52 protein-coding genes and 1 tRNA gene (2 of these 53 only partly in view) are annotated in these 57,671 nt (G+C 53.2%); 29 read left to right on the top strand and 24 right to left on the bottom strand.

Annotated features, from left to right (window positions below; translation table 11 throughout):
- From BKD14_RS03350 to BKD14_RS03335, 4 genes are all read right to left on the bottom strand, one after another.
- Nucleotides 1–913, bottom strand: partial view of a UDP-glucose/GDP-mannose dehydrogenase family protein gene (locus BKD14_RS03350; RefSeq protein WP_075654264.1) — the 5' portion only. The gene continues 290 nt to the left of window position 1, outside the view; the window shows 913 of its 1,203 coding nt (coding positions 1–913); it begins with the start codon at nucleotides 911–913; its stop codon lies beyond the left edge, outside the window.
- Between the two features lie 140 nt (nucleotides 914–1,053).
- On the bottom strand, nucleotides 1,054–2,907 hold the full coding sequence (locus BKD14_RS03345; RefSeq protein ID WP_075654263.1) for a glycosyltransferase family 2 protein: 1,854 nt from the start codon (nucleotides 2,905–2,907) through the stop codon (nucleotides 1,054–1,056).
- Nucleotides 2,904–3,890 carry a UDP-glucose 4-epimerase GalE gene (galE, locus tag BKD14_RS03340; protein WP_022709478.1) on the bottom strand — a complete coding sequence of 329 codons (987 nt, stop codon included), beginning with the start codon at nucleotides 3,888–3,890 and terminating at the stop codon, nucleotides 2,904–2,906. The genes BKD14_RS03345 and galE overlap by 4 nt, the downstream gene beginning before the upstream one ends.
- A complete protein-coding gene (locus tag BKD14_RS03335; protein WP_083646870.1) occupies nucleotides 3,887–4,939 on the bottom strand; it encodes a UDP-glucuronic acid decarboxylase family protein in 1,053 nt (350 codons plus the stop codon). Before BKD14_RS03335 ends, galE begins: the two co-directional genes overlap by 4 nt.
- A 290-nt stretch (nucleotides 4,940–5,229) precedes the next feature.
- On the opposite strand from BKD14_RS03335, the gene BKD14_RS03330 reads away from it, so the two are divergent.
- The 11 genes from BKD14_RS03330 to BKD14_RS03280 all read left to right on the top strand — a co-directional run bounded on the left by BKD14_RS03330 (nucleotide 5,230) and on the right by BKD14_RS03280 (nucleotide 17,707).
- Nucleotides 5,230–6,399, top strand: a complete 1,170-nt coding sequence (locus tag BKD14_RS03330) for an AraC family transcriptional regulator (RefSeq protein WP_083646769.1) — start codon at nucleotides 5,230–5,232, stop codon at nucleotides 6,397–6,399.
- A 232-nt stretch (nucleotides 6,400–6,631) separates the two neighbouring features.
- Nucleotides 6,632–6,705 (top strand) — tRNA-Cys (locus tag BKD14_RS03325).
- A gap of 68 nt (nucleotides 6,706–6,773) precedes the next feature.
- Nucleotides 6,774–7,451: an MOSC domain-containing protein gene (locus BKD14_RS03320; protein WP_075654262.1), complete on the top strand. Its 678-nt coding sequence runs from the start codon at nucleotides 6,774–6,776 to the stop codon at nucleotides 7,449–7,451.
- A gap of 73 nt (nucleotides 7,452–7,524) precedes the next feature.
- Nucleotides 7,525–8,961, top strand: a complete 1,437-nt coding sequence (locus BKD14_RS03315; RefSeq protein WP_075654261.1) for a PLP-dependent aminotransferase family protein — start codon at nucleotides 7,525–7,527, stop codon at nucleotides 8,959–8,961.
- 186 nt (nucleotides 8,962–9,147) lie between these two features.
- Nucleotides 9,148–10,041 carry a MurR/RpiR family transcriptional regulator gene (locus tag BKD14_RS03310; RefSeq protein WP_075654260.1) on the top strand — a complete coding sequence of 298 codons (894 nt, stop codon included), beginning with the start codon at nucleotides 9,148–9,150 and terminating at the stop codon, nucleotides 10,039–10,041.
- Nucleotides 10,022–11,899, top strand: a complete 1,878-nt coding sequence (locus BKD14_RS03305; protein WP_075654259.1) for a dipeptide ABC transporter ATP-binding protein — start codon at nucleotides 10,022–10,024, stop codon at nucleotides 11,897–11,899. The genes BKD14_RS03310 and BKD14_RS03305 overlap by 20 nt, the downstream gene beginning before the upstream one ends.
- Before the next feature lie 19 nt (nucleotides 11,900–11,918).
- A complete protein-coding gene (locus BKD14_RS03300) occupies nucleotides 11,919–13,448 on the top strand; it encodes a glutathione ABC transporter substrate-binding protein (RefSeq protein WP_075654258.1) in 1,530 nt (509 codons plus the stop codon).
- 115 nt (nucleotides 13,449–13,563) lie between these two features.
- On the top strand, nucleotides 13,564–14,484 hold the full coding sequence (gene gsiC, locus BKD14_RS03295; protein ID WP_022710155.1) for a glutathione ABC transporter permease GsiC: 921 nt from the start codon (nucleotides 13,564–13,566) through the stop codon (nucleotides 14,482–14,484).
- Nucleotides 14,481–15,365 (top strand): ABC transporter permease subunit, encoded by an 885-nt coding sequence (locus BKD14_RS03290; protein WP_022710156.1) that lies wholly within the window; start codon nucleotides 14,481–14,483, stop codon nucleotides 15,363–15,365. The genes gsiC and BKD14_RS03290 overlap by 4 nt, the downstream gene beginning before the upstream one ends.
- A 64-nt stretch (nucleotides 15,366–15,429) precedes the next feature.
- Nucleotides 15,430–16,371 carry an isoaspartyl peptidase/L-asparaginase gene (locus BKD14_RS03285; RefSeq protein ID WP_075654257.1) on the top strand — a complete coding sequence of 314 codons (942 nt, stop codon included), beginning with the start codon at nucleotides 15,430–15,432 and terminating at the stop codon, nucleotides 16,369–16,371.
- A gap of 226 nt (nucleotides 16,372–16,597) precedes the next feature.
- Nucleotides 16,598–17,707: an SbmA/BacA-like family transporter gene (locus BKD14_RS03280; protein WP_022710158.1), complete on the top strand. Its 1,110-nt coding sequence runs from the start codon at nucleotides 16,598–16,600 to the stop codon at nucleotides 17,705–17,707.
- Between the two features lie 58 nt (nucleotides 17,708–17,765).
- On the opposite strand, the gene pepT is transcribed toward BKD14_RS03280, so the two are convergent.
- On the bottom strand, nucleotides 17,766–19,001 hold the full coding sequence (pepT, locus tag BKD14_RS03275; protein WP_075654256.1) for a peptidase T: 1,236 nt from the start codon (nucleotides 18,999–19,001) through the stop codon (nucleotides 17,766–17,768).
- Nucleotides 19,002–19,218: 217 nt separating this feature from the next.
- On the bottom strand, nucleotides 19,219–20,817 hold the full coding sequence (locus BKD14_RS03270) for an ABC transporter substrate-binding protein (RefSeq protein ID WP_028233448.1): 1,599 nt from the start codon (nucleotides 20,815–20,817) through the stop codon (nucleotides 19,219–19,221).
- 504 nt (nucleotides 20,818–21,321) lie between these two features.
- Here BKD14_RS03270 and BKD14_RS03265 point away from each other — a divergent pair.
- The 7 genes from BKD14_RS03265 to BKD14_RS03235 all read left to right on the top strand — a co-directional run bounded on the left by BKD14_RS03265 (nucleotide 21,322) and on the right by BKD14_RS03235 (nucleotide 28,327).
- On the top strand, nucleotides 21,322–21,921 hold the full coding sequence (locus tag BKD14_RS03265; protein ID WP_075654255.1) for a DUF922 domain-containing protein: 600 nt from the start codon (nucleotides 21,322–21,324) through the stop codon (nucleotides 21,919–21,921).
- A 445-nt stretch (nucleotides 21,922–22,366) separates the two neighbouring features.
- A complete protein-coding gene (locus tag BKD14_RS03260) occupies nucleotides 22,367–23,788 on the top strand; it encodes a M20 family metallopeptidase (RefSeq protein WP_075654254.1) in 1,422 nt (473 codons plus the stop codon).
- A gap of 125 nt (nucleotides 23,789–23,913) precedes the next feature.
- Nucleotides 23,914–24,636 (top strand): ABC transporter permease subunit, encoded by a 723-nt coding sequence (locus BKD14_RS03255; RefSeq protein ID WP_022710163.1) that lies wholly within the window; start codon nucleotides 23,914–23,916, stop codon nucleotides 24,634–24,636.
- Nucleotides 24,633–25,367, top strand: a complete 735-nt coding sequence (locus BKD14_RS03250) for an ABC transporter permease (protein WP_022710164.1) — start codon at nucleotides 24,633–24,635, stop codon at nucleotides 25,365–25,367. Before BKD14_RS03255 ends, BKD14_RS03250 begins: the two co-directional genes overlap by 4 nt.
- Nucleotides 25,364–26,158, top strand: a complete 795-nt coding sequence (locus tag BKD14_RS03245) for an ATP-binding cassette domain-containing protein (protein WP_075654253.1) — start codon at nucleotides 25,364–25,366, stop codon at nucleotides 26,156–26,158. Before BKD14_RS03250 ends, BKD14_RS03245 begins: the two co-directional genes overlap by 4 nt.
- A gap of 180 nt (nucleotides 26,159–26,338) precedes the next feature.
- Nucleotides 26,339–27,202: a transporter substrate-binding domain-containing protein gene (locus BKD14_RS03240; protein ID WP_075654252.1), complete on the top strand. Its 864-nt coding sequence runs from the start codon at nucleotides 26,339–26,341 to the stop codon at nucleotides 27,200–27,202.
- Nucleotides 27,203–27,433: 231 nt separating this feature from the next.
- Nucleotides 27,434–28,327, top strand: coding sequence for a DMT family transporter (locus tag BKD14_RS03235; protein ID WP_075654251.1), 894 nt, complete (start codon nucleotides 27,434–27,436; stop codon nucleotides 28,325–28,327).
- Between the two features lie 9 nt (nucleotides 28,328–28,336).
- Here BKD14_RS03235 and msuE read toward each other — a convergent pair whose 3' ends face one another.
- The 3 genes from msuE to BKD14_RS03220 are packed head-to-tail and all read right to left on the bottom strand — an operon-like array spanning nucleotide 28,337 to nucleotide 29,956.
- A complete protein-coding gene (msuE, locus tag BKD14_RS03230) occupies nucleotides 28,337–28,897 on the bottom strand; it encodes an FMN reductase (protein WP_075654250.1) in 561 nt (186 codons plus the stop codon).
- The gene (locus BKD14_RS03225) at nucleotides 28,894–29,568 is read right to left on the bottom strand and encodes a glutathione binding-like protein (RefSeq protein ID WP_075654249.1); all 675 of its coding nucleotides are present in this window, start codon (nucleotides 29,566–29,568) and stop codon (nucleotides 28,894–28,896) included. The genes msuE and BKD14_RS03225 overlap by 4 nt, the downstream gene beginning before the upstream one ends.
- A 1-nt stretch (nucleotide 29,569) precedes the next feature.
- Nucleotides 29,570–29,956: a metalloregulator ArsR/SmtB family transcription factor gene (locus BKD14_RS03220; protein WP_075654248.1), complete on the bottom strand. Its 387-nt coding sequence runs from the start codon at nucleotides 29,954–29,956 to the stop codon at nucleotides 29,570–29,572.
- Between the two features lie 254 nt (nucleotides 29,957–30,210).
- Here BKD14_RS03220 and BKD14_RS03215 point away from each other — a divergent pair, with 254 nt between their 5' ends.
- The 4 genes from BKD14_RS03215 (at nucleotide 30,211) to dctP (ending at nucleotide 35,074) form a co-directional block, all read left to right on the top strand.
- Nucleotides 30,211–31,047, top strand: coding sequence for an ABC transporter substrate-binding protein (locus tag BKD14_RS03215; RefSeq protein ID WP_075654247.1), 837 nt, complete (start codon nucleotides 30,211–30,213; stop codon nucleotides 31,045–31,047).
- Nucleotides 31,048–31,086: 39 nt separating this feature from the next.
- Nucleotides 31,087–32,217 (top strand): LLM class flavin-dependent oxidoreductase, encoded by a 1,131-nt coding sequence (locus BKD14_RS03210; RefSeq protein ID WP_075654246.1) that lies wholly within the window; start codon nucleotides 31,087–31,089, stop codon nucleotides 32,215–32,217.
- Nucleotides 32,218–32,282: 65 nt separating this feature from the next.
- Nucleotides 32,283–34,049: a TRAP transporter large permease subunit gene (locus BKD14_RS03205; protein WP_245293579.1), complete on the top strand. Its 1,767-nt coding sequence runs from the start codon at nucleotides 32,283–32,285 to the stop codon at nucleotides 34,047–34,049.
- Between the two features lie 26 nt (nucleotides 34,050–34,075).
- Entirely contained in the window at nucleotides 34,076–35,074 is a 999-nt protein-coding gene (dctP, locus tag BKD14_RS03200; protein WP_075654244.1) for a TRAP transporter substrate-binding protein, read from the top strand.
- Nucleotides 35,075–35,128: 54 nt separating this feature from the next.
- Here dctP and BKD14_RS03195 read toward each other — a convergent pair whose 3' ends face one another.
- On the bottom strand, nucleotides 35,129–36,157 hold the full coding sequence (locus BKD14_RS03195) for a sugar-binding transcriptional regulator (protein WP_075654758.1): 1,029 nt from the start codon (nucleotides 36,155–36,157) through the stop codon (nucleotides 35,129–35,131).
- A 164-nt stretch (nucleotides 36,158–36,321) separates the two neighbouring features.
- Here BKD14_RS03195 and BKD14_RS03190 point away from each other — a divergent pair, with 164 nt between their 5' ends.
- Nucleotides 36,322–37,074, top strand: a complete 753-nt coding sequence (locus BKD14_RS03190; protein ID WP_075654243.1) for a hypothetical protein — start codon at nucleotides 36,322–36,324, stop codon at nucleotides 37,072–37,074.
- Nucleotides 37,075–37,120: 46 nt separating this feature from the next.
- Here BKD14_RS03190 and ptsP read toward each other — a convergent pair whose 3' ends face one another.
- The 5 genes from ptsP to BKD14_RS03165 form a co-directional block, all read right to left on the bottom strand.
- Entirely contained in the window at nucleotides 37,121–39,091 is a 1,971-nt protein-coding gene (gene ptsP, locus BKD14_RS03185) for a phosphoenolpyruvate--protein phosphotransferase (protein WP_075654242.1), read from the bottom strand.
- A gap of 26 nt (nucleotides 39,092–39,117) precedes the next feature.
- Entirely contained in the window at nucleotides 39,118–39,498 is a 381-nt protein-coding gene (locus BKD14_RS03180) for a PTS glucitol/sorbitol transporter subunit IIA (RefSeq protein ID WP_028233452.1), read from the bottom strand.
- An 86-nt stretch (nucleotides 39,499–39,584) separates the two neighbouring features.
- Nucleotides 39,585–40,577 carry a PTS glucitol/sorbitol transporter subunit IIB gene (locus BKD14_RS03175; RefSeq protein ID WP_075654241.1) on the bottom strand — a complete coding sequence of 331 codons (993 nt, stop codon included), beginning with the start codon at nucleotides 40,575–40,577 and terminating at the stop codon, nucleotides 39,585–39,587.
- Between the two features lie 16 nt (nucleotides 40,578–40,593).
- Nucleotides 40,594–41,394 carry a PTS glucitol/sorbitol transporter subunit IIC gene (locus BKD14_RS03170; RefSeq protein ID WP_122092352.1) on the bottom strand — a complete coding sequence of 267 codons (801 nt, stop codon included), beginning with the start codon at nucleotides 41,392–41,394 and terminating at the stop codon, nucleotides 40,594–40,596.
- A gap of 54 nt (nucleotides 41,395–41,448) precedes the next feature.
- The gene (locus BKD14_RS03165; protein ID WP_022710181.1) at nucleotides 41,449–41,883 is read right to left on the bottom strand and encodes a transcriptional regulator GutM; all 435 of its coding nucleotides are present in this window, start codon (nucleotides 41,881–41,883) and stop codon (nucleotides 41,449–41,451) included.
- Between the two features lie 205 nt (nucleotides 41,884–42,088).
- Here BKD14_RS03165 and BKD14_RS03160 point away from each other — a divergent pair, with 205 nt between their 5' ends.
- On the top strand, nucleotides 42,089–42,736 hold the full coding sequence (locus BKD14_RS03160) for a hypothetical protein (RefSeq protein WP_075654240.1): 648 nt from the start codon (nucleotides 42,089–42,091) through the stop codon (nucleotides 42,734–42,736).
- A 109-nt stretch (nucleotides 42,737–42,845) separates the two neighbouring features.
- Here the strand turns inward: BKD14_RS03160 and BKD14_RS03155 are convergent, their stop codons facing one another.
- From BKD14_RS03155 to BKD14_RS03140, 4 genes are all read right to left on the bottom strand, one after another.
- A complete protein-coding gene (locus tag BKD14_RS03155) occupies nucleotides 42,846–44,177 on the bottom strand; it encodes an acetoin dehydrogenase dihydrolipoyllysine-residue acetyltransferase subunit (protein ID WP_075654239.1) in 1,332 nt (443 codons plus the stop codon).
- A 2-nt stretch (nucleotides 44,178–44,179) separates the two neighbouring features.
- Nucleotides 44,180–45,178, bottom strand: coding sequence for an alpha-ketoacid dehydrogenase subunit beta (locus BKD14_RS03150; RefSeq protein ID WP_075654238.1), 999 nt, complete (start codon nucleotides 45,176–45,178; stop codon nucleotides 44,180–44,182).
- A gap of 7 nt (nucleotides 45,179–45,185) precedes the next feature.
- On the bottom strand, nucleotides 45,186–46,223 hold the full coding sequence (locus BKD14_RS03145; protein WP_075654237.1) for a thiamine pyrophosphate-dependent dehydrogenase E1 component subunit alpha: 1,038 nt from the start codon (nucleotides 46,221–46,223) through the stop codon (nucleotides 45,186–45,188).
- 69 nt (nucleotides 46,224–46,292) lie between these two features.
- Nucleotides 46,293–47,612 carry an NAD(P)H-dependent oxidoreductase gene (locus BKD14_RS03140; RefSeq protein ID WP_075654236.1) on the bottom strand — a complete coding sequence of 440 codons (1,320 nt, stop codon included), beginning with the start codon at nucleotides 47,610–47,612 and terminating at the stop codon, nucleotides 46,293–46,295.
- Nucleotides 47,613–48,003: 391 nt separating this feature from the next.
- Here BKD14_RS03140 and BKD14_RS03135 point away from each other — a divergent pair, with 391 nt between their 5' ends.
- The 3 genes from BKD14_RS03135 to BKD14_RS03125 all read left to right on the top strand — a co-directional run bounded on the left by BKD14_RS03135 (nucleotide 48,004) and on the right by BKD14_RS03125 (nucleotide 50,257).
- The gene (locus BKD14_RS03135; RefSeq protein ID WP_075654235.1) at nucleotides 48,004–49,413 is read left to right on the top strand and encodes a PTS transporter subunit IIC; all 1,410 of its coding nucleotides are present in this window, start codon (nucleotides 48,004–48,006) and stop codon (nucleotides 49,411–49,413) included.
- 71 nt (nucleotides 49,414–49,484) lie between these two features.
- The gene (locus BKD14_RS03130; RefSeq protein ID WP_022710188.1) at nucleotides 49,485–49,946 is read left to right on the top strand and encodes a PTS sugar transporter subunit IIA; all 462 of its coding nucleotides are present in this window, start codon (nucleotides 49,485–49,487) and stop codon (nucleotides 49,944–49,946) included.
- A 23-nt stretch (nucleotides 49,947–49,969) separates the two neighbouring features.
- Nucleotides 49,970–50,257 (top strand): PTS sugar transporter subunit IIB, encoded by a 288-nt coding sequence (locus tag BKD14_RS03125; RefSeq protein ID WP_075654234.1) that lies wholly within the window; start codon nucleotides 49,970–49,972, stop codon nucleotides 50,255–50,257.
- A gap of 52 nt (nucleotides 50,258–50,309) precedes the next feature.
- Here BKD14_RS03125 and BKD14_RS03120 read toward each other — a convergent pair whose 3' ends face one another.
- On the bottom strand, nucleotides 50,310–51,500 hold the full coding sequence (locus BKD14_RS03120) for a Xaa-Pro peptidase family protein (protein WP_075654233.1): 1,191 nt from the start codon (nucleotides 51,498–51,500) through the stop codon (nucleotides 50,310–50,312).
- 186 nt (nucleotides 51,501–51,686) lie between these two features.
- Between BKD14_RS03120 and BKD14_RS03115 the strand changes: the two genes are divergently transcribed.
- Nucleotides 51,687–52,322, top strand: a complete 636-nt coding sequence (locus tag BKD14_RS03115; RefSeq protein ID WP_075654232.1) for a flavin reductase family protein — start codon at nucleotides 51,687–51,689, stop codon at nucleotides 52,320–52,322.
- Nucleotides 52,323–52,326: 4 nt separating this feature from the next.
- The gene (locus BKD14_RS03110; protein WP_022710192.1) at nucleotides 52,327–53,025 is read left to right on the top strand and encodes an aspartate/glutamate racemase family protein; all 699 of its coding nucleotides are present in this window, start codon (nucleotides 52,327–52,329) and stop codon (nucleotides 53,023–53,025) included.
- A 148-nt stretch (nucleotides 53,026–53,173) separates the two neighbouring features.
- On the opposite strand, the gene BKD14_RS03105 is transcribed toward BKD14_RS03110, so the two are convergent.
- The 4 genes in view from BKD14_RS03105 to BKD14_RS03090 are tightly spaced (at most 14 nt apart) and all read right to left on the bottom strand, a layout consistent with a single transcriptional unit that may run on beyond the window.
- The gene (locus BKD14_RS03105; RefSeq protein ID WP_116087185.1) at nucleotides 53,174–54,142 is read right to left on the bottom strand and encodes an ABC transporter ATP-binding protein; all 969 of its coding nucleotides are present in this window, start codon (nucleotides 54,140–54,142) and stop codon (nucleotides 53,174–53,176) included.
- A gap of 14 nt (nucleotides 54,143–54,156) precedes the next feature.
- Nucleotides 54,157–55,149, bottom strand: a complete 993-nt coding sequence (locus BKD14_RS03100; RefSeq protein ID WP_075654230.1) for an ABC transporter ATP-binding protein — start codon at nucleotides 55,147–55,149, stop codon at nucleotides 54,157–54,159.
- Between the two features lies 1 nt (nucleotide 55,150).
- Entirely contained in the window at nucleotides 55,151–56,665 is a 1,515-nt protein-coding gene (locus BKD14_RS03095; RefSeq protein WP_075654229.1) for an amidohydrolase family protein, read from the bottom strand.
- Nucleotides 56,662–57,671: the 3' portion of an amidohydrolase family protein gene (locus BKD14_RS03090; RefSeq protein ID WP_075654228.1), read on the bottom strand. Its footprint extends 184 nt past the window's final position; the window shows 1,010 of its 1,194 coding nt (coding positions 185–1,194); its start codon lies off the right edge, out of view; it ends in the stop codon at nucleotides 56,662–56,664. The genes BKD14_RS03095 and BKD14_RS03090 overlap by 4 nt, the downstream gene beginning before the upstream one ends.

Raw genomic sequence — 57,671 nt, 5'->3', positions numbered from 1 at the left:
CGATGACAACGGCATCTGCATTGCGTGCGCATTCATAAGGATCATCAATCAAAGCCACATCATCCAGCATCTGCGCGGCATTTGGCATGCCCACCGGATCAAAAGCGCGGATTGTTGCCCCGAAACGCTGCAATGTCTCGATCAGAGGAACCGACGGTGCCTCACGCATATCATCCGTATCCGGCTTGAATGTCAGACCGAGAACCGCAATGGTCAGCCCGTCCACATCGCCGCCGACAGCATCAAGCACTTTCAGCGCCATTTTGCGTTTGCGTGCTTCATTTGCTGTTACGGTTTCCTCGACTACCCGCAAGGCTACGCCGTAATCCTGAGCGGTGCGCAACAGAGCCAGCGTATCTTTCGGAAAGCAGGAACCGCCATAGCCGGGACCTGCATTCAGGAAGCTGGAGCCGATGCGCCGGTCAAGACCAATACCCAGCGCCAGATCACTGATATCACTGCCTGCCAGTTCGCACAGGTCGGCCAGTTCATTCATGAAGGTAATCTTGGTCGCCAGAAATGCATTAGCGGCATATTTAATCAGCTCGGATGTGCGCCGTCTGGTAACCACAACCGGCACATCATGCGGTGCGATTTCCTTGGCAGCCATATAGACGAATGACAGGTCCGCATCGCCGTGACCGGCGCGCGCCGGTGTGCCGACAGCGATAAACACAATATCCGCATCTTTGACCGCTGCTGCCAGATCACAGGTGAAAGACAAACGTCCCGCCTGATGATATTTGCTGACCAGCCCGTCCAGCTCCGGTTCGTAAATCGGCAGGATGCCCTGATTAAGTCCGGCTATTTTTGCAGCGTTCTTATCGACACAGATAACGTCATTGCCCCAATGTGCAAAACAGGTGCCGCTGACGAGGCCGACATATCCGGTTCCTATCATCGTGATTTTCATGATCTGCAACGCCCTGAGGCGCCTCCCTGTTATAATTTCCTAGAGCATGTCAGTTTTGACTAAATCCGATGAAATGCTCTATCTCTTTGTTTTTGCTCGCATCTTAATCGAAAACCGGTTCCCGCTTTTCGGGATACGCTCTAATCTTCCGATATGTTTGCTGATGTGTCTGAGCGCCAATGCGGACTGAATGTGGTTATGCGCAGCGATTGTCCGCCGACACCGGCACCGGCTGCCGAATAACGTTCTTCGAAAAGCCGGACATGTTTTGCGCCAAAGGCAAGCACTTCGAGGCTTTCACGTCCCCGTTCAAAAGTTGCAAATCCGGGCAGAATGATAAGGGTCAGAATGGTCGCCAATAGAACCGGACGATAATAGCGTGTGGTCATACGCACTTTGTTTTCCACGCTGTGCCGGACAAGCACCACGATCATCAGCACCGCATAAATCACACTGTTGAAAATGGCGAAGAGATAAAATCCGCGGCTTTCACCGGCATCAGACACCAAAAGCACAGCAAAAACAGAGCCAAGCGCAATGATTGCATAAGGCACCAGAACCCTGAAAGGCAGTGGATCAACCTCGGATGTTCCCTTCGGCGTAACGCGGAAGTCAACAAAAGATCCGGTCATCCAGTCGCGCAATGCCGCAAGTGTTCCTGCCAGTGCCCAAGGCCAGCGGGCAAGCAAAAAGAGTATGCCTTCCCAGCTCAGAATTTGACTATTTACAGGCCTGAATGTTCCGGTTGCCCGCCAGCGATAGGCGAAAACCAGAAGGATCAGCGACATCGGCAGAAAATGCGTCAAAAATTCAGGATATGTGACAGCAACAAAAGGCTTACCGCGAATGAGCGCAATAACCGGCATGGCAAAGAGTGTTGCAGTCAACAGCGAAGACAGCGGATACCAAAATTGTGAGAACAAAAATGAAAACCGCAAACGGGGTGTCAGGCGCGGGATCAGATCCGGCGAATATTGCAGCAGGATCATCACAATGCTGCGTGCCCACTGAAATTCCTGCGTAATCAGGTCGCCGAAAGTGCGTGGGCCATCGCCATGCGCAATGGCATCAATCGCATGGACACCACGCCAGCCATAGGCATTCATCATCAGCGTTGTGGAATGGTCTTCAGCCAGTTCCGGTCCGAGCCCGCCGATTTCCCTGAGTGCCACAGTACGCACGGCATAATGAGAACCGATACACATCGGTGCGAAACCGCCGCTATAGCCTGCTTGCAAGCATCCATGAAAATTCGCTTCTGCAATGAGACGCCCGCGTGCCGACCAGCTTTCCGCAGCATTGCGGTCACAAATACTGGGTGCGGAAACATAACCGACAGCAGGATCGGCGAAAGGCCGCAACATCTGCCAGAGATAATCCGGTTCAGGCACATGATCGGCATCAAGCTGCGCAACAAAATCATAGCGCTCATAGCCGTAATGATCATAGAAAAACGCAAGATTGCCTTCCTTGCAGCGTGTACGGCGCGGCCATGTCTGCCGGTGATAATCGGCGCGGCCTTTGCGTGTTGATACGAAAACTCCGTGTTCACGGCACCATGCCAGTGTTTCCGGTGACGGATCTTCATCCGCAAGCCAGGTATCATGCGGCTGTGTCTGCGCCAGCATCGCCAGCAGTGTTTCAGCAACAATGGGAAACGGCTCTGACGGCGCTTTGGTCACAACCATAGCGATCCGGCTGTTCTGCGGTATACGCAAAGCACCGACAGGCTTTACCGCAAAGTAAAACATGACCAGAAAATAAGCAGGAATCAATGTTAACCATGCCAGCGCTGCGGTTGTGATAATCGTTCCGAAAGTGCTCACATGATGCTCAGGCTGCAGCCACCAGACCCAGAAATAGATGAAAGCTGCCAGCCATATGGCAACACCGGCAATATATTCTGTCCGTCTGTAGCCCTGAAATACGGATACCAGCAGCGGTTCACCATTCAGAGTGAAGGACTTCTGTCTGTTGATGGCAGGACGTGTCATGATCTCGCCTCCAGTCCGAAGAAAGGAGCCGCAGTCCGGACAATTGTTTCCAGATCCGAATATTGCGGTTCAAAACCAAGCATATGGCGCGCAAGAGCGGGATCGGCATAAAGAGCCGGCGGGTCACCTGCGCGACGCGGACGAATAATGATGGGGACCGGACGGCCGGTTACCTTGTCGATCGTATTGAGAATTTCGCGAATAGAAGAGCCGCGTCCTGTCCCGAGATTGACAGCGAGATTGTCACCGCCACCAGCAAGATAATCGTAAGCCAGAACATGGGCGCGGGCGAGATCAGTGACATGAATATAGTCCCGCACACAGGTGCCGTCCTCAGTGTCATAATCATCTCCGAAAATCTCAAGCTGTGCGATTTTTCCGGCTGCGGCCAGCAGCGCGCGGGGGATGAGATGGGTTTCCGGATCATGCCACTCTCCCAGCTCACCTTCCGGATCAGCACCGCAGGCATTGAAATAGCGCAAAGCCACATAGCGCAGCCCGAAAGCCGAGGCATAGTCAGCCAGCATATGTTCAGCAATCAACTTGGTCTGACCATAAGGGCTGACGGGGATCTGGGCGGCAGTTTCCGCAACCGGCAAATTTGCCGGCACGCCATAAGTGGCGCAGCTCGAAGAAAAGATCACCTTATCCAGCCCTGTCTCGCGACAGGCATCCAGTAAAGACAAAGTTCCGCAGACATTATTACGGTAATATTTTGCAGGGTCTGTGACGGATTCCCCGACATAGGCGGACGCAGCAAAATGAATAACAGCAACCGGCATATAACGCAGGATCGTTTCCGTCAGCAGCATCGTGTCCAGAATATCGGCCTGAACAAGCGGGCCATAGCGCACGGAAGACCGGTGCCCCGTGGACAAATTGTCATAAACAACCGGCTCAATACCCCGGAACTTCAGAAGCTTGGCTGTATGGCTCCCGATATAACCGGCACCGCCCGTAATCAGAATGCGCTTTGCTGTCATCTGGCCATCTCCCGTAATCTGTTTCCGGAGAGGCTCAGACGGCTGTCAAAATAGGTGATCGTCTTTTCCAGACCTTCGGTCAGCTGTACCTGCGGCTGCCAGCCCAGTTCACGCATTGCAAGCGAGATATCAGGACGGCGCTGACGCGGGTCATCGACAGGCAGCGGGTGATGAACAATACGCGAGCGTGAACCTGTCAGATCAATCACGATCTTCGCCAGTTCACCGATCATAAACTCACCGGGATTGCCCAGATTAACCGGTCCTGTCACCGATGCATCGGCCGCCATCAGACGGACAAAACCTTCGATCAGGTCATCCACATAGCAGAAGGAACGGGTCTGCGTGCCGTCACCGTAAATCGTAATGTCCTCGCCCTTCAGCGCCTGAACAATAAAATTGGAGACCACACGTCCGTCGTCCGGTCGCATATTCGGGCCAAAAGTATTGAAAATCCTGACGATTTTTATTTCTGTGTCATAGGCTTTGTGAAAGTCGAAAAACAGGGTTTCCGCACAGCGCTTTCCCTCATCATAGCAGGAGCGCGGGCCGAACGGATTGACATTGCCCCAATAGGTTTCGACCTGCGGATGAATATGCGGATCACCGTAAACCTCTGATGTTGACGCCTGAAAAATGCGGGCATTATAGCGGGCAGCCAGTGTCAGCAGATTATACGCGCCCAGCACACTGGTCAGCGTTGTATGTACAGGGTCGGCCTGATAATGCGGCGGTGATGCGGGACACGCGAGATTGTAAATCTCATCCGCTTCCAGATCGAACGGCTCAACAATATCATGATCAATAACACTGAAAGTGTCATAACCAAGCAGATGCATAATATTCTGCTTGCTGCCGGTCGAGAAATTATCAACGCAGATAACCCGATGGCCTGAACGGAGGAGACGCTCACAGAGATGCGAACCGAGAAAACCGGCTCCGCCTGTAACAATAATCTGCTTATGTAATATATCCGACTGAACAGCATAAAGCTCACGTACAGGTGTTCTGCCAGACTGATTACCAATATGTTGATTAAGTTCACTCATCTTCAACTCCATCAAATTTATCTTTAAATCTGCATTGATGTAAAAAGAAATTTAATGAAATTACTTAAGTAAACTTACTAAAAATACTCAAAGTATAAACGGAATTTTAACAAAATTACTTTCATATACTATATACCGCTCTGTCAGAGGATTGTCGTTATCGCTGCATCCTGAAAATTATCATTTCGTACATTTCTTATTTGATATGATAAGATATTGCTTGAGGATGATGTGCTGAGAGATTTCACAGGCTTTCACTGCTAAGAGATGCAGTGGACGGGAGGAACCGGATGCATAAGCAGTCTGACACTCCGGAAGGAAACCCTGACCGGCTGAGAGCTGAAGCAACATGGCCGCAGGTTGAGCGCCGCCGCTTTCCCCGCACCGGTCAGGATGTTCTTGAGCCGGTGATCATTCCTTCAACCGCACCGCCTTTACCGTCGCTGCATTTTTCCACGCAGGACCTGCCTCCCGAAGAGCAATTCGAGGCATGGCGCGCTTATATGCGGCCAATTATTGATGTCCGTTTGCCGGACAATGTTCTGCCTGAGGACGGATTTTTTGCGTGTCATACTGTCTGGCATTTCGGGAAAATGCTGTTTGTCCGGCAGCAGAGCGATGCCTATAGTTACGCCCGCACGGCTGCACAATTACGCTACAGCCCGATTGATCACTGGTATCTGGGACTAAGACGCAGCGGGCAGGCATGGACGGAGGTTGACGGCAAAGTCATTAAAACCGGCTCGGGTCGCGTGGCTTTCCGTACACTCGGACACCCCTATCGGGGGCGCTGCACCAGTTCTGAAATTGTGCTGCTCTATATGCCTTACAGCCTGTTTTCCGGCGAGGCTGGTCTATTTAAGTCTGTCAATAATTCCATCCTGTCAGGAACGCTTGCCACGCTGCTGGCGAATTTTCTGGCTCAGGTTGAAACACATCTGCCCTCGCTGACACTGGATGATCTGCCAGGTATTGTACAAACAATCAGGAATATGATTGTGAACGGCGTTGAGCCCTGTGTCCGCCCAGACCATGACCATCCGGGTCAAATCGGCTTCGGCACCATGGAACGGGTGCATCACTACATTCATCACAATCTTCACGATCCGCAACTCACAGCAGAGAAAATCTGCCGGTCGGTCGGCATATCCCGCACGCGGCTTTATCAGCTATTCGAGTCCCATGGCGGCGTTCTGAATTATATCCGCAAACAACGCCTGCAAGCGGCCTATGAAACATTGCAGGATCCGGCCAATCAGGACAGAATTCTCGACATTGCCCAAACGGCCGGATTTGATGTTGCCGCAAATTTCACCCGCGCTTTCACCAATGAATTCGGTGTCAGCCCGAGCAAAGTGCGCAAAAACCTATCCGCACCGCATCCGGAACCGACAGATTTTCCTGTCCCGAACAGCAAACAGGTCAGTTTTGAGAACTGGCTGCGCAATCTCGACCTGTAATAAAAGCAACAGCAGAAACAATCCGACAATAACTGGCTGGTTGACTGACAGATATACTGATTAATCTGATTTTCTATTCTGTATTTCTATGCATCGCACATCGCCACCGGCCTGTTCAGAATATAAAAACCGGACCATCCGCTTTACCCTGAACAGCATTATTCAGGAGACGGTTTTACAAAACATCCTCCCAAGATATTTTGAAAACTGCACGATCCTAAGCCCAAGATCAGGCCGAATGGCGGAGAGGTTACGCAACGGATTGCAAATCCGTTCAGCTTGGTTCAAATCCAAGGTCGGCCTCCATTTCTGACCAATATCAGTCATAATATTGGTCAGAAATGGCTCTCTCCTTACGCCCAGAGAACGCAAATATGATTTCGATAAATACAGTTCTGACCGGTTCCGTTGCCCCGCTTGGCCCCCGCGAAGCCCCCAGTGCAATTGCCAAAACCCCGTCACAGGGCAAGAACTGGCTCGGCATAGAAGGCTTCACCAAGGATGCACAAGGTGATCGCAAGCATCACGGCGGGCCGGAAAAAGCTGTTCATCATTATGCCTATGAACATTATGCGGTCTGGAGGCAGGAAATCGGCGAGCGGGATGTCTTGCAACAAGCAGGCGCGTTCGGCGAAAATATTTCGACCACCGGCCTGACAGAAGAGACTATTGCAATCGGGGATATATTTCAGGCTGGCGACGCCATTATTCAGGTCAGTCAGGGACGTCAGCCCTGCTGGAAGCTTAATTTCCGCTTTGATACCGGCGACATGTCCCTGCGCGTGCAACGCAGCGGCCGAACCGGCTGGTATTATCGTGTTTTACAAGAGGGCTTTGTTGAAGCCGGCGATACATTACAGCTGATTGAGCGTCCCTCACCTGACTGGACCATCCGCAAGGCGTGGCATATTTTATATGTCGATACGCTGAATTTTGCAGAACTGGCTGTGATGGCCGATCTTGAACATCTTGCGCAGAACTGGCGTGATTATGCCGTCAAGCGACTAGCCACACGAAAAACGGAGGACTGGTCACGCCGCCTGCAAGGCTGACCGGTGTCTGAAGCCTCTCTTCCGCTCTAATATGGAACAGGCAGTATCCTGCCTTTATCAATTCAGGTCTGTGATGAGAAAAAGTACTGCACTTGCAATCGAAGTCTCTGCCCGCGAACGGGAACCGATTTTTCTGGCCTTAGCCCGCTCTATTATCGGTGAGATTGAACGCGGCCGTCTTAAACCCGGCGCGGCATTGCCCGGCACACGTTCGCTGGCGCAAACACTCAAACTCAACCGCAATACTGTTGATGCGGCCTATCACGAACTGACAATGCAGGGCTGGCTTTCAGCTGAACCATCGCGCGGCACCTTTGTTTCCCATGACCTGCCGGACGTTTCCGGCTCAGGAAAAACAGCACCGGCAGGAAAACAGCCCTCTCCCGTGAACAGCAATCTGCCGCTTTTTACGCTCAAATTTTCTGACGGCGCGCCAGATGCACGCCTGCTGCCGACAACCGCCTTTGCACAGGCTTTCCGCCGTGCACTGACAAGCACCAATTTCACCCATGGCGGCTCCTATAGTGATCCGGCGGGCAATAAATCACTGCGGGAAAATCTTTCATCCTATCTGAATGTCGAGCGCGGTCTGGTGGCAACTGAGAAAGATGTCCTCATTACCAGAGGCAGCCAGATGGCGCTGTTTCTGGCCGCGAAAGCAATCATTGAACCCGGCACAAAAATCGCCGTTGAACAGCCGGGTTATCCTTTGGCATGGTCGGCATTTCGTGCAGCGGGCGCAGAAATCTGCGGCATAGCGGTGGATGAAGGCGGGATTGATGTTGATGCTCTTGAGGCACTTGCCCGACAAGACCCGCAGCTCAAAGCTGTTTACCTGACACCGCATCATCAATATCCGACAACAGTCACGCTCGGAGCCGCAAGACGGCTGCGCCTGTTTGATATTGCACAGCGTTACGGTCTGGTCATTATCGAGGATGATTATGACAATGAATATCGCTATGACGGCCGCCCAGTCCTGCCACTAACCGCGCGTTCCGGCAAGGAACTGCCGGTTATCTATCTCGGCTCCCTGTCCAAGGTTCTGGCTCCGGGCATTCGTATCGGCTATGCCGTTGCACCGGCGGATATTCTCAGGCGGATGATCCGGCACCGTGAGGCGATTGACCGGCAAGGCGACCTGCCGCTGGAACTTGCCCTGAGTGACCTGCTCGCTGACGGCACTATCAAGCGCCATGCCCGAAAAGCCCGCCGGATTTATCACGCAAGACGCGACTTTCTCGCCGGACAGTTGCAAAGCTTACTCGGCGAAGACGGCCGGTTCTCACTTCCGGCCGGTGGTCTGGCCATCTGGTTCAGACTCAATCAGGGACTTTGTGCACAAACATGGTCTGAAAATGCTGCCCGCTCCGGCCTCTCCGTCTTGCCCGGTGCACATTTTGAGCTGGATAAAAGCCGTGCCACACAGGCTTTCCGCATTGGCTTTGCCAATTCAAGTGAAGCCGAACTCGCACGGATGGTGCAGATATTGGCGCGGTCAAAAGCCTGATATAACAAAGCCTTCGGCTCCCTATCTGTTGAACCTGTTTCAGGCCGCTGTTTCCATCCGAACAGCGGCCAAATTTCATTCTGCATCGTAGAAATTTATTTCTGTGACACTTCAATGAAAAAGATTTTCATTTTGAATCTTTTTTGATAGGATTTTTTTCGGGAGAATAATGAGGGGGAAAGATCGGTGAATCTACCGGCGCTTATTGAAGCACAGTGGTCACGCCTGACAGCCAATCAGCAGAAAATTGCTGATTTCGTGCTGACGAACCCCTTTCCGGTTGCCACAATGGGCATTGAAGAGCTGGCAACAGCCACCGAAACCTCCACCGCCACCATCACACGTTTTGTCAAAGCGCTTGGCCTGAACGGTTTTACCGAATTTCGCGCCCATGCTGTGCAGGGTTATCAGTCTCTGCTGAAGCCGGTTGAAAATATCGACCGCGCCCGTCACATTCCGCCGCGCCGTGTGATTAAAGACGCCTTCAAGAATGCCCTTTCACAGGTGCAGACTGTTGCAAAGCAAGCCGACAATCCGGTCTGGGAGAGCGCAGCCATGCGTATCCAGAACGCCCAGCGCATCGCTTTCTTAGGCTTTGGTGTCAGCGGCAATCTGCTCCAGCTTTTTGCCGACAGGCTGCTGCCTTTCAGCCGTGCGCAGGTCATGCTGACCGGTGAGAACGGCATGGAACGGGTCGCGCTTAAAATCGCAGGCCTCGGCCCTGAAGACCTGCTGATCGCCATGGCATTGCCACGCTATTCACAACACACAGTCGATTTTATGAAGCTCGCCCGTGGTCGCGGCACCTATTGCATCGCAGTTACAGACGGAGCGCATTCTCCGCTTTGCGCCCTCAGCCATGAGCAGATTTTCATTCCGGCGGATCATCCGGTTCTGCACAGTTCCGGCATTGCCGCACTTGCCGCTTTCGAAACTATTCTCGCCGTTCTGGCGGCCCATCATCAGAGCGTGTCCGATGCCGTATCGATGACACGCTTTCTCATGCCCTATTTTTATGCGGATGATGAACAGCATCCGCAGTCCAAAACGAGGACCACGGATGTCAGTGAAGCCGAGTAACCCGCAAACAGCACCGGTGATCCGCGTTGAGAATATCAGCGTTGATTTCAAAGGTGATGAAAGCACATTCCGTGCGGTTAAGAACCTGTCTTTCGAGATCAAGGCCGGAGAAACACTGGCTGTGGTTGGTGAATCCGGTTCCGGCAAATCCGTAACCTCGCTGGCAATCATGCGTCTGGTGGAAAGCGGCGGCGGCAAGATCACCGAAGGCGGCATCCACTTTACCGGCAATGACGGTGTTACCACCGACCTCACCAAACATTCCCTGAAGGCGATGGAAAAGATCCGCGGCAATGATATTGCCATGATCTTTCAGGAACCGATGACATCGCTCAATCCGGTCTTTACCGTTGGCGAGCAGATTGCAGAAGCTGTGCGCCTGCACCAGAATTGCTCTGCTTCAGAAGCGCGTGCAGAAGCACTGCACATGCTGGAAAAAGTCCGTATTCCCGATGCGGCACGCCTGCTTGACCGTCACCCGCATCAGCTTTCCGGCGGTATGCGCCAGCGTGTGATGATTGCGATGGCACTGTCCTGCAAACCGAAACTGCTGATCGCCGATGAGCCGACCACAGCGCTTGATGTGACCATTCAGGCACAGATTTTGCGCCTCATCCGCCTGCTGCAGGAAGAGATGGGCATGGCTGTGCTGTTCATCACCCATGATATGGGTGTGGTGGCAGAAGTGGCCGACCGCGTTCTCGTGATGCGCCACGGTGAAAAGGTTGAAGAAGGCACTGTCGAAGACGTCTTCAAATCACCGCAGCATCCTTATACCCGTGCTTTGCAGGCCGCTGTGCCGCGTCTTGGTGCGCTGAATGGTGAAGACCTGCCGCGCCGTTTCCCTATGCTCAAAGCCGATCATGCAGACGGCAAGCCTGCCGAATTTGAAGTCTCCCCGCCGCAGGATACAATCAAATCCGACGAACCTGTGCTGAAAGTACGCGATCTCGTCACCCGTTTTGATATCCGCCGTGGCTTCTTCTCCAAACTGGCCGGTCGTGTACACGCGGTTGAACAAGTCAATTTTGATCTGCGTCAGGGCGAGACTCTGGCGCTCGTCGGTGAATCCGGCTGCGGAAAATCCACCACCGGCCGCACCCTGATGATGCTGCAGGAAGCCACATCCGGCTCGGTACACTATCGCGGCAAGGATATTTTCAAGCTGAGCGGCGCTGAGAAACTCGCCGTTCGCCGCAAAATCCAATATGTGTTTCAGGATCCGTTTGCCTCACTCGATCCGCGCCTCACAGTTGGTTTCTCCATTGCCGAACCGCTCATCACCCACGGCCTTGCCAAGGGCAATGAGATTGAGGAACGCGTTGTGCAATTGCTGCGCGATGTCGGCATGCAGCCGGAACATGCGCGCCGCTATCCGCATCAGTTCTCCGGCGGCCAGCGTCAGCGTATCTGTATTGCCCGCGCTCTGGCCGGTGATCCGGATATTCTGATTACGGATGAGGCTGTGGCCGCACTGGACGTTTCCATTCAGGCGCAGGTCATCAATCTGATGATGGAATTGCAGGAAAAACGTGGTCTGTCCTATATTTTCATCAGCCATGACATGGCCGTGGTTGAACGCGTCTCGCACCGTGTTGCCGTTATGTATCTCGGTCAGATCGTTGAAATTGGCCCGCGCCGTCAGATTTTTGAAAATCCGCAACATGCCTATACCCGCCGTTTGCTCTCTGCGGTGCCGATTGCCGATCCGGCAAGGCGCGACCGCAACAGACCGCTGATTGAGGGCGAAATTCCAAGTCCGGTGCGCAAGCCCGACGATATGCCTGTTGTCAAACCATTGGTTGAGGTGGAACCCGGCCATTTTGTAGCCCGCCACCCGATCGGTGATTTTAAATAATAAGTGGAAGGAGAGACTAATGAAACTGAAATCAATTCTGCTGTCATCGGCATTAGCTGCCGCTGTCATGCTTCCGGGCACCGTATGGGCGAAATCGCTCACCGTTGCTGTTCAGGACAACCTGACCGGTCTTGACCCTGCTGTGGTCAATGACACCCTGTCCCAGACCTCGCTGCGTCTGATCTATCAGGGTCTGTTCGGTTTCGACAAGGATATGAAACTGATCCCGCTTCTCGCTGAAAGCTATGAAGCCAATGAAAATGCCACCGAGTTTACAATTAAACTGCGCAAGGGCATCAAATTCCATGACGGCACAGATTTCAATGCTGCTGCCGCCAAGTTCAACATCGACCGTCTTGCCAATCCGGATAACAAACTGTCCCGCCGCAGCCTTGTTTCCATGGTTAAGGAAGTACAGGCCGTTGATGATTCAACCATCAAACTGACCCTCAAAGAACCTTTCGGTGCCATGGTTGCCTCCCTCGCCCATCCGGGCGCGATGATGATTTCTCCGGCAGCGCTGGAAAAATTCGGCAAAGATATCGACCGTAATCCGGTCGGCACCGGCCCGTTCACTTTCAAACATTGGGCTGCCGATACACTGGAAGTCGTGAAAAACGACAATTACTGGAAAGAAGGCATGCCGAAAGTTGACGGCGTGACCATCCGCTCCGTCCCGGAATCCGGCGCCCGTTTTGCGATGTTGCAGACCGGCGAAGCTCAGTACATTCCGACATTCCCGACTGAACTGATGAAGGCAGTCGAAAACAATCCGAATGTTCAGGTCGAAGCGACACCGTCGATCGTTGAAACCTATGTCGCCATGAACAATCTGAGGAAGCCGTTTGATGATCTGCGCGTGCGTCAGGCTCTGAACTATGCCGTTGATAAAGACGCTTTCTGTAAAGTTGTCTCCAATGGTTACTGCTCACCGGCAGATTCCATCATTCCTTCGGCTCTGGCATTCCATGTGAAGGCCGGTGACTACACTTTCAATCTCGACAAAGCCAAAGAGCTGATGAAAGAAGCAGGCCTCGAAGCCGGTTTTGAAACAGAAGTCTGGGCTGCCTCCAATACCGGCTCCCTGCGTGCCGCGCAGTTCATCCAGCAGCAGCTGGCGCAGATCAATGTAAAGGTCAATGTCGTGCCGCTTGAAGCCGGTGTTGCCGCGCAGAAAGTCTGGGGCGTTGATAAGCCTGAAGATGCAACTGTGCAGCTGTATTACGGCGGCTGGTCTGCTTCGACCGGTGATGCTGACTGGGGTATTCGCCCGCTGCTTTACGGTCAGAGCTTCCCGCCTGCAATGTTCAACGTCGCATATTATAAAAATCCGAAGGTTGATGCAGCGATTGAAGCAGGTATTGCAACTGCAGATCCGGCAAAACGTGCTGAAGCCTATGCGGAAGTGCAGAAACTTGCATGGCAGGATGCACCGTGGATTTTCCTTGGTGTAGGTCAGAATATTGCAGCCAAGAGCAAAAGCCTGTCGGGCGTTTATATGCTGCCTGACCGCGGCTTTCTGCTCGAAGATGCCGCTTTTGCTGAATAATCGCATCTGAAAGCGAGTGCTGACCGCTATTTGACGCGTATCTTATCCGAAAACCGCTTCGCACTTTTCGGGATACGCTTAATACGGTCAGCACAGTTTTTCAGAAAGGAAATCCATGTTTGCCTATCTGATCAAACGGCTGTTGGCCACTGTCCCTGTCATTGCGATGGTGATGGTCTGCGTTTTTGCCTTCGTGCATATGTTGCCCGGTGATCCTGCCCGTCTTGTTGCCGGTCCTGAAGCCAGCGCTGAAGATGTCGCTGTTGTGCGCTCCTCGCTCGGGCTTGATAAACCGCTGCCTGAACAGTTCGTCCGCTATTTTACCCGCGCTGTGCAGGGCGACTTCGGCATTTCGCTGAAAACCCGCCGTACGGTTGCGGAAGAAATCGGCGCCCGCCTGATGCCGACCGTCTGGCTGACCTTGTTCGCCATGCTCTGGTCAACGGCTCTCGGCCTGCTGATCGGCGTTGTCTCCGCTGTCAAACGCGGCAAATGGCCTGATTATGCGGGTATGATTATTGCGGTTTCCGGTATTTCCTTTCCGCCTTTCTGGCTCGGCCTGCTGCTTATCAACCTGTTTTCCGTCCATCTCGGCTGGTTCCCGACCGGCGGCTACGGCACATGGCAGCATTTTGTTATGCCGTCCTTTACGCTCGGCGTCGGTGTTGCGGCAGTCATGGCGCGTTTTACCCGCTCTTCCTTCATCGAAATTGCCCGTGAAGATTATGTCCGCACTGCACGCGCCAAAGGTGTGCCGGAACGCCGTGTGATCTGGAAACACTCTCTGCGCAATGCGTTGATCCCGATCATCACCATGGTCGGTCTGCAATTCGGCTTCCTGCTCGGTGGTTCGATTGTGGTTGAGAGCGTGTTCTCATGGCCGGGTCTCGGCCGTCTGCTGGTCGATTCAGTGTCCTATCGTGACTATCCGGTCATTCAGGCGCTAATCCTGCTGTTCTCGCTGCAGTTCATCTTCATCAATATGCTGGTTGATGTGCTGTATGCTTTCGCAAATCCGGAGATCCGCTACAAATGAGTGCGACAACTGTTGTGGTGGAACCCACCGAAAAAATGCGCAAGCCTTTGGCCGAATTCTGGCGCCGCTTTAAAAAACAAAAAGTGGCAATGGTTGCGCTTATCTTCATCATCACACTGGTGCTGATGGCTATCTTCGCGCCGTTTGTTGCCCCTTATGATCCGACCATTCCGGATTATAATGCCGTGCTGCAGGGGCCGAGTGCTGCCCATTGGGCAGGCACGGATACCTATGGCCGCGATATTTTCAGCCGTATCATCTGGGGAGCACGGATTTCACTGTCTGTCGGCTTCCTGTCCGTGACACTGGGTGCTCTGGTGGGCGTCTCGCTCGGCATCATCTCCGGTTATTACGGCCGCTGGATTGACTCCGCCGTGATGCGTCTGTGCGATCTGCTGCTGGCCTTTCCGGGTATCCTGCTGGCGATTGCGGTTATTGCTATTCTCGGACCTGGCATCACCAATGTGATCTATGCGGTTGCGATCTTCTCGATTCCGGTTTTTGCCCGTCTTGCCCGCGGCACAACATTGCAGCTCAAGCGCACTGTGTATGTGGATGCATCCCGCGCTATCGGGGTTAAAGACCGCGTGATTATGCTGCGCCACATTCTGCCGGGCACACTGCCAAATGTGATCGTCTATTTCTCCATGCGTATCGGGACATCCATTCTGACTGCGGCATCCCTCTCCTTCATCGGTCTGGGCGCACAGCCGCCAAGCCCTGAATGGGGTGCCATGCTGGCAGACGGACGCTCCTATATGGGCGTTGCCGATCACCTTACCCTGTTTCCGGGCATTGCGATTTTCGTAACGGTTCTGGGTTTCAACCTGTTTGGTGATGGTCTGCGTGACGCATTGGATCCGAAACTACGCTCTGACTGATGAAGTTACGCCGTCTCAATTGAGACGGCGTTCTCATGACAGCTTTCAATATCTGAGGAATACCATGTCTGAAACTACTCCTGTAATTGCACTCCACGGTGGTGCAGGCACAATCCTGAAATCCAATATGACACCGGAACGGGAAGCCGCCTATCATGCAGGTCTCAAAGCCTGTCTGGAAGCCGGTCTGAAAATTTTACACGAAGGCGGCAGCGCGTTGGATGCAGCAACTGCAGCCGTTATGGCGCTGGAAGACAATCCGCTGTTCAATGCCGGTCGCGGTGCAGTTTACACCACCGATGCTACCCATGAGATGGATGCTGCCGTGATGGACGGCGAGACACGCCGCTGCGGTGCGATCACCGGCATCTGCGGCCCGCGTCATCCGGTGCTGGCAGCGCGCGCGGTGATGGAACAGACTGAGCATGTGTTCCTCGCCGGTAACGGTGCCAAGCGCTTCTGTGAAAATGCCGGTCTGGAAATGATGGAACCGGAATGGTTCGGCACCCAGCAACGTCTCGATGCACTGAAAGCGGAAATGGAACGCCGCCGTCTTGGCCTCGCCGATGATGGTGATCCGGCACGCAAACACGGTACAGTCGGTGCGGTTGCGCTCGATAAAAATGGCCATATTGCTGCTGCAACTTCCACCGGTGGCATGACCGCGAAAACACCGGGTCGCGTGGGTGACAGCCCTGTGATCGGTGCCGGTACATGGGCGGATGACAAAACCGCTGCAATTTCCGCAACCGGTCATGGCGAATATTTCATTCGCTGGGCGGTTGGTCATGAAATTGATGCACGTATGCGCTGGGCAGGCCAGAGCCTCGCACAGGCTGCAGGCGATGTGGTGCAGGAACTCGGTGAACTCGGCGGCTCCGGCGGCCTGATCGCCGTTGATGCCAAAGGCAATATCGAACTGCCGTTCAACAGCCCCGGCATGTATCGCGCATGGTGCGGTGCGGATGGTGTCATCCATACCGGTATTTACGGCAAAGAAGACTAATCTTCCTGCGCAGTTCTGAAGAGACAATCCCCCGACCAGTAATGGTTCGGGGGATTTTTTTGCTCATCGTTGCTACCATCGATGAAATTGCAGCGTATTTTTTTCAATGGCCGCTCTGGATCGGCTCCCCGAATTCTATTACTTTGCAGTCAGCCTAAAATTACAGGGTCATTAGAGCGCCGCGCATCCCATTGGGCGCACAAAGGTCGCTCTAAGATTTTAAATTATGCAGCAGCTGAAAGAAGTCATTTCGGTGCCACATCAACAAGACCCTCAGAGCGACAGCCACCTACCCGACATTCCCTTTTTCACGCAACTCGGCATTCTGCGCAGGCTTCTGAATTCCTCGGAAGAGTTTCTGAAACTGGCAGCCATGTCTGTTACGTTACTGCTGATTTTGCTGGCAACCGCCTATGGGCAGGTGACACTCAATCAATGGAATGTACCATTTTATAATTCCATTGAGCAGCGGGATGTTCCGGAATTTATCCGGCAGTTGCAGATCTTTGTCTTCATTGCTGCCGGATTGCTGGTGCTCAATGTTGCGCAAAACTGGTTTCAACAAACGCTTTCCGTGGTGATGCGCAAAGCTATCGTCAAAAATCTTCTTGATTGCTGGCTGCATGGCAATAAGGCATCCAAACTCGATAAGACCGGTTTTTATGCGCAAAATCCCGACCAGCGCATCCATCAGGATACAAGACAGCTGGCAGATTCAACCACGGGACTGACAATTGGCTTCATTCAGTCTTCCATCCTCTTATTCAGTTTTATCGGCATTCTGTGGAATGTGTCGGAAGGTTTTGTATTCCGCTATAACGGCTACGAATTCTCACTGCCGGGTTATATGGTCTGGGCGGCTATTCTCTATGTTGGACTTGCGTCTGCCCTCAGCCGTTTAGTGGGGCGCGGGCTGGTCAAACTGAACGCTGCCCGTGAAGCGCAGGAAGCAGAATTCAGAACCGCTCTTGTTAAGATTATTAGTGAAAACGATAATTACCCGATGGCCAATGAGAGTGAGCGTAAAATCGGTTTTTTGCGCGGTAAATTTCAAGGCCTGTATTCCAGCATAAAAAAGCTGATCCTCATGGAGACCAATCTCACATGGATTTCATCAGGCTTTGGCTGGATGGCCATTGTGGTGCCGATTTTGGCCGCCGCCCCGATCTATTTTTCCGGCGGCTTGAATTTCGGCGGGCTGATGATGACAGTCGGCGCGTTCAATCAGGTCTATTCGGCTCTGCGGTGGTATGTGAATAATTATCAGGCCATTGCCGAATGGCGCGCACATCTGCTGCGTATTACCGGCTTCCACACATTGTTACTGACCGAATAAAAACAGGCGCGGTCTTCTTCCGCGCCTGTAACATTCATAACTGTTTTCGTATGTTTAATCAGCGTTTAGCCGCTGCTGCGCGTTTCAAAATCTCAATCACCATCTCCGATGCCTTGTTCAGAGAACCAACCGGCAGGAACTCGTAGATTGAATGGAAATTATGCGCACCGCAGAACAGGTTCGGACAAGGCAGACCTTTTTCTGACAGAACCGCACCGTCATAACCACCGCGCATCGGGATTGCATAAGGTTCGACACCAATAGCTTTCATCGATTCCAGAGCCAGTTCAACCGGATAGAAATTATCGCCCTTCAGGCCTTCGGCAGCATTGCGATACATCGGACGATATTCAACCGACACTGTGCCCTCACCATGCAACTGATTAAAACTTGCGGCAAGAGTGTCGATAAAGTTACGGCGCTTATCATAGCCCTCTACCGTAAAATCGCGGATATCAACCACGATTTTGGCAGATGCCACGCTGCCCTGAATAGCTTTGACCCAGTAATAGCCTTCACGATTTTCCGTATGTTCCGGCCGTTCACCCGCTGGCAGCATACCAATATATTGCTGGGCATAGAGAATGGCATTGCGCAGCTTGCCCTTGGCCGACATCGGATGAGCAGGCTGACCACGGAACGTGATGTGGAACTCACCGGCATTCCAGTTTTCATAGACAATTTCACCCACTGCACAGCAATCCAGCGTATAGGCGAAATCCGCATTGAGGCTCTGTACATCCAGTGCTTTCGCGCCAAGCAGACCGATCTCTTCATCCGGCACAAACACGACTTTAACCTCGCCATGTTCAATCGACGGATTGTCGCGCAGAACCTGCATCGCATGCATAACTTCAGCGATCGCTGACTTGTTATCCGCACCCAGCAGACTGGTGCCGTCTGTCACGATAATGCGGTCGCCTTCGTAACGCTTCAGTTCCGGAAATTCCTCAACGCGCATCACAATATCAAGCGCTTTATTAAGGACGATATCCCCGCCCTGATACTCCACCACATGCGCCTTGGTATCAGTAGTATATTCACCGCTGGTATCCATATGGGCGACCCACGCGATCACCGGTGCCTGATGGTCGGCATTTTTGATATTGGACGGCAATGTACCAACCACGATGGAATGATCTCTCATTTCCACGGTAAGTCCCAAATCGCGCAGCTCGCCTGCCAACAGATTGGCGAGTTCAGTCTGACCGCTGCTCGACGGGAGTTTCCCCGCATCGGATACGGCTGTTGTATTAATACGGGTATAGTTCAGAAAGCGTTCAACAATATCCATCGGATTCTTTTACCTCATACCAAGGCGCTAAGATGCTAACGCATCACGCCTTGAAAATGTTCAATCACCACACGGGCTTAACCAAAGTCCAATGAGTTTTACTCAATGAACTTTGGTATCAGCTTACAGTTTCATTTCATCTTGCAGAAATGGCGCCGGTGACGGCGCCATTGATTTTGAAACAAGTGCTCACCAAAAACGGGTAAGATCGTGTTGCTTATTCTTCGATATCAACATCTTCAAAGAGATAACCGCCGAAAGGATCGATACGGAAATCTTTGACTTTCTTGCTGACCGGCTGCTCCATCACCTGATGGGCAATCGTCAACCACGGAGCCTGTTCTTTAAAGATCACCTGCGCCTGTTCATAAAGCTTGGTGCGTTCTGCCTGATCCGTGGTCAGCTTAGCCGCCTGAATAAGCTTTTCGAAATCAGCGTTACACCAGTTGGCACGGTTACTGCTGCCGACAGCTTCACAACCCAGCAAAGCTGCAAGGAAGTTGTCCGGATCAGCCATACCACCGGTCCAGCCGAGCATGACTGCACCGTCACGGTCTTTTTCGAGCGAGCGTTTGAGATATTCGCTCCAGTCATAGGAAACGATCTCAGCTTTAACACCAACTTTTGCCAGATCAGCCTGCATCGATTCCGCTGCACGGCGGGCATTCGGCATATAAGGACGCTGTACCGGCATTGCCCAGATCTTCATCGAAAGATCTTTAACACCGGCCTCTTCAAGAAGCTTGCGCGATGCTTCAATATCATAGGCATCGTCTTTAACGTCTTTATTATAGCCCCAAACACCTGGAGGCATTGCGTTGACCGCAACCATACCGGTTGAACCGAAGACGGCATCAATGATCGCCTGTTTGTTGATCGCCATATTCAGCGCTTTACGCACGCGCACATCGTCGAATGGTGCAACAACAGTATTATAGGCCATGAATGCAATATTCAGGCCTTCTTTACGCTGCACTTCAAGCGAGGTATCCGCTTTCATCTCATCAATATCCGCTGGGTTCGGATAAGCGATGATATGGCATTCGCCAGCCTTCAGCTTCTGATAACGCACGGAAGCATCAGGGGTAATCGCGAAAATCAGATTGTCGATCTTCTGTTTGCCACCCCAGTAATCAGGATTGGCCTGAAAACGCACAGCGCTGTTTGCCTGATAATCCACATATTGATACGGGCCGGTACCAACCGGCAGCTGGCTCAGCTGATCGGTCTTGCCTTCTGCCACCAATTGATCCGCATATTCTTTGGACTGGATTACAGCAAAGGTCAGCGACAGCGAAGCAATCATTGTTGCTTCCGGACGGTTCAGCACGAACTTAACCGTATGATCGTCGATCTTCTGGATTTCTTTAATCAGTGTCGGGAAAGAATAAGCACCATATTGCGGCCATGTCCCCTTACCGTAAAACGGATTTTCTTTGTTGCCCTGACGGTCAAAGCTGAAAATCACGTCATCCGCGTTGAATTCGCGGGTTGGTGTGAAATAGCTGGTCGTCTGGAATTTTACGCCTTTGCGAAGAAAGAAAGTATATTCCTTACCATCTTCCGAAATTTCCCAGCGCTCGGCCAGACCCGGTTCCAGTTCTGTTGAACCGCGCTTGATTTTAATCAGACCGTTGGACACGTTACGCGCCGAAGCGTCATAAGTTGCACCTGATGTGGTAGTTGCCGCATCAAAATTGTCCGGTGCTGCTTCAGAGCAATAAATCAGTGTTTTTGCTGAAGCCTGAGCAGAGGCCATTCCGCCGAGCAGCAAAGCAAGTGCTGTCGCCGAAAGCGCCTTTTTATAAATATTCATACTGGTATTCCCCATTCCATCCGGCAGACAAAACCTCTCTGTTCAAGTAACCAACAGAACTGCCTTGCCTGTTCATTTTACGCGCATCCCGAAAACTGTTTCACAGTCTTCAGACTACGCTCTTAGTCCGGTCACAAAGTGATTGATGACCGGAGTTAAGTGATTCCGTATCGTGATAGTGGAACGATCTCTGCCCGAGTGCCATTGATAATTTTGAATAAAATCACAATCATCCCAACTAAATCAGGGGAGTCTAAGAACCGGCGAAACGGGAGACCGGCTTTCGGCCATTCGCATGATGCTTTCACTGATGCGATCCATTCCGGCAAAAATACTCGATCTTTTTATTTTGCGCATATGTTATCCGATCGAAGCGGGATAAAAAAACAGTCCGGTGGACTGTTTTTTCCGCGAAGGCGCTTCACACTTTTCGGGATACGCTCTAGGTATAGACACGCCGGTTCCGGCATTCTTTCAACAATGTCGGTCAAACCGGAAGATAGCATGTCTGTTAAAAGTATTTTCTTCACCCTGCTTGCAACCGGCACAATCTGGGCGGGCAGTGCACAAGCTGAATGGCAGGCGATTGAGAAAGTGGAAACCTATTCTGTCTCCGGTACAACAGGTCCCGAGCTCTATGCTTCCATCGGCCAAAAAGGTCCGCAGATCAGCAAGAACAGACGCACCATTGCGCATACAAATTTCACATTGCTCTGGTCGCGCAAATATAAAACCGATGATGGCAACTGCACTTTGGTTTCTGCCAAACCAAAACTGACAATTACATATACATTGCCGAAACCGGCGCAAAAGCTACCGCCGGAGACTGCCGCGCTCTGGGCAACATTCTATGCCGGCATTGAAAAACATGAACATATTCACGGCGATTACATCAAAGAAATGGTGCAGAAAATTGAAACGGCCACCGTCGGGATGTCCGTTGCCAATGATCCGAAATGCATCAGGTTCAAAACAGAGCTGAATAAAGTACTCTCGGAACTGTTTCAGGAACAGCGCCAGCGCGGCCGCGATTTTGACCGTTCAGATATGGCACAGGGCGGAAATATTCATCAACTGATCCTCGGGCTGGTCAACGGCCACTGAATCACGACCACTTTATACATCCGTCAAAACTGACCATTATGTTTATTCTCAGCCGAAAACAGTGTTCAAAATCGCTGTTTCGCGCCCGTTTCGGCACATCAATCATCCATACTGGCAAATAATGCCGTCTTTTTGAGCATTATTGTGCCTGTACTCTGCCATTTCGTCACTGTAGTTATCAGCGCGCAGAAAGAGGAGGTTGTCTGCAACGGAGGATATTCCAGACCCGCATGCTGTCTTTATACAGCCCGTATCGGCATCAAACTATGTTGAACGGCAGCTTTTGATGTAATCAGCACTTGTAAGCGGGGCCAAGGAATTTTATCAGCACTCAATAATAAGTTGTAATACCCCTTCATCTTCCCAGTCTGAACGGGTAAACGAGCATAGCACGACACTATCCGTAAAGGATGCAGCGCGTGTCAGGATCAAACGGAGCAGGCAATTGAAAAATCATTCTGATATCTGGGATATCGTTGAAGAGAAAAGCCCTGCCTATTTTGATCTGAGTGATACAGTCTGGGACAATCCTGAAACCAATTACGAAGAATATAAAGCCAGCAATGCCCATGCGCAGATGCTGCTGGATGAAGGCTTTCGCGTAGAGCGCGGTATTGCCGGACTGCCGACCGCCGTTATGGGCGAAGCCGGTGAAGACGGCCCTGTCATTGCTATTCTCGGTGAGTTTGATGCCCTGCCCGGCCTGAGCCAGATTGCCGGTCTGGCAGAGCCGCAGGAAATTGAACGCGGTGGCCATGGTCATGGCTGTGGGCATAATCTGCTCGGCTCCGGCTCACTCCTCGCGGCCTCTGCGCTGAAAGACTATCTGGCAGAAAACGGTATCAAAGGCCGCGTGCGTTATTACGGTTGCCCTGCGGAAGAAGGCGGTTCGGCCAAAGGTTTCATGGTTCGTGAAGGTCTGTTTGATGATGTGGATGTCGCCTTCTGCTGGCATCCCGCTCCTTTTGCCGGTGTCAATGATCCGGTTTCTCTGGCCTGCAATGAAATCAGCTTCCATTTTACCGGCCGCGCAGCCCATGCCGCATCCGCCCCGCATCTCGGCCGCAGTGCGCTGGATGCCGTGGAACTGATGAATGTCGGCGTCAATTATATGCGTGAGCATATGCCTTCCAGCGCCCGTATCCATTATGCTGTTACCGATACCGGCGGCATTGCACCGAATGTGGTGCAAGCCAAAGCCACAGTGCGTTACCTGATCCGCGCGCTCAGCCTGCCGGAAATGCAGACATTGCTGGAACGCGTTCGTAAGATTGCACAGGGTGCAGCCCTGATGACGGAAACGTCGGTGCGTGATGAGATCATCAGCGGTGATGCCAATCTGATCGGCAATTCAACCCTTGAACAGCTGATGCAGATCCAGCTGGAACGTCTCGGCGCACCTGTTTTTGACGAACAGGACAGAAAGACTGCCCGCGAATTTCAGAATACTCTGAGCAAAGAAGATATCTCGGATGCTTTCCGCCGTTTTGGTGTTGAGCCAAAAGACGGACTTGCCCTATGCGAAGAGATCTATAAGCCGTATAACGGGGATAATTCCCTTGTCGGCTCTACCGATGTGGGCAGTGTAAGCTGGGTGGTACCAACTGTGCAAATGCGCGGTGCGACCTGCGCAATCGGCACGCCGCTGCATTCATGGCAAATGGTGGCGCAGGGTAAATTGCCTGCAGCCCATAAAGGCATGGCACATGCAGCGAAAATCATGAGCAGCACCGCTGCAGAATTGTTTCGCAATCCGGAACATATTACAGCGGCCAAAGCAGATCATAAAAAACGCCTCGGCGGTACAGTTTTCATCAATCCGATACCGGATGATGTGCAGCCTGCCCTCCCCGTGCAAAAAGCATAGTCAGCGGGCTACAGGAATCCATTATGACAACCATTTTTCTCATCTCTCCTTCTATTCACACGCAGTTTCGGACGGAAAACCAGTTCCCACTTTTCCTGAAACTGCTCTAACCGGCCAAGGACATTATGAAGCAACTCAGCTTTTTTGAAATCCTCAGCTTCGGGCCTGACGGCTGGGGGCAAGTTCTGCTCACCGGCGCATTAATGAGTGTTGCCCTTGCTGTGACCGGCTTTTTGCTCGGCGCAGTCATCGGCGTGTTCGGTGCCTGGGCAAAAATCTCAGGCGGACGGATTACCCGTACCATCGCGGATGGTTATACAACCATTATCCGCGGCATTCCTGACCTGCTGATTATCTATCTGTTTTATTTCGGCGGCAGTGCAGCGATTACCGCAATCGGCAAGCTGTTCGGCGCTGAAGGTTTCCTCGGTTTTCCGGGCTTTCTCGCCGGTATGCTGGCCATCGCCATTTCCTGCGGCGCGCATCATACGGAAGTTTTCCGTGGTGCTTTCAAAGCCGTTGCCAAAGGCGAGCTGGAAGCAGCAACCGCCTGCGGCATGGGTCGCTGGCTGAAATTCCGCCGTATCATTGCGCCTCTGTCGCTGCGTCATGCGCTGCCGGGTCTTGGCAATGTGTGGCAGGTATCGTTGAAAGAATCCGCTCTGGTTTCCGTGACCGGCGTTGTGGAACTGCTGCGTCAGGCACAGATCGGTGCCGGTTCGACCGGTCTGCCATTCAACTTCTTCCTGATCGCCGGTGCCCTCTATCTGCTGATTTCGTCTGTTTCAGGCGGCATTCTGCAGTCCGCTGAGCGCTATTTCTCCCGCGGCGTGAGGAGAGCCCAATGAGTTTTGAATTCTTCGCTGAATCTTTCGTCGCTATGCTGGCGGGTCTGCCTCTGACCCTGAAACTGGCCGCGACTGCGATTGCACTGGGTGCCTGTCTTGCACTGGTCATCGCGATGATGCGCCTGTCCGGTAATGTTGTGCTGGACTGGATTGCTCGTATTTATGTGTTTGTATTCCGCGGCACACCGCTGCTGGTGCAGATTTTCATCATCTATTACGGCCTCAGCCAGTTTCCGGCGATCCGTCACTCTTTCCTGTGGCCGATCCTGCGTGAGCCTTACTGGTGTGCGGTTATCGCTCTGACGATGAACACTGCCGCCTATGCCGGTGAGATCATCCGTGGCGGCCTGCTGTCCGTGCCTCATGGCCAGATTGAAGCAGCCAAGGCCTGTGGCATGTCGCGCTTCACCGCTTTCCGCCGTGTGGTCATGCCGCTTGCTATCCGTCAGGCACTGCCTGCCTATGGCAATGAAATGATCTCGATGGTCAAAGCCACCTCGCTGGCCTCGATCATCACGCTGATGGAAGTGACCGGTATTGCTGCCAAGCTGATTGCCGAGAGCTATCGCGCGATTGAAGTTTTTGTCGTTGCCGGTGCAATTTACCTGTCCATCAACTTCATTCTGACCCGTCTTCTGCTGCTGGCTGAATACCGCCTGACGCCATATCTGCGTCAGCCTGTTCCTGTCAGCGTACCGGCCAATATTCCTACCGAAGGAAAAGCATCGTGAGCAATACAGTATCCGCATCCGCACCGGTCGCGCTGAAAGTCGAAAACCTGCGCAAGAATTTCGGTCAGGTCGAAGTGCTGAAAGGTATTTCGCTCGAAGCCCGCGAAGGTGAAGTGATCTCCATTCTCGGCTCTTCCGGCTCGGGTAAATCCACATTGCTGCGCTGCATCAACCTTCTGGAAACACCGACATCCGGTACGGTCACCATTTCCGGTGAAACCATCAAGATGGCGCAGAACTCCAAAGGCGAAAGCTACCCGACCGACAAAAAACAGGTCTCGCGCATCCGTTCGGAACTCGGCATGGTCTTCCAGAGCTTCAACCTCTGGTCACACAAAACCATTCTGGAAAATGTAATTGAAGCGCCGATCTATGTGCAGGGGCGCAACCGCGCTGAAGTCATTGAAGAAGCGGAAGCGCTGCTGGCGAAAGTCGGTATTGCCGATAAGCGCAATTACTACCCTTCACATATGTCCGGCGGTCAGCAGCAGCGTGCAGCGATTGCCCGCGCGCTGGCGATGAAACCAAAAGTGATGCTGTTTGACGAACCGACTTCCGCACTTGATCCGGAACTGGTAGGTGAAGTTCTTCGCGTGATGCGCGGACTTGCTGAAGAAGGCCGTACAATGCTGGTCGTGACCCACGAAATGGGCTTTGCCCGTGACGTTTCCAACCGCGTTATCTTTGTACATCAGGGTCAGGTTGAAGAAGACGGCGCACCGTCGGAAGTCTTCACCAATTCCAAGTCAGAACGTTTCCGCAAATTCATCAGCCACGAAAATGCGGCTTAAAGCATTTCCAGCAAAAGTGCGAAGCGTCTTCGCGGGGAAATCAGTTCGCTGGACTGATTTCTATTCCCACTTCGATGCATAGGATAATGCGTAAAGACAAAGAGACAGAGCGGCTCAAAAGTTCAATCCTGAATGGAGCCGCTCTAAATGAACAAGAATAATTGTAAACAGGGTGCTTCTATGAAAATCAGCCTCATCACCAAATCGCTTCTTGCTTCTGCAATGCTGCTCGGCGCCGTATCGGCCAGCGTCACTGCACAGGCTGAAGAAAAGAAATGGACCAAAGTAACCATCGCAACTGAAGGTGCTTACCGTCCGTACAACTTCACCAAGCCGGACGGCACACTCGACGGCTATGAAATCGAGCTGAGCAAATATCTCTGCGATCATATGAAAGTGGAATGCACGCTCGTTGCAACACCATTTGACAGCATGATCCCTGCGCTGAACGCCGGTAAATTCGACGCGATCATGGCTGGCCTGACCGCCACTGCAAAGCGTGAAGAAACCATTGATTTCTCGGTTTCCTACGGCCTGACACCACAGACTTTCGCAACGCTGAAAGACAGCCCTTATGCGAAACTGCCGCATACCGGCGAAACTCTGTTCCTTGCCAATGAAGATGAAGCCACGAAGAAAGCCATCGGCGAATTTTCGACTTCAATCGAAGGCCGCACTGTTGGCGTACAGACCGCTTCGCTCGGCCTGACTCTGCTCAACACCTATTTCAAAGATTCCGCTGATATCCGCGAATATAAGACAACTGAACAGCACGATCTGGATCTGAAGTCCGGCCGCGTTGATCTGGTTGTAGCGTCGCTGGCCTATCTGGCCGATGCTGCGAAAAAGCCAGGCAATGAAGATATCGTTCTGACCGGCCCTTACTTCAAAGGCGGCGTTCTGGGTCGCGGCGTTGCCGTTGGTCTGCGCAAGAACGAACCAGAACTGCAGAAGAAGTTCAGCGAAGCGATTGAAGCTGCAAAAGCTGACGGCACAATCAAAAAGCTGTCCGAAAAATGGTTCGGTTTTGACGTAACTCCATAAGTTACAGATACAATTTGAAATCATGAATGTGGCTGCGATTTTCGCGGCCACATTTTTTTATCGTGAGCAAGAGCAACTGGAGCATGCTCAAATCCGGTCATCGCATAAAGACATGATCTGATCTGAAACTTTGATGATCCGCTCTGCGCAATATGATTGGACGGCAAGGCTTTGTATCTGTAGAAGCCTTTGTTATTCAAACATTTCTCATCCTGCATCCGGATCACGACTATGCCTGTATATGAACTCGCCGCACTCGGAGCCGCGACTTGCTGGGCGTTTACAGGTATTATTTCTGCCATTCCCGCCGGTCATGTCGGCGCATTGGCTTTTAACCGTGGCAGGCAGGTTTTCGTCACCGGATTATTGCTGATCTATGTGCTGATTTCCGGCTCATGGCGCGACCTCAGTTGGGACAGCGCAGTTCCGCTGCTGCTCTCCGGCCTGATCGGGATTTTCGTCGGCGACTCTCTGCTGTTCACCGCACTGAACCGCCTCGGCCCCCGCCGCTCCGGTATTCTGTTTGCGCTCAATGCACCGATTGCCGCCGTGCTTGGCTGGATACTGCTGGATGAAACATTGTCACCTATGGGTGTGCTCGGCATCGCCGTCACGATATCCGGTGTGTTGCTGGCCATTCTGTTCGGCAAGCGCCGTGCACAAATCCATGAATGGGAAAAGATCAAAGGCCCGCTCTGGATCGGTGTCGGGCTGGGGCTGGCAGCGGCAACCGGTCAGGCCATCGGCTCCATTATCGCCCGCCCTGTTATGGTCAGCGGGATTGATCCGGCACTGGCCTCGCTGTTACGTGTTGGCATTGCGGCCTGCTGCCTGACCGTGCTGACACAATTGCCGGTTCCGGCGCTCAAGCCCAAAAAGCCTTTTACGCTGAAGATTGCCTTCCTCACCGCTTTGACCGGCTTTCTCTCGCTGGCGCTCGGCATGACATTGCTGCTCTTTGCGCTTTCCGGCGGTAAGGTCGGCATTGTCTCCACCATCTCGGCCACAACACCGGTGATTATTCTGCCGCTGCTATGGCTGCGTACCGGTGAACGCCCCGCCAATGGTGCATGGCTTGGCGCTCTTCTGGTGGTAGCCGGAATGGCACTGATTATGCTGCGCTGAGTGAGATACTCACTCAGCCGCCTGCTGCTGATAATGATGACCGGAAACCACACGCACGGCTTCAGAAACCGCCTGCGCAATGCGGTTATCAATCAGCACATTGCTGAGTTGTCCGTCGGTAAAATCACGATCTGAGACATAGATTGCAGTCGGCAGTGCGAAAGCCTCAAAGAATCCGAATAGCGGGCGCAACTGATGCTCGACGATCAGCGAATGGCGGTCACCGCCGCCGGTTGCCGCGAGAATGACCGGCTTGCCACGCAGCAATTTCGGGTCTAGCAGATCGAAAAAATGCTTGAACAGTCCCGTATAGCTGCCTTTATAGGTCGGCGTACCGACAACCAGCAGATCAGCAGCGGCAATTTCATCCACAATGTCAGAAGCCTGCTTGTCGAGTTGCGACGGCCAGCGTGCAGCAGGGAACGACGCTCCCAGATCGGCAATATCATAGACAGATGACACACCGCCGAGGGCCAGAGCTGCCTGTCCGGCAATATGTTCAACAAAGCCACGGGTTTTGGACGGGCTGGTCAGGTTGCCGGAAAATCCGGTTATGCGGGGCGCACTCATAGTCTTTCCTCAGAACTTTCAGAATTTTCATGTGTCAGCGGGGGCGGCAAAGGAATTTTCCCCGCAAAAACCGGCACGCGATAGCCGCGCTGCACAGCTTCCCGTTTGGCGATTTGCAGATACCAGCGCCGGACGGAGGGATAATCATTGAGATTGATTTTATGGCGTTCAAAACGTGACACCCACGGCCAGACTGACATATCGGCAATGGAATAGTCCCCTGCCAGATAATCTTTGCCGTTGAGATGCTGCTCCAGCTTCTCGTAAAGCCGCTTGGTTTCACTTGCGAAAAGCGCGGATGCTGCCGGCGCCACGTCCGGATGATAGGTCAGAAAATAATGCGCATGGCCAAGTGTGGGTCCTAATCCGCCAACCTGCCAAAATACCCATTCCAGCACCGCATAGCGCTCAGCGCCTGATGCTGGCAAAAACCGGCCGGTCTTCTCTGCGAGATAGGTCAGGATTGCACCGGATTCCAGCAATGTCAGCCCGTTTGAATGATCGACAATCGCCGGAATTTTAGAGCCCGCACTGATCTTGCGGAAGTTTTCAGAGAACTGCTCGCCTTTGGTCAGGTCGATTGCATGCGCCTGATAAAGCAAGCCGAACTCTTCCAGCGCAATGGAGGTTTTCAGCCCGTTGGGCGTAATCCATGTGTAGAGATCAATCATATCAGTCAAACATCAGGTCGGGCATCAGGTCGGGCATCGCATCGGATGTTTGGCGGTTTGTTATATTACGTCCGGTCACATCTTCCAGCCCGTCAAAAATCTCCCGTAGCCGCAGCACAATTTGCTCAACACGCGGATCAGCCACACTATAGATCATCGTCTTGCCGTCGCGCCTGCAGGCAATGGCACCTGCCTCGCGCAGAATACTCAATTGTTGCGACAGGCTCGGCTGCGGAATACGTAGTTCCGCTTCCAGCTCACCGACCTGCGCTTCCTGCTCCATCAGATAACAAACCAGCGCCAGCCGGTTTGCATTGGCAATCAGCTTGAGCAGGTCACTTGCTGTGGTGACAGAACGGCATAAACGGGCTGCAACCGGCTTGGTCATTAAACCTCTCATTATAACCACGCGCAAACATTCTATAAAAAAATATATTGATAACTGATATTAATCAATATGTTATAAATTCAAGCGTTAAAAATTATGACCTACGCACATGCCAAAAACTAGAATAATCCGTTACAAAGCCGCACAAAATTAGAACAGCCCGCTTTGGCTTTCATTTTACAAAAACGTAAATTGTATCTCAGTACCACAGGCGGATAATTCCGGTTTCTGCCTGTCTTCTGAAAGGGCAGTTTATGAAAATCGGTGTTCATCCCAGCAATCTGCATCTGCGTATCGCACAGGTCTGGCCTGATGCCTTTGCCGCACTGGATGGTGAGTTTGTTGCCTATCGCGAAGGGCGCGACACCGGCAGACTGATTACAGAAGGCAAGATTGATTTTGGCGGCACCGGCTCAACCCCGCCGATCACTGCAGCTCTGGACGGGTTGCCTGTCAATTATATCGCCGCCTCTGCCCCGCGCCCTGCCAATGGCGCTATTCTGGTTCGCGCTGACAGCCCGATCAAATCCACATCTCATCTGAAACACCGCCGCATCGGGCTGGTAGACGGTTCTTTCCAGACCTATTATCTGGCACGCAATCTGGAAGAAGCCGGTCTCAGCCTCGCCGATATTGAACGCGTCGAGCCGGAGGTCAATGACGCCCTGCCCGCCCTGCTCGACGGTCGTGTTGATGCGTGGATTGCTATGGCACCGCGTCTGGAAAATGCACTTGAGCGCGATGATATCCGCCTGCTCTCGCGCTGCGGCTCTACTATTCCCAACCGCTCTTTGTTCTGGACGCTAGAAAGCAGCGGGTTTGATGCCCAAACCCGCCTGAAAATTGCGCAGGAACTGGCACGGATAGGCCGCGAAATCACAGCAGACCCGCATCAGGCCGCCCGCAGGCTGGTGGAAAGCGGTGCAACGGAAGCCAGTCTGCAAGGCTGGGAAAAGGTGATTGCCTCACGCGATTTCACTGTCATTCCGGCGGATGAAACCATTCTCACAGAACAGCAGACAGAAGCAGAAGTTCTGCATCGTCACGGGCATTTTGACCGCCTTGCGCAGATTTATCCGCAGGCTGCCTGATCGCCACCATCTCCTAAATTTAAGAATACGGACAATGATATGAATATTTTCTGGTATATGTGCGCACCTGACGGTGCCTATCCGTGGAAGCCTGAAGGTTCCCGCAAGGTTGATCTCGGCTATTACAAGCAGCTTGCCATGGCCTATGACCAACTGGGTTATACCGGCGCACTCTTTGCCACCGGCGCCCATGATGTATGGGGATTGGCCAATTCACTGCTGCCTTATACGGAGCGGCTGAAATTTCTCGTTGCCATCCATCCGGGTCTGATTGCGCCGACTTTGCTTGCCAAAATGGCTGCGAGTTTTCAGGAATTTTCCAACGGCCGCCTGCTGGTCAATGTCGTATCGGGTGACGCCAAAATGCTCGGTGCCTATGGCATGAACATTCCCCATGATGAACGCTATGACATGGCCGATGAATATCTGACCATCTGGCACAGACTGTTTGCCGGTGAGAGTGTGGATTATCAGGGCAAATATTTCTCAACGACAGGTGCCAAACTGGCACTGCCGGTGGGGGAGACGATTGCCCCCCCGCCGCTCTGGTTCGGCGGCTCCTCCGATAAAGCGCTCGATGTTTCCGCCAAACATACCGACACTTACCTGTCATGGGGCGAAACGCCGGAGCAGATCGGTGCAAAAATCGCCAAGGTCAAAGAACGTGCCAAGCAATTCGGTCGTACTATGCAATATGGCATCCGCCTTTATGTAATTGTACGCGACACCGATGCCAAAGCATGGGAAGCCGCCAATGATCTCTATGCTCAGATGGATGCCGCATCCATTGCTGCCAATCAGCGCTTTGTATCCAACACGGATTCCGTTGGTCAAAAACGCATGAGTGCTTTGCATGGCGGTGTTAAGCCTGAGAACTTACGTGATCTGGAAGTAGCGCCAAACCTCTGGGCAGGTATCGGTCTTGTGCGTCCGGGCCCGGGTACTGCCATTGTCGGCTCGCCGGATACGGTGATCCGCACACTGGAGGCCTATCGTGAAGCCGGTGTGGAAACTTTCATCCTCTCCGGCATGCCATTGCTGGAAGAAGCCTATCGTTTCGGGGAAACTGTGCTGCCGCGTCTTGATGTTTCAACAGAAGTAAAGCAAGCAAAGAATTACACATGGTCAACATTGTTTGACCGCGACCTCTCTAAGGCAGTTCCGGCTTGACGATGAGTACAGTGAAGACCTATCCCGCGATCGCAATAACACCGGTGCAATCCTTTGCCAGAACAATGCTGACCGGCATTGAGAATCTGCTGGGTGCAATCTGTGCCGCGCTCCTTGCCGCATTGCTGCTGATTGTGCTGACAACAGTGGTGCTGCGCTACGGGTTTAACACAGGTTTTCTCGGCTCTGAAGAGCTGGCGACATGGCTCTATGTTGCATTGATTGCCTTTGGTGCACCGCTGGCAATCAATTCGGCACTGGCGATGCGGCTTGATCTGGTGACATCCCGTCTCTCGCCTTCGGGTCAGCGTGGCGCGGCTATTATTGCGGACACTTTCACGCTGATGAGCGGGCTGATCCTCAGCTTCGGCAGCGCACGGATTGCTGTGCTACTTGGCGGCATTTCTCCGACACTCGGCCTGCCGGAATGGATACGTTTCGGCTTTCTCGGTCTCGGCGGGTTCTTTATTCTGATTGTGCTGGGGCTACAGCGCATCAGCGAGAATAAAATACCGGATCTGCTGATTGCCGGTCTGCTGGCAACGGCGCTCTATATCGCGGTCAGCCATATCCATATTGATACGGATTTAAGCCCGAGTATTGTGCTGGGTCTGATTGCTCTGGCCGGACTGCTGGTTGCGGCTCCTCTGCCCCATGCATTTCTGGCCGCCGCCTATATTGCCATTGCCTTTGGCAGCACCTTGCCGGAACCGGCGGTGGTGTCTTCCACCGTCACCGGTGTTTCCAAATTCCTGCTGTTGGCAATTCCGTTCTTTCTGCTGGCGGGCAGCCTGCTTACCGCCGCAGGCATTGCGCATAAGATCGTGCAATTTGCCTCCTCACTTGTCGGCCATCGCCGTGCCGGACTGGCACAGACCACATTGCTGACCAGTGTGCTGTTTTCCGGCGCCTCCGGTTCTTCTGTCGCCAATGCGGCCTTCGGCGCTGCAACCTTCCAGCCGGAACTGGTAAAGCGCGGCTATCCGCCTGCGCAGGCCGGTGCAATTATTGCGGCAACATCTGTGCTGGATAATGTCATCCCGCCGTCTATTGCCTTTCTCATTCTTGCAGCGGCAACCAATCTCTCGGTCGGCGCATTGCTGGTCGGCGGTTTCTTCGCCGGTGCGGTCATGGCTGTCTGCCTTGCCGTTGCCATTCATCTGACCGTTCGTGAACAAGTGACACAGCCGCGTGCCAGCGGACAGGAACGCCTGCATTCAGCCATCGGTGCCATACCGGCTTTCGGCCTTGGCATTATCGTTGTGGTTGGCATCCGCATGGGCGTTGTCACCACCACAGAGGCCGCTGCTATTGCTGCGCTCTATACATTGGTCATGGCTCTGATCGGCAAAGTCGGAACTGCATCGCTCTATGATATTTTCAGGCAATCCGGCAAAGAAGCCTCTGCTATCGGCTTACTTATCGGCACGGCCAGTCCTTTCGCTTTCCTGCTGGCGGTGGATGATATTTCCGGCACGATTTCCGATCTGGTCAACGGTCTTGGCGCGAACCCGATCATCATTCTGATTGCCATCAATCTCGTATTGCTGATTGTCGGCCTTGTGCTCGATATTGGTGCCGCCATTTTGCTGTTCGGCCCGATCTTTCTGCCAATTGCCGTTGCTGCTGGTATTGATCCGGTGATGTTCGGTGTCATTCTCGTGGTCAATCTTATGATCGGCGGACTGACACCACCGGTCGGCATGCTGGTCTTTGTGGTCAGCGGCGTCACTCGCCTCCCCGCCACGGCTCTTTTCAAAGCCATGACACCCTATTTCATCGCTCTGCTGTTTTCTCTCGTCATTCTCGGCGCATGGGCTTTGCTCATCTGACCTGCACTCATAAGGATCCTCCCGCTATGATTACGCTTAACCGCCGCCATTTTTTGCGCACAGCCACGCTCGGCACTGCTACCGCCCTTGCCATGCCTGCCCTCATCCGCACGGCACAGGCCAAAACCGCTATCACTATCGCCTCGCTATTTGGCGACGATAAGCCGGAAACCAAAATTTGGGCAAAAATCCGTGATCTCGTGGAAGCAAAACTGCCGGGACAATTCCGTTTCAATATCGTCAAAGACAGTGCTTTGGGTGGTGAAAAGGAAGTAGCTGAGGGCATCCGCCTCGGCTCAATTCAGGGCAGTCTCTCCACCGTTTCCGCGCTTTCCGGCTGGGTGCCGGAGCTGCAAATTCTTGACCTGCCATTCTTGTTCAAAGATGCAGACCATGTGCTGAAAACCGTGCAAGGCGAGACTGGCAATGATCTGAAAGAAAAGCTCAAAGCACAGAACTTTATCGCTACCGGCTTTATCAATTATGGCGCACGGCATTTGCTGACCAAAGAAGCAGTGACCAAACCGGAACAACTCAAAGGCAAACGCATCCGCACTATTCAAAGCCCGCTGCATACCAAGCTCTGGAGCAATTTCGGCACTACACCGGTGGGTATTCCGATCACCGAAACCTATAATGCACTGGAAACCGGCGTTGCCGATGCGATGGATCTGACAAAATCAGCCTATGCGAGCTTCAAGCTCTATGAGGTTGTGCCGTTTGTCACCGAGACGAGCCATATCTGGGCGTCGGGTGTGGTCTATTTCTCTGCCAATTTCTGGAACGGTCTCAATGCCGAGCAACAGCAGGTGCTGCAGGAAGCATCACAAGAGGCCACCACCTATTTTAATCAGCTGATTGTTGATGATGAAAGCGCGGCGATTGCCAAAGCCAAGGAACATGGTGCGCAGGTTCTGCAGCCGGAAAATTATGACCAATGGCAGGCCGGTGCAAAAACCGTATGGGATGATTTCGCACCGGTTGTCGGCGGTATCGACCGCATCAATGCGATCAAAAATCTTTAACTCACAGACCGGTCAGGGCGTCCCCCCTCCTCAGCCGGAGGGGGCGTCACAGCTTTAATTGCCGGCCTGATATTTCTTCAGCATTTCTGCGGCGCTGATTTCATCGGTGATGAAAACTGTCGGTTTCAGCAGTTTCATCGCACCGAGCAAAGCCACCACTTTTTCCGGCCCGCCGGAGGTGAGGATACGCACCGGTGCTTTTTGCACCTTATCCATGCTGACCGACATCACGCGCTCATGCACCGGATCGGAAACGATCTCGCCATTACGGTCATAGAAATGGAACAGCATATCGCCGACTGCGCCATTCTCGATCAAAGAGCGCTTCTGCGCTTCATCAATCAGACCAACGCGATAGGATGTGCTGCTGGCCGTTTCAATGCCGCCGATGCTGAGCAGCACCATATCCAGATCATCAGCCATTTCGAAAACATCTTTCAGGCCGCAGCGTTCAACCAACGCCTCGCGCGTTTCCTGACTGTCAACCAGTGCCGGAGCGGGGATCAGATAGCCCTCGCCCTGAAAAATCTGCGCGAATTGCCAGGCAAATTCCGGCGGATTGAACCGGCGCGGCTGTGCAATTCCGCCGAGAAGCGAAATCACTTTAAGATCATTAAGACTGCGCGCACCGATATGCTGCAAAGTGCCGGATAATGTGCGCCCCCAGCCCACACCAATGCGCATACCGTGCTGTACTTTCTCGGAAAGATAGGCACCGGTTGCAGCGGCAATCGGCACAATCGGGTCAGTCTCCGGCGTTGACAGCGGTGCAACGATTGCCCGTTCCAGCCCGAAGGTCTGCTCCAGCATTCTTTCCAGCGCAGTCAGACCGGCCAGCTTGCCTTCAATCGTGATCTTCACCTCATTGCGGGCACGGGCTTCGGCCAGCAGCCGCACAATCGTTACACGACCGACACCAAGCACATCCGCAATGTCATTCTGAGTCATCTGCTCAACATAATACATCCACGCCGCGCGGGTGCGCAGCCGGTTGGTTTTATTCTCGCTGGCGACGCCTTCTGATCCGACGATAAATTCCGGTGTTTCCTGAACATTACCCGATTTGCGCTTTGTGCTTTTCAACCCAATTCCCCGAATATTTTGCACATACTTATACGACCTGCTGAAAGACTGGCCGATAAGCAGGTTTTTCTGCGCGCAGCTTATTGCTTTTTCAGCCATGAAGAAACAATAATCCCGTCATCATTTCGGGTTATACCCGCATCATGCGCGCAGGATGAACGACCATGCATCAGGACATTCCGAACGACATCGCCGTCAGTATCAAAGACAAGCTGCGAGGCCTGCGTTATGCCCTGCGCCGTACCCGTCACGGCCAGAATGAGACTGCTGAACCGGCAATCCTGCCGGATATTGTCCTCAACCGTGCTGCACATGTTGCGGCAACAGTGATGGATAAAGCATTCAGCACTGCTGAAAATATCTCGATTTCTCTGGTTTCCGACAATCCGTCCATTCATGACACTGCGCCGGATGTGCAGGGTTTGAGCTTCTATTTTACAAGCGGGCAGGAAGGACAGCGCGCGTTTCATCGCGATATGTACTATCTGACCAAGGCCGTGTTGCGCCGCAACAAAGCAGAAAACGTGCTGATTCAGGAAGCCGTTTTCATGTCGGTCTATAATCATATGAAACAGCGCTATAGTGCGGATATTGCCCGCCTGCATGACCCGAAAACTGATGTGATCCAGCAGACTGCCATACTGTGCACGGCGCTGTTTCAGGAAATATTGCGCCAGCAACCGGTGCGCCAGTCCAGCAGCCTGTCCGAACAAGCCCTGATTTCAGGTTTTGCGGCCATTAGTCTGGCCTGCGGTCTGGCAACGGCCAAACCGGTCGATATGGAAAATATTGATAATCTGGAAAGCGCCCTACTGGCAGTGGAAGCACGCGGCGAGCGTATTCTTGAAAGTTTGCAGAACAAGGATGAAGCGGCTCTGCAAAAACTGTTTGCCACACTGATTTTTCATCTGCCGTAAAGACAAGACACCGCCGTAAGAATGTATTTTACGGCGGTGTTTAAATTTATTTAAGCTCAGAAATCAGCTTCTTTGCCCGCGGGATGGAAGCGGGGCTCATGCTCAGTTCTGTCAGCCCCATGCGGATAAATTCTGCAATCAGATCCGGCCTTGCTGCCGCCTCACCGCACATTCCCACCATAATACCGGCCTCAATGCCTGCTTTTGCAGTCATCTCAATGGCAGCCATGACCGCCGGATGTGAAACATCATTCAGCTTGGCAACGGTTGGGTTAAGCCGGTCTGCAGCCATAACATATTGGGTCAGATCATTGGTACCGATTGAGAAGAAAGCGGCTTCCTGTGCAAGTTGTTGTGCGGCGAAAACAGCAGCAGGTGTTTCAATCATCACACCAAGGTCAAACTGACCGCAAGCCTTGCCCTCGCTGAGCAGTTCTTGTCTGCATGTCTCAATCAAAGCTTTGGTTGCGCGGATTTCCGCCACATCCGAGATCATCGGCAGCATGACTTTAAGCTGACCATGCACGGCAGAACGCAGCAAAGCACGTAGTTGCGGCTTGAAAATATCCGGCCGGTCAAGACACATTCGGATACCGCGCCAGCCGAGAAACGGGTTTTCCTCCTGCGGAAATTCAATACCGGCAATCGGCTTGTCACCACCAATATCAAGCGTGCGTACAATCACAGGATAAGGTGCAAAAGCCTTCAGCAACGCTGAATAGGTTTCTGTCTGCATATCTTCCGATGGCAGATGCATATGTTTCATGAACAGCAGCTCGGTACGGAACAGGCCGACGCCCATCGCACCGGCAGCCTGCGCCACCTCAATCTCTTCCAGTGCACCGAGATTAGCCGCAACTTCAATTACTGTACCATCTGCCCGCTGCGGGATCATGGTACGATAGGCTTCCAAAGCCTGTTTTTCAGCCTTCGCATCTGCAATACGCTGCTTGAAATCCGCGCAGATTGCTTCATCCGGATCCGGCGCGACACGGCCTTTACTGCCGTCAACAGCAATCTGCTTCACATCTTTCAGCTGATGCACCGCCTTACCCAGACCGAGCACCGCCGGAATACCATGAGTGCGGGCAATGATCGCCACATGGGAAGTTGCGCCGCCATGGCCACAGACAATCGCACCGATCTTTTTCAGCGGTGCGCGGGCAAAATCCCATGCACCGATATCTTCAGCGATCAGAATAGCGCCATCCGGCAAGGCTTCCAGACTGATATCCTGCTGCCCCAGAAGCGCCAGACAAATCTGACGGCCAACGGCCTGCACGTCATCAGCACGGGCGTTGAGATAAGGGTCATCAATCTCTGAGAACTGACGGGCAACGGCTGCACTGGCACCGAGCATGGCGGAGAGCGCATCCAGCCCGCCACGGATCAGTCCTGTTGCTTCATCAAGCAAAGTCTCGTCCGCAGCAATATCCTTCAATGCGGCAATAATACCGCGATCGCTCTCGGCAAGATTATCCGCTTTCAGCTCGGCATCCATACGCTGCTGGACATGCGCGACAGCATCATGAAAACGGGTAAGTTCTGCGGATATTTCAGAGGTTTTCAACGTGCGGTTATCGGCAGAGATTTCCGGCGGGAAAAACGGATAGGCCTCACCAATTGCCACGCCTTCACTGGCGGCAATACCGGTGATGAAACCGGTCTCTTCCGGCTCTACCAGCGTAACAACCGGAACTATTGGTTCAACAGATGCAGGCGCGCTCGCAACAACAGGAGCATCCGCATTTTCATCCAGACCTGACAGCGGATTTTCCAGATAGCCGATCAGCGCTTCCAGTGCCTCAATCGCATCCGCACCTTCGGCACGCACGGTCACCGTGTCATTTTCCTTGACGCCGAGCAGCATCAGCTTCACGGAGCTTTTTGCGCTGACGCTTTTGTCCGCTTTAGCAATCTCAATGTCCGATTCAAAGCTCTTGGCAAGCTTTACAAAGCGGGTAGCCGGCCGTGCATGTAAACCTTCATGCACCCGTACGATTGTCGAGCGTTCCATGCTATACCTGTTTCAATAGTCTGAATTTATGCGTGAATGATAATCGCGGTACCGGTCTGCAATTGCGCCACCAGCGCCTGCGTATCCACTTCGGAAGCGCAAATTTCTCCCGGACGCTCAGTGCTCTCGGCACCATTGAACGAAATCACCACATGGCCGATATCCAACACTTTCTGCCATGCGCTGGAGCCGACAGAGGTAATCGTCGCCTCAAGCGAGCCGATGCTGATCCTTGCGCCGGTTGCAGGAGCTTCAGCAGACGGTTGGTCTTCCACCGCATGAAGCACAGAAACCTCTGCCAGTTCTGACGGAGAGCCGTCAGCAAACAGGATAACAACGCCGCCTTCAGCCAGATCCGCCACTTCAGGACCCACAGCGGTAATCCGCGTCTTCAGAGAAATTGTCATAATGGCGGAACCTTTCAATCTATTCTGCTTTGCAAGAGCGGCCAGTCATTGGCGACCAGACCGCTCTTTGTATTGTATGTGTTATTTTAAAGAACCATCAGGCTCACAGCCCATGCAATCAGCACCGAAACCGGCCCCATGATCTGACGGCTGATGAGAACCGCAGGAACACCGATCTCGATGGTTTTCGGCTTGGCTTCACCCAATGCCAGACCAACCGGCACGAAGTCACAACCGACCTGCGTGTTATAGGCAAACAGTGCAGGCAGAGCCATTGCCGGAGCAATCGTGCCATTGGCAATTTGCGGCCCGATAATTGCCACACCAACCACCTGCGCAATCACCGCACCAGGTCCGAGAACCGGCGACAGAAACGGCAGACCGCAGATTGCGGACAGGATCAGCAAGCCGATAATATTATTGGCAAGCGGCCCCAGCGGCTGTGCGAGAATATCGCCGATACCGGTATAGAGGATGAAGCCGATCAGCATGGTAACGAAGGCCATGAACGGCAATACATTACGGATAACCTGATCGATGGTACGGCGACCGGCATTAAAGAATACGCCGACAATACCGCCCATTACACGGCCAACACTGCTGATAAAGCCGATCAGACCGCCCTCAGAAGGTTGTTCAACCGGTGCAGCAGCAGGTGCCTCAGCCTTGGTCTGTGCCGCAGCGGCAGCAGCCGGTGCGGAACCATCTGCAAGGGCAATATTTTCAGACTTCACACCCGACACATAGATATCTTCGGTAATATACTGTGCCAATGGTCCTGACTGGCCGACCGGCATCACATTAACCGTCGGAATACGTTTGCGCGGATACACACCGCAACGTGCCGTGCCGCCGCAATCCACGATTACAACAGCCATTTCGCTTTCAATCGGCGGGCTTTTAAAGCCGTCCACCGCTTCAGCGCCGGTCAGATCTGCAATCTGACGGGCAATCGGGTGGATACCACCGCCGGTGACAGAAACAACCTTGTTGCGCTGTTCGGTCGGCTGAATGGTCAGCGGGCCGCCCCAGCCGCCGGAACCCGGATTAATTGTTACGGATTTATAGGTTTTTGCCATGTTCCCCTCCCGCCCCTCAGAGCTCAATGCCCTGACGGCGCGCCATAATGGCGGTAATACGTTCTGTCAGCATACCTTTGAGCAGGATCACCACGAGACCGACCAGCGCATACCAGATGGCCACAGTGATATGATAACCGCCCGGCACTGCGCCCTTCTTTTCCAGCTCCAGCAGAGCCACAAGAATGCCGCCCCAGACGAAATACTCGCCCGGATTGATATGCGGGAACAGACCAAGCGGCGGATGCACATAGGAAACCGCAGCATCGTAAAATGCAGGCTTATGCTTTTCTTCGAGAAACGACCCGAATGTATAGGCCATCGGATTGGTCAGGAAGAAGACCGAAAGCAAAGGCAAAACCGTATAGCGGGTCAGCGCGATACGTCCGGCACCGCGCGCCAGACCATGCACGCGCTTTTCGCCCACCAGTTCGGTGATCGCGTAAAAAGCGGTCATCAGCACGATCAGTGTCGGGATGATGCCGGTAACAAAGCCGGTCAGAACCTCGCCGCCCTTCTGGAACACACCGATAAAGTGTTTACCCAAAGCGGTAAGCCAGCCGAGCTGCTCTTCCTGCTGCACATTTTGCAGGCGTTCACGGAACTGATCGACAGTGATATTGCCGCCGGTTGCAGCCGCTGTTCCCGTATCGGTGCTGGCTTGTGCCAATACCACGAGATCATTGCCGCTTTGCTGCACCGCCATTTTGCTGTGCAGCCCTGCGTTTAACACTGCGTCGGATACCAGCCCCCCCGCATGATGCAGGGATTGCATGGTGACGTCGGCATGTTGTGCCAACATTGCTGTAATTGACATATTACCTCCCTGATTGCCGCACCGGACATGCGGCCTCCCCTACTCTTTTTTAGTTCAGGCTTCCGCTGTCTTCAGACCGGTTAGTCCGGTCTCTCCGTCAGACGTATCAGCCAGCCTTTCGGCCTGTTCGATTGCAGAGCGCACCGCATGTGCCACAGCCGGCTGAAATGCGTCCTGTTCCAGCTGCTCCCGCAATTGGGTCAGTGTCAGCCCTTCAAAAGCATCACGACGGGTGAATTTGGCAAAGACTGTACGACCGCTCATCTCCAGCAATCTGCGCACAACCAGATCACGATCCACCACGATCAGAACAATAACGCCCTTACCGAAACGCCCGCGCACATGACCGGCACCAACATATCCGTCTTTGTATTTATTGCTGATGCCCTTCATGACATCGGTATAGTGACGCATCTGGAACCAGACACCCAGCGACTGGAAACCCCAGAGCAATGCCAAAGCTAATAATGCCCATTGCCATATCGCCATACGATATCCTCCCGACTGCCTCTGAACCCGTCATCAGCTCATTCTCCCGAGTGAATTAGAGAACATTTGTTTTTTTCAATGTCAATATGTATAATTCATTACACGCAGGTCAAAGCGAATGGACCATGACATTTCTCCTGTCATCGCTTATGATTACTGTCAATAAAGTGCCCGCATAAAAGACCGATACAAGAAAGAGCTCATGATGGATCTGCTATTCAAAAACCAGATGGCAAATGTGCCTGATTTACGGCACAGGCTGCGTCAGCTGCGCTGGTTTCGGGCGACTTTGCGTAAACATGCCGGTCTGATTACCGAAATGACCGGTATGCGCTATGATATTGATGAAAAACGCCTGACGGAAGCCTTTCTCAACTGGATCGAGCTGGTCAATCAGAACAAGCATTATGCTGCTGTTGACCGCAAGGATTTCATTATTTTTGCCGCCGGTCTGGTTCTTAAAGAGCTGATCCGCCTCAGCCCCGCCAGAGCCGTGAATGCGCCGGATAAAGTTCTGACCGGCGAGATGGAAAATTTGAACGAAATCATCCGTTTCTGGCCGGAAGGTTTTCTCTATACCAATTACTGTATCTGTGCGATTGCCGCGATACAGGAACAGGAATTCGGCATAAGCCCCGATATCGACCAGAGCGCCAATGATCTGCGCACCTGGTGGACGTATAAAGAAAATGCGTCTGAAATGCCGGGTTTTGCCATCGCCTTTCTCGACAAGTTTTTGGGACAGGAACCCAATTGGGTGATGCCGGATTTTGCCTCGGCACGCGCGGCAGTGCAACGTGCACTCGGCGCAGACAATCCTGCCGTTGCACTCACGCAGCCATCACAGAATTAAAATTAAAAATCCCCCGCAGGATGGAAAGGAAAGCCTTGCATCCGGCGGGGGTGGGATCAGAAAAACAGGCTATACAGAGGGAACGGTATGCAGCCTGTTTTCTGCAATTTTATTGCGCTGCCCTGCTGCACTCGCTGATGATACGCAGCACAGCATCACGCTGCTCCAGCTGAGGCATATGTCCGCAATTGCGGAACACATGCACACCCACCTCTCCCGGCAGGCCATGGGCATGAGCCACGGGAATAATGCGATCCTGGGCACCGAAAATCAGCCGTACAGGAATTGTCAGCCCCTCAAGGCTTGAGCGGATTTCAAATGTCTGGGTACTGTCCGCACATAAATGCGCCGCCATACCGGCCTGTGCTTCGCGCAATTCCGTATCCTGAGCCTGCGCAACCGTCGCATTGATGAAAGCTCTGGAGAGCATATTCTCATCGGCAAACAGTTCTTTCAGCCAGGGCACAATGCTTGCTTCACTTTTGGCCTGTACCAGACCATTGAGGAATGCACCATTGATCTGCGGGCCGAGACCGGCAGAGGAAATCAGCACCAGCGAGCGCACATCAGCAATGCCGCGCGCGGCTGTGACAGCCGCAACAGCGCCACCCATCGAATGACCGACCAGAATACAGGCTTCAACTCCATGCGCTGCCAGTGTTGCTTCCACACTGGCCGCAATCGCATCAATACTCTCCGGCACGTAGCGCGGTGAGCCGCCATGGGCTGGCAGATCAAGCGCCAGAACCGGATTGCGTAAAGTACCGCCGGCCAGTAACATGCGCCAGCTATTGAGATCTGACGCAAAACCGTGGATCAGCACAATTGGCAACTGCCCGCTTTCACCTTGGCGCAACCAGACCGCATTGAGCGCAGCTTGCACCGGTGATGTGAGTACCGGACGAGGTGCAGTGGCCTGCACCGGCGAAGCAACAGGGGTCGCAGCCGCCAAATTGGACTCTATGTCTTTCTTCTGAATCCGGCCTTTAGGACCGGAGCCCTGTACCGCACTCAGATCAAGACCTGCATCTTTTGCCAGCCTGCGCGCCAGCGGTGTTGCACGAATGCCTGCAATTTCAGTCTGTGCAACCGGCGCGGGGGTAACAACCGGCTGCACAGCGGGGGCTTCAGAGACTGAATGCGATATTTGCGGTTCAACAGCCGGTTCTGAAACCGGTGTGCTGGCAGCTTTCCGCTCCTCGCCTTCAGCATAAATCCATGCAACAGCCTGACCGACCGGCACGACTGCACCTTCCGCAGCAGACACATCGCCGAGAATACCGGATGCCGGTGCATCCACTTCCATAGCGGCTTTGTCTGTTTCAATCTCAAACAGCAACTGACCTTTGGTGACCGTATCGCCATCCTTGGCGTACCAGCGAGAAATCTGGCCGGTCTCCATATCCATATCAACTTTAGGCAGGATGACTTCGACAGCCATGACTAGCGCGCCCCCTTCACAAGTTCACGGGCGCTTTTGAGAATATCCGGCACCTGCGGCACCGTTGCCCGTTCAAGATCAGGATTATAAGGGATTGGTGTTTCCGCACCGCCAAGACGAATGATCGGAGCATCAAGATAATCAAATGCATCGCTTTCAGCGACAATCGCACTGATTTCAGCGCCGATACCCAATGTCTTGACCGCCTCATAAACGCACATCAGTTTCGAGGTTTTCTTCACACTGGCAATAATAGTTTCGCGGTCAATCGGGCGCACAGAACGCAAATCAATCACTTCAACATTGATGCCTTCTTTGGCTAGTTCAGCAGCCGCATCCAGCGCCTTATGCACCATAATTGCCGAGGCAACGATGGTCAGGTCTGTACCTTCACGCACCACTTTCGCCTTGTTAAGCGGCACAGTGTAATAGCCTTCAGGGACTTCGCCCTTCATTTTGTAAAGCAGCTTATGCTCGAAGATCATCACCGGATCAGGATCTTCAACCGCTGCCAGCAACATGCCCTTCATATCATAAGGGGTAGACGGCTGGACAACTTTCAGACCCGGCACATGGCCCAGCCACGCCTCAATGCTCTGGCTGTGCTGCGCTGCGGCACCGGTGCCGGAACCGGCAGGAAAGCGCATCACCAGAGGCACGGAAACCGCACCGCCCAGCATATAACGGATTTTTGCCGCCTGATTAACGATCTGCTCCATTGCGAGCGCCGCAAAATCAGAGAACTGGAATTCAAAAATCGGGCGCATACCGGTCAGTGCAGCACCGACGGCAACACCTGCACCGCCAAGCTCGGAGATCGGTGTATCCATCACGCGGTCTTCACCGAAACGATGCACCAGATCGCCGGTAACCTGAAAAGCACCGCCATAAACACCAATATCTTCACCCATCAGGAAAACGCGTTCATCGCGCTCCATGGCGATTGCCATCGCTTCCTGAATAGCCTGCGAATAACTCAACTCACGGATTGTCGTGTCCATTTTTCTATCAGTCCGTGTATACGTCGCGTGTCAGATTGGAGAGATCCGGTGACGGGCTGTTCTTGGCGAACTCGATAGCGTCAGCGATCTCTTTTTCGACATTGGTGCGGATTGTTTCAATTTCGGCATCGGTGATGAAGCCGTAAGTTTTCAGATCAGTCTCAAAACGGGCGATCGGATCACGATTGGTTGCCCAATCCTCGATCTCTTCCTTGGTACGATAACGGTTACGGTCGCTCTTGGAATGGCCGCGCAGGCGATAGGTCTTATTCTCGATCAGGGTCGGACCCTCACCGCGACGCGCCCGCTCAATCGCCTCATGGGCAGCTTCGGCCACATCAGAGAGATTATTGCCGTCAACAATCACACCCGGCATATTATAGGCCGCCGCGCGGTCAGCGATATTTTCAACCGCGGTCGAGCGTTTGGTCGAGGTGGACATGCCATAGCCGTTGTTTTCACAAACAAAAACCACCGGCAGTTTCCAGACCGAGGCCATATTCAGCGCCTCGTGAAACGCGCCTTCATTGTTGGCACCGTCACCGAAGAAGGAAATAACGACCTTGCCGTTTTTCTGTTTCTTGGCCGACAGAGCAGCACCCACAGCAATCGGAATACCGCCGCCGACAATACCATTGGCACCAAGATTACCCTTTGAAACATCAGCAATATGCATGGAGCCGCCGCGGCCCTTACAATAGCCGGTTTCCTTGCCGAAGAACTCGGCAAACATGCGGCCGATATCAGCACCTTTAGCGATACAATGCCCGTGACCGCGATGGGTCGAGCCGATCATGTCATTTTCTTCCAGCGGCAGGCAGATGCCCATAGCGCTGGCTTCCTGCCCGATGGACAGATGCATGGTGCCGTGAATAAGACCGCGCGTGTAGCTTTCTTCCGCGCCTTCTTCAAAACGGCGGATCAGATACATTTTATGCAGCGCTTCTTTCAGCTTTTCCGGTGAATATTCACGGAAAGCAAAGGGCAGATTGCGCAAATCACCCTTCGCGCCGTCGTCCGTCTGAGCCTTTTTGACCTGAGCCATCAAAGTTTACTCCTCAAGGCACTCATCAGAACGGGGGCCTGATGAAGCCATATATCAAATTCAAAAATGTCAGGCGCCGTAGACCAGCCTGTCCTGACGGTCGCGCAATTCTGCGATCTTGGAACCTGCAGCCACAGCGGCATTGGCATAGGTGATCAACTCACCTTTTTTGATCGGCGCAGTAACGATACCGCCCTGCAGCAAACCACATGGAATGGCTTTAGCGGCGCGGGCTTCACCGGCAGTCATGATCCATGCGCGGTAGCAATATTCACCGATGGCATCGAGGGTTTCACCGACCGCCATATCCTTCTTGGCCACAGCTGCGACTTCCGCCACAGGCTTATCCAGCGGCACCATATCCGGCTTGCCATAGAGCACGACGCGGGCGCAGGTCAGCGGCACTTCCAGCGAGGTCAGGTGATACGGACGATGGAATGTGAAATACGGGCCTTTGCCCATTTTCAGGTCTTCCATACGCTCGGCAATACGCGGATGGGACATGTCCGCAACCACGAATACACCCGGAGCCACGCCTTTGCCGATGGTGTAATCAACCACACCCACACGGGAGAGCACGCCGCCGTCTTTTTCAGGGATCAGTGTTGAGGAGAGCTGGTCGAGGGTTGCGGCAGGGCCGTGCATACCGGCTTTGTCGGGCACCAGACCGGTGGCATTGGCGATTGCCGCCATTTCCACCATGGTTTTGGAACCGTCAACGAACTCCACCAGCATGCGCACATTCATATTACGGCGGATGGCTTCTTCCATATAGGCGTCCGGCACCGCATCAATATTGAGCGGATTGTTTTTACCTTTACCGGCAGCGACAATCGGGTGTCCCATAGCGGAAACAAACTCGATCAGCTCCATGCAGGAAGACGGCTCGTCACCGGCACCAAGCGAATAGGTGACGCCGAGGCGATCCGCTTCGCTTTTCAGATAAGCGCCGATGGTCACATCCGCTTCAACATTCATCATGACGAGATGTTTTCCGTGCTCCATGGCACGCAGACCGATTTCCGCGCCGACGGCTGGCACGCCCGTCGCATCGATCACCACATCAATCAGATCATTCTCAAGGATCAGATCGGCATTGTCGGTAACAGCAACTTTGTGCGCTTCCATAGCAGCGGTCAGGTCGGATGCCGTATTAACCTCGCGGCCATGACCGCTTTCCTGAAAAGCAATATCGACAGCTTTCAGCGCATTCGGCACTCGCAATTCGGAAATAGCACCAATCTCAATACCAGGCATATGCGCAACACGGGTCACAATATCCGTACCCATTTCACCTGATCCGATCAGGCCGATACGAATTGGCCTGCCGCTATCAGCACGGGCTTTCATATCGCGGGCAAGCCCTGTCAGCGCAACATTGGTGGTCATGAGTTCCTCCTGAGAGCGTTTTGGGTGCTTGACGCTCTGTCTGATTTTATCAGTTCTATAATCGGGTATTGAACATTTGTATCCAAGTCAATACCTCTGTTCAATTCATCTGCAGTAAAACAGTCGCAGGTGACGGTACAAAAGCGTAAAACCACGCCGCAGCAGCGTCACGAAAACCAATGCGCAGCATCAGGAAAAAATTCTGAGCTGCGTAAATTTCTGTATATTTTCCGCTAAAAACACGGCTTATTAAGAGCGAAATTCTTCAGGTCACATTTGCCCCCGATTGACTTGGATATAAATTTCGCAGATACACTTTGGTATTAACTAAAAAACAAATGTTGCATCACAACATAATAACGCTCTTACATATCCCGGGAGGCTTGGAGATATGAATGAATTCCTGAATGACTTGAAATCCGCGATTGATACACTGGGACCAACAGTCCTGCTGCCAATCGTGATCTTTATTATCGCCGTCATCCTTGGGGCAAAGGTCGGCAAAGCGTTTCGCGCGGCCGTCACCATCGGCGTTGCCTTTATCGGTATCAATCTGGTGCTTGGCCTGATGTTCACCTCAATCGGTGAAGTTGCACAGGCAATCGTTACCAATACCGGTATCAAGCGTGACATTGTTGATGTGGGCTGGCCTTCCGCCGCCGCCATTGCCTTCGGCTCTTCCGTCGGCCTGTGGGTTATTCCGGTCGGCATCGCGGTCAATATTGCATTGCTGCTGATGCGCTGGACACGCACACTCAATGTTGACGTGTGGAACTTCTGGCACTTCGCCTTTATCGGCTCGCTCGTTGTCGCTGCGACCGACAATCTGGCCTATGGTATTGCCATTGCCGCTCTGGTTGCCGCGCTGTCGCTGCTGTTTGCCGACTGGTCAGCGCGTGCCGTTCAGCAATTCTATGATGTGCCGGGCATTTCCGTGCCGCATATTGCATCAGCGCAAATTCTGCCGATTGCCATTGTCGTAAACTGGGTTCTCGACCGCATTCCGGGCATTAACAAAGTCAATATCAGCACAGAAACCATTGAACGTCGCTTCGGTGTTTTCGGGGAACCGGTGGTGCTCGGCCTGATTATCGGTCTGGTTCTGGGAACCATCGCTTTCTACAATGCCGGTGATTTCGGCACGGTACTGGCTAAAGTTCTCGGCACCGGCATGACACTGGCCGCTGTAATGCTGCTGCTGCCGCGCATGGTAAAAATCCTGATGGAAGGCTTGTTACCGGTATCTGATGCCGCGCAGGAATTTGTGCGCAAGCGCACCGGCGACCGCGAATTGCTGGTCGGCCTTGATTCAGCAATCCTGATCGGTCATCCGGCTGCGATTTCTTCATCGCTGATCCTTGTGCCGATTGCGATCCTGCTCTCGGTTATCCTGCCGGGCAACCGCGTTATCCTGTTTGCTGATCTTGCGGTTATTCCTTTCATTGTGGCGCTTACCGCCCCGCTTTTGAAAGGCAATGTGTTCCGCATGGTTATTGTCGGTACAATCACGCTGACAATCGGCTTCTATGTGGCTAATGCTCTGGCACCGCTATTCACCAGCGCCGCCGTCTCTTCGGGCTTCAAGCTGCCGGATAATGCTTTGCAGATTACTTCGGTGGTCGATGGCTTCCTGTGGATTCCATATGTTATCATTGAAGCAATTCAATGGCTTGGCGTTGCCGGTATCGGTGTACTGGCTGTAGTTGTGGCTGCTCTGTTTGTACTCTACCGCCGCAATACGCTGGCTTGGGAGCGTGCAGCCGGTGCCGCTGATGAGCCTGCAGATCAGGCCGCAGCCTGACAATCATCTGAAGCATTTACCCCGTTATCGCGGGGTAAATGCACAATATTCATAGCAAACGGAGAAACAGGATGGCTACCAGCCTCTTCAATTCCCTTACAGCCGATGCAATTCTGCTCGGCGTTGAGGCAAAAACCAATGAGGAGGTTATCCGTCTCCTGGCCAGCCGGTTGCATCAGCTCGGCTATGTCAAAGACAGCTATGCCGATGCGGTTGTGAAACGCGAACAATCCATGCCGACCGGCCTGCCGCTGGAGCGCACTGACAATGTGGCTGTGCCGCACACTGATCCTGAGCATGTGCTGAAAGCAGCAATTGCCATGGCCACGCTGAAAACACCGGTTGATTTCGCAAATATGGAAGATCCGGATGAAACAGTCGGCGTCGGCACCGTGTTCCTGCTTGCCATTAATGACAAGGACAAGCAGATTGAAACACTGCAATCTATCATGGGCGCAATTCAGTCACCGGAGATTCTCGACGGGCTGAAACTGGCACAGACAACAGACGACCTTAAAAAACTACTCGGTTAAATAATATTATAAGGAGCGACCTCATGGCTAAACAGAAAACCATTCTCTTTGCCTGCGGCACCGGCATCGCCACCTCAACAGCGGTGAATGCCACTGTAACCGAGGAAATGAAAAAGCGCGGTCTCACTTTCAACGCTCAGCAGGCCAAAGCTACGGAAGTGCCTTCTCTTGCTGATAATGTGGATTTCATCGTCTCGACCACACCGATCTCAGCATCTGTGACCAAACCGGTCATTAAAGGTCTGGCCTTTCTGACCGGTATCGGCAAAGACAAGGTTCTGGATAAAATTGAAGCCGAGTTGCGCAAATAATTCACGCTCCGGAAACAAAAAAGCCGCTCAGTTTTGAGCGGCTTTTAGTTTTTTAACCGAACGGTTGCGTCATGCTGAATGACGGCTCGGTGAACCATTCAGCGCCCTGCTCAGTCATATAGAAATGATCTTCCAGACGGATGCCAAATTGTTCTGGCACGACAATCATCGGCTCATTGGAAGCGCACATACCTGCTTGCAAAACTGTCTGATTACCGCGCACCAGATAAGGTGCCTCGTGAATGGTCATACCGATGCCGTGGCCGGTACGGTGCGGCAAACCCGGCAATTGATAATCCGGCCCCAGACCATGTCGCTCCAGCACTACACGCGCTGCATCATCCACGGAGCCGCAGGTTGCACCGATCTTCGCGGCAGAAAAAGCTGCAAGCTGCGCTTCTTTTTCAATATCCCAGATGTGCTGCTGCTCAGAGGTCGGCGTGCCGAAAATATAGGTGCGGGTCAGGTCGGAATTATACCCCTGCACCAGACAGCCGGTATCCACCAGCACCACGTCATTTTCGGCCAGCACATCATCCTGCGGCAAACCATGCGGGAAAGCCGTTGAGCGGCCGAATTGCACGGCGCAGAAAGTGCTGCCATTGCTGCCAATAGCCTTATGCGCTTCATTGATGAATGTGCGCACAGTACTGGCTTTGATACCCACATGCAGAATACGGGCAGCGCGACGATGCACTTCCAGTGTCATCTGCATGGCCTGTTTCATGATCCCGATTTCTGCCGGTGACTTCACACTACGGCAGCCATCAATAATCGCTGTTGCATCCTGCAAGGTGACGGAAGGTGCAGCTTTGCCGATGCTACTCGCCATGCCGAATGGCAGCGCCGGATCAATAGCCAGAACCTTACAATTCTCGTCCTGCAGAATTTGCGCCACCAGCTCAGACGGGCTTTCATGCTCTTCCCAGAGGCGGATGCGCGCATCCATAATACGCACGGCTTCCAGCGACCCCGCTTCAAAAGCCGGACAGACCAGATAGGGTTCGCCTTTCAGCGGCAACACCATCGCCACCAGACGTTCGATCATGCCCCAGCCGATACCGGTGAAATAATTGAGACTGGTGCCTGCGCCGACGATCAGCACATCTGCACCGCTTTCCGCCATCAGTCTGCGGGCTTTTTCAATACGCTCCAGCCGCTCAGCGACTGATATTGCCGGTGCAATATCTGTCCAAGGGCGAATTGCGTTCAGCTCTGTAGCGTAATCAGAACCACCAATCATCAGTCAGACCTTCCGTCTCTTTCAGAATTTGCAATCTCATATATCAGCTTCACATCGCTGAATATAGCAAATTTCTTTTCTTTAATTGCAAACAAAGACGGAAATTATTGACAACATATTTGTAGACAATATTAGCGAATTTTTCTAAGCTGAGCCGACTCCACAACAATAAACGGGGGAACATGAATGGATTTTGATTTCACGCGTATGGATCCGCAGGATCGCTACCGGCTGCTGACAAATTTTGTCGGCCCGCGCCCGATTGCTCTGGTCACAACCCGCGCGGAAAACGGGCAGGACAATGCCGCCCCGATGAGCTTTTTCAACGTCTTTTCCCATGATCCTGCGATTGTCATTCTCGGTATTCAGACAAGGCAGGACGGGCGGGAAAAGGATACGGTTCTCAATATCCGCAGAACACAGGAATTTACCGTGAATATGGTGGATATGGCGCTTTCCGATGCCATGCTGGTTTGCGGTCTCGGCTTTGAGCCGGATGTTGACGAAGTGGCAATGGCCGGACTGTCATCGCAGGAAGGTGCGCAGGTTTGCTCCCGCTGGCTTCCGGCTTCTCCTTGCTCGATGGAGTGTCGTGTGGAACGGCTGATTGATTATGAGCGCCGCGTCATCGTACTTGGCGAGGTTGTGCATATGCATGTGCGCCGCGACTGTCTGGATGATGCTGGCCGTTACGTCAATCCGGACACTTATCAGCCAATCGCCCGTCTGCATGCCGATAATTACATCGCTTCCGATAACCAGTTCGTTCTGAAATCGCCGGGATTAGCTGCGTTTCAGGATCGTCTGACCAATAAAGGCTAAGCCCTTGCGCATACTCCTTATCAATCCGAACTCCACCCAGTCCATGACCGATCAGGCAGAACGCAGCGCCCGCCGCGCAGCTTTGCCGACCACTGTCATTGAAGCGATCAATCCGGCAGACACCCCGCGCAGTATTGAAGGTCATGCTGACGAAGCGATGGCCGTTCCGTCAATGCTGCAGCTCATCCGCGAAGGTGAAGCGAAGGGCTTTAATGCCTATGTCGTTGCCTGCTTTGATGACCCCGGACTGGACGCCGCGCGTGAAGTTGCAGGAGGGCCGGTTTTCGGCATTTGTCAGGCCGCTGTGCAGGTTGCCATGACCATTTCCAAACGCTTTTCCGTCGTCACCACCCTGCCCCGCTCGGTGCCGATTATTGAGGATCTGGTGCAGGAATATGGTGCCACCCATCATTGTCGTCGCGTACGCTCCATTGATATGCCGGTGCTGGCGCTGGAAGACGATGCCTGCCACACGGAAGAAATGCTGGTGCAGGAAATCGAGCGCGCCAAACGCGAAGACCATGCTGAGGCGATTGTGCTCGGCTGTGCCGGTATGTCTGAACTGTGCGAGCGGCTGGAGCAGCGCTGCGGCCTACCGGTGATTGACGGTGTAACCGCCGCTGTCAAACTTGCTGAAGCCTATGTCAGTGCCGGATACCGCACCTCCAAAGCCGGTGCTTATGATTATCCGCGCGTGAAATAACCACACCCATCAACGCTATTTAAAAGCCTCCGGCCAGCAATGTCCGGAGGCTTTTAAATGGGTAAAAAACAAAAGACGACAGAGTGACCTCTGCCGCCTTTTGCCGGATGGTGCCGGATATCCGAAGACATCCGGCACGGAGGGTTCTTTAGATTTCACCAATGCGATGACAGGCAACGCGGCTGCCGTCATCATAGGCTTTCATTTCCGGTTTTGTTGCCGAGCAGCGGCTGTCGGCAAAGGCACAACGCGGATGGAAAGTACAACCCGAAGGTGGTTTCAGCGGACTTGGTACTTCGCCACCACCGATCACACGGTCACGATGCGGTTCGGCAATATTCGGGATCGTTTCCAAAAGCAGGCGTGTGTAAGGATGTTTCGGATCGGAAAACAGGGTTTCCGTGTCCGCTTCCTCAACAATCCGCCCCAGATACATCACCGCAATACGATCCGACATATGGCGGACAACGCTCATATCATGGCTGATGAACAGGAAGGTCAGGCCAAGCTCATCCTGAAGCTTGCGCATCAGATTGAGAATTTGCGCCTGTACGGAAACGTCCAGTGCCGAAGTCGGCTCATCGCAAACCAGAAATTCCGGTTCACCGGCAAGTGCACGGGCAATCGAAATACGCTGACGCTGACCGCCGGAAAATTCATGCGGGAATTTCTTGCCGTCCGATGGTGCAAGACCAACGATTTTCAGCAATTCTTCCACACGGTCATTGATCTCGGCTTCAGTCTTACGCAGTTTCAGTTCACGCAGCGGTTCAGCAATAATGCTGTGCACCCGCCAGCGCGGATTGAGGCTGGCATAAGGATCCTGAAAGATCATATGTGCCGACAGCGGCGCACCGTTTTTGGACGGTGCAAAACGGATTTCGCCATTGCTCGGACGGTAAAGACCGGTCACCAGACGCGCCACAGTGGACTTGCCGCAACCGGATTCACCAACAAGGCTCAAACACCCGCCCTGCGGCACGCTGAAACTGATATCATTGACCGCATGCAGCATCTGGCGCGGTTTGCGCTCGATCACACGATTGAGCCACGGTGCGGAAACATCGAAGCAAATGCTTAAATCTTTGACTTCAAGAGCGGCAGGTGACTGTTTCATAGCAATATCATTCATCAGGCAGCTCCCGCATTGAGCCAGCAGGCACTGACACCTGATCCGCCGGCAACCGGCATCAGATCAGGCCGTTCCTTATGGCAACGGTCAAAGGCTTTCACGCAGCGCGAATTGAAGGCACAACCGCTCGGAATAGCATCGAGACGCGGCATGGAACCGTCAATCTGGTTGAGCCGTTCCACGCGCTTTCCGAGCGCCGGAATGGAACTCATCAAACCACGCGTATACATATGGCTCGGGTTTTTCAGCACGGTTTCAACGGGGCCGTTTTCCACCAGCCGTCCGGCATACATCACCGCCACACGATCAGCAGTTTCTGCAATCACACCCATATCATGAGTTACCAGCATCACCGCTGTGCCATGTTCTTTGCAGAGACGACGCAGCAGCGAAGTGATCTGCGCCTGAATAGACACATCGAGCGCGGTTGTCGGCTCATCCGCGATAATCAGTTTTGGTTCTGCGGCCAGTGCCAGTGCAATCACTACGCGCTGACGCATACCGCCGGAGAACTGGTGCGGATAATGATTGATGCGGTCTTCCGGTGCCGGAATACCCACTTCTTTCAACAGCGAAATCGCCCGTTCCAGCGCCTGTGTGCGATTTAAGGCTAAATGCTGGGTAATGGTTTCCACCAGCTGTGATCCGATGGTGAAAAGCGGGTTAAGCGAGGTCAGCGGATCCTGAAAAATCGCACCGATTTCACGGCCGCGGATTTTCTGCATTTCCTTGTCACTGAGATTATCAATCCGGCGGCCATTGAGCAAAACTTCACCACCGGCAATGTGCCCCGGTGATTCAAGCAAGCCCTGCACGGCCAGACCGGTCATGGATTTACCGGCACCGGATTCACCGACCACGCCGAGAATTTCTCCTGGCATGATCGACAGGCTGACATCGGACAAGGCAGTCAGTGTACCGCGTCTGCCCGGAAAATCCACCCGCAGATTTTTGACCTCAAGGGTCGGTTTATTGGATGAGGTATCTGCCATATTATGCTTCCTCTCCATGTTTGCCTGCCAGCGGGTAGCTCGGCGGGAAAATCTCTGATACCGGTGGATTATTGTAGGAACGCTCAGGATATTTGGCGATCAGGCCGTCATATTGTGCCTGTGCCTGTGCGCGTGCTGCCTGCATATCAATGCCTGCAACTTCACCGTGACGCATCGACAGACGACCATCGACAAACACGGCTTTGGTGACTTTTCCGGAACCGCCGGTAACCAGCGTGGTGATCGGATCAATGCTTGGCGCCATGAATGTATCATCAAGACCGAACACGGCAATATCTGCCTTGGCACCCGTCTGCAAACGGCCAAGATCATCACGATCCAAGGCTTTGGCACCGCCCAGTGTGGCAGCATCAAACAGATCAGCGCAACGGATGCTCTCCGGTGTACCGTCATTGATACGGCAGGTAATCAACCCGATCAGCAGATTCATCAGCATATCGGGCGGTGTGGTGTCGGTGCCCATAGCAATATTGATGCCGCGCTTTTTCACACTGGAGAACGACTTCAGCGTGCTGCCGCCACGGGCTGAAACCAGCGGACAGTGAATGATCGACACATTATTTTGCGCATAAAGTGTCAGATCTTCATCTGTAGCATTGGTGGCATGAGGAGCAATAATCCGGTCATTGAGCACGCCAAGGCTGTTGAGCCAAACCGGTGCTGTCGTGCCGTGAAGGCTGCGCACGGTTTCCACTTCCATCTGACCCTGCGCCATATGCAGACGGATTTTGCAATCCAGCTCACGCGCCACATCCTGCGTGCGCTTCAACAAATCAGCGGTGCAGGTTTCCACGCGATCCGGCGCCAGCATACCGCGCACCAGATCACCATGACGGCCATTCTGACGGGCAATATAATCAGCTGCATCCTTGAGACCGGCAAAGCCGCGCTCTTCGTTAAAGACCGGTACAATCTTACCCGGTTCCGCCAGCATCATGCCGCCGGAACGGTAAGCAGGGCTTAAGTAAACGCGCAGGCCGAGATCACCGGCTGCATCCGCTGCTGCATCAAATTCCGCAACGGTTTCACCCCATTCACGGTAAAACAGCGAGGCAATCGGTGCCGCTGTGGTGATACCGTTTTGCAGCAGCTGACCGAAAGCAAAGCGTTTCTGGAAAGCCAGTTCTTCTTGGCTGTACATTTCATAAGGGCCGCTGTCGATATAGGACTTCGGCCAGACACGGCCTTTCGCCCAACCCGGATGATGGTCAATACCGAGAATGGTCGTGTCGAGATCAGACAGTGCATCGAGATCGATCAGCCCCGGACTGATGAGTGCATTGCCGAGATTAATACGACGCGCAACCTCACCGGCAAAATCGTGACCGACAAACAGCACCGTGCCGTCTTCGATCACCACTTCCCCATTTTTATACAGGCGATGCTGGCCATCAATATGCCCCAGCACCCATTGTGCTGTGAGCAGTGTGCGCCCCTCAGGACGCGCACCCAGTTTCAGGCTTTCAAGTGCAGTGAATTGTGTCTTGTCCTTCATGGCATTTCCACCACTGCTGTACCGTTACGCGCAGTAACGCGACCGCCTTTAATCACCAGCGGGCGCGGCGCAACATCAACCACCGCATGTGCCAGTGTCTGACCGGTGAGCAATGTCATGTCAGCCTTGCAGCCAACATCCAGACCATAGCCTTCCAGCTGCATCACATCAGCGCCGCCCTGAGAGCAGATATGCAGCACATGTTCCAGATCCACGTCACGGCGCAGGCCGTTTTTCATGCCAATGACTTTGGCACGATCAATCATATCCGGCTGCCCCCACGGGCCCCATGTGTCGCGGATACCGTCACAACCGGCACCCATGCGGATGCCTGCTTCTTTGAGGCGCAGTACAGACGGAACCGGAACAGAAGGCGCGCCGGTGGTGAGGATGGCGACATCCAGCTCTGCCAGCTGCTCAAGCAAGCTCGACACGCGCAGATAATCATTCGCACCAAGTGTGAAAGCATGGCTGATCGCGACTTTACCCTGCATGCCATTGGCGCGGATACGCTCGAAAATCAGTTCCATGGTGAAAGCACCGAGCTCACCCAGTTCGTGCAGGTGAATATCAATCGGCTTGCCATGTTTTACGGCAAGCGCAAACAGTGCATCCAGCTGGCCTTTCGGATCACGGTCGATACCGCAAGGATCAATACCGCCCAGCACTTCACAGCCCTGTTTCAGCGCTTCATCCAGCAACTCCAGTGTACCCGGCATTACCATCAGACCGGATTGCGGGAAAGCCACGATTTCGATGTCGATCAGGTCTTTGAGTTTCTCGCGGGTTTCAAACACGCCTTCGAGAATTTTCAGACCATGGGTCGTATCAATATCCACATGGCTGCGGATATGGCTGGAGCCGTGAGCAATCAGGCCGATCGCATGGCGCATCGACTGAATATGCGGATCAAGACCGATTTCAAGACGCTTTTCACGTTCAAAATCAATACGCTCACGCAAACTTGCCTGCTTGCCGTTCACATGCCAGTCGAGACCCCAATTGG

Source organism: Pseudochrobactrum sp. B5, from assembly GCF_001939785.1.
GTDB lineage: Bacteria > Pseudomonadota > Alphaproteobacteria > Rhizobiales > Rhizobiaceae > Pseudochrobactrum > Pseudochrobactrum saccharolyticum.
Note: the sequence above shows the minus strand (reverse complement) of the source record. Positions and strands in the feature narration are given on the sequence as shown.

Bases quoted from the DNA above. Each gene is read 5' to 3' on its own strand.
- BKD14_RS03150 (WP_075654238.1), bottom strand. From the start codon at position 45,178: ATGGACACGACAATCCGTGAGTTGAGTTATTCGCAGGCTATTCAGGAA.
- BKD14_RS03135 (WP_075654235.1), top strand. From the start codon at position 48,004: ATGAATGAATTCCTGAATGACTTGAAATCCGCGATTGATACACTGGGA.
- BKD14_RS03170 (WP_122092352.1), bottom strand. From the start codon at position 41,394: ATGTCAATTACAGCAATGTTGGCACAACATGCCGACGTCACCATGCAA.
- BKD14_RS03235 (WP_075654251.1), top strand. From the start codon at position 27,434: ATGCCTGTATATGAACTCGCCGCACTCGGAGCCGCGACTTGCTGGGCG.
- BKD14_RS03115 (WP_075654232.1), top strand. From the start codon at position 51,687: ATGGATTTTGATTTCACGCGTATGGATCCGCAGGATCGCTACCGGCTG.
- BKD14_RS03335 (WP_083646870.1), bottom strand. From the start codon at position 4,939: ATGAGTGAACTTAATCAACATATTGGTAATCAGTCTGGCAGAACACCT.
- BKD14_RS03300 (WP_075654258.1), top strand. From the start codon at position 11,919: ATGAAACTGAAATCAATTCTGCTGTCATCGGCATTAGCTGCCGCTGTC.
- BKD14_RS03320 (WP_075654262.1), top strand. From the start codon at position 6,774: ATGATTTCGATAAATACAGTTCTGACCGGTTCCGTTGCCCCGCTTGGC.
- BKD14_RS03205 (WP_245293579.1), top strand. From the start codon at position 32,283: ATGCTGACCGGCATTGAGAATCTGCTGGGTGCAATCTGTGCCGCGCTC.
- galE (WP_022709478.1), bottom strand. From the start codon at position 3,890: ATGACAGCAAAGCGCATTCTGATTACGGGCGGTGCCGGTTATATCGGG.
- BKD14_RS03165 (WP_022710181.1), bottom strand. From the start codon at position 41,883: ATGGCGATATGGCAATGGGCATTATTAGCTTTGGCATTGCTCTGGGGT.
- msuE (WP_075654250.1), bottom strand. From the start codon at position 28,897: ATGAGTGCGCCCCGCATAACCGGATTTTCCGGCAACCTGACCAGCCCG.
- BKD14_RS03285 (WP_075654257.1), top strand. From the start codon at position 15,430: ATGTCTGAAACTACTCCTGTAATTGCACTCCACGGTGGTGCAGGCACA.
- BKD14_RS03210 (WP_075654246.1), top strand. From the start codon at position 31,087: ATGAATATTTTCTGGTATATGTGCGCACCTGACGGTGCCTATCCGTGG.
- BKD14_RS03160 (WP_075654240.1), top strand. From the start codon at position 42,089: ATGGATCTGCTATTCAAAAACCAGATGGCAAATGTGCCTGATTTACGG.
- BKD14_RS03175 (WP_075654241.1), bottom strand. From the start codon at position 40,577: ATGGCAAAAACCTATAAATCCGTAACAATTAATCCGGGTTCCGGCGGC.
- BKD14_RS03215 (WP_075654247.1), top strand. From the start codon at position 30,211: ATGAAAATCGGTGTTCATCCCAGCAATCTGCATCTGCGTATCGCACAG.
- BKD14_RS03290 (WP_022710156.1), top strand. From the start codon at position 14,481: ATGAGTGCGACAACTGTTGTGGTGGAACCCACCGAAAAAATGCGCAAG.
- ptsP (WP_075654242.1), bottom strand. From the start codon at position 39,091: ATGGAACGCTCGACAATCGTACGGGTGCATGAAGGTTTACATGCACGG.
- BKD14_RS03100 (WP_075654230.1), bottom strand. From the start codon at position 55,149: ATGGCAGATACCTCATCCAATAAACCGACCCTTGAGGTCAAAAATCTG.
- BKD14_RS03265 (WP_075654255.1), top strand. From the start codon at position 21,322: ATGTCTGTTAAAAGTATTTTCTTCACCCTGCTTGCAACCGGCACAATC.
- BKD14_RS03125 (WP_075654234.1), top strand. From the start codon at position 49,970: ATGGCTAAACAGAAAACCATTCTCTTTGCCTGCGGCACCGGCATCGCC.
- pepT (WP_075654256.1), bottom strand. From the start codon at position 19,001: ATGGATATTGTTGAACGCTTTCTGAACTATACCCGTATTAATACAACA.
- BKD14_RS03190 (WP_075654243.1), top strand. From the start codon at position 36,322: ATGCATCAGGACATTCCGAACGACATCGCCGTCAGTATCAAAGACAAG.
- dctP (WP_075654244.1), top strand. From the start codon at position 34,076: ATGATTACGCTTAACCGCCGCCATTTTTTGCGCACAGCCACGCTCGGC.
- gsiC (WP_022710155.1), top strand. From the start codon at position 13,564: ATGTTTGCCTATCTGATCAAACGGCTGTTGGCCACTGTCCCTGTCATT.
- BKD14_RS03270 (WP_028233448.1), bottom strand. From the start codon at position 20,817: ATGAATATTTATAAAAAGGCGCTTTCGGCGACAGCACTTGCTTTGCTG.
- BKD14_RS03120 (WP_075654233.1), bottom strand. From the start codon at position 51,500: ATGATTGGTGGTTCTGATTACGCTACAGAGCTGAACGCAATTCGCCCT.
- BKD14_RS03145 (WP_075654237.1), bottom strand. From the start codon at position 46,223: ATGGCTCAGGTCAAAAAGGCTCAGACGGACGACGGCGCGAAGGGTGAT.
- BKD14_RS03345 (WP_075654263.1), bottom strand. From the start codon at position 2,907: ATGACACGTCCTGCCATCAACAGACAGAAGTCCTTCACTCTGAATGGT.
- BKD14_RS03225 (WP_075654249.1), bottom strand. From the start codon at position 29,568: ATGATTGATCTCTACACATGGATTACGCCCAACGGGCTGAAAACCTCC.
- BKD14_RS03155 (WP_075654239.1), bottom strand. From the start codon at position 44,177: ATGGCTGTCGAAGTCATCCTGCCTAAAGTTGATATGGATATGGAGACC.
- BKD14_RS03315 (WP_075654261.1), top strand. From the start codon at position 7,525: ATGAGAAAAAGTACTGCACTTGCAATCGAAGTCTCTGCCCGCGAACGG.
- BKD14_RS03280 (WP_022710158.1), top strand. From the start codon at position 16,598: ATGCAGCAGCTGAAAGAAGTCATTTCGGTGCCACATCAACAAGACCCT.
- BKD14_RS03095 (WP_075654229.1), bottom strand. From the start codon at position 56,665: ATGAAGGACAAGACACAATTCACTGCACTTGAAAGCCTGAAACTGGGT.
- BKD14_RS03305 (WP_075654259.1), top strand. From the start codon at position 10,022: ATGTCAGTGAAGCCGAGTAACCCGCAAACAGCACCGGTGATCCGCGTT.
- BKD14_RS03105 (WP_116087185.1), bottom strand. From the start codon at position 54,142: ATGAAACAGTCACCTGCCGCTCTTGAAGTCAAAGATTTAAGCATTTGC.
- BKD14_RS03330 (WP_083646769.1), top strand. From the start codon at position 5,230: ATGCATAAGCAGTCTGACACTCCGGAAGGAAACCCTGACCGGCTGAGA.
- BKD14_RS03130 (WP_022710188.1), top strand. From the start codon at position 49,485: ATGGCTACCAGCCTCTTCAATTCCCTTACAGCCGATGCAATTCTGCTC.
- BKD14_RS03250 (WP_022710164.1), top strand. From the start codon at position 24,633: ATGAGTTTTGAATTCTTCGCTGAATCTTTCGTCGCTATGCTGGCGGGT.
- BKD14_RS03255 (WP_022710163.1), top strand. From the start codon at position 23,914: ATGAAGCAACTCAGCTTTTTTGAAATCCTCAGCTTCGGGCCTGACGGC.
- BKD14_RS03140 (WP_075654236.1), bottom strand. From the start codon at position 47,612: ATGACCACCAATGTTGCGCTGACAGGGCTTGCCCGCGATATGAAAGCC.
- BKD14_RS03180 (WP_028233452.1), bottom strand. From the start codon at position 39,498: ATGACAATTTCTCTGAAGACGCGGATTACCGCTGTGGGTCCTGAAGTG.
- BKD14_RS03220 (WP_075654248.1), bottom strand. From the start codon at position 29,956: ATGACCAAGCCGGTTGCAGCCCGTTTATGCCGTTCTGTCACCACAGCA.
- BKD14_RS03240 (WP_075654252.1), top strand. From the start codon at position 26,339: ATGAAAATCAGCCTCATCACCAAATCGCTTCTTGCTTCTGCAATGCTG.